This is a genomic window from Arenibacter troitsensis, assembly GCF_900177645.1.
Taxonomy (GTDB): domain Bacteria; phylum Bacteroidota; class Bacteroidia; order Flavobacteriales; family Flavobacteriaceae; genus Arenibacter; species Arenibacter troitsensis.
This window is the reverse complement of record NZ_FXAO01000011.1, coordinates 1-57,671: the sequence shown is the minus strand read 5'-3', so window position 1 is coordinate 57,671 and position 57,671 is coordinate 1. Positions and strand designations below refer to the sequence as shown.

38 protein-coding genes and 1 rRNA gene (1 of these 39 running past the window's edge) are annotated in these 57,671 nt (G+C 40.0%); 15 read left to right on the top strand and 24 right to left on the bottom strand.

What is annotated here, in order from left to right; genetic code table 11:
- Positions 1-799, bottom strand: the 5' portion of a protein-coding gene (locus B9Y87_RS19485) for a M23 family metallopeptidase (RefSeq protein WP_085500642.1). It extends 179 nt beyond the left edge of the window; 799 of the gene's 978 nt are visible here — the first part of the coding sequence; it begins with the start codon at positions 797-799; its stop codon lies beyond the left edge, outside the window.
- Between the two features lie 104 nt (positions 800-903).
- Between B9Y87_RS19485 and alaS the strand changes: the two genes are divergently transcribed.
- The 3 genes from alaS to B9Y87_RS19470 all read left to right on the top strand — a co-directional run bounded on the left by alaS (position 904) and on the right by B9Y87_RS19470 (position 5,203).
- On the top strand, positions 904-3,561 hold the full coding sequence (gene alaS, locus B9Y87_RS19480; protein ID WP_085500641.1) for an alanine--tRNA ligase: 2,658 nt from the start codon (positions 904-906) through the stop codon (positions 3,559-3,561).
- Between the two features lie 79 nt (positions 3,562-3,640).
- Entirely contained in the window at positions 3,641-4,588 is a 948-nt protein-coding gene (locus tag B9Y87_RS19475) for a GSCFA domain-containing protein (RefSeq protein WP_317045142.1), read from the top strand.
- Between the two features lie 3 nt (positions 4,589-4,591).
- Positions 4,592-5,203, top strand: coding sequence for a DUF4230 domain-containing protein (locus B9Y87_RS19470; protein ID WP_085500639.1), 612 nt, complete (start codon positions 4,592-4,594; stop codon positions 5,201-5,203).
- Positions 5,204-5,230: 27 nt separating this feature from the next.
- Here B9Y87_RS19470 and B9Y87_RS19465 read toward each other — a convergent pair whose 3' ends face one another.
- From B9Y87_RS19465 to B9Y87_RS22040, 4 genes are all read right to left on the bottom strand, one after another.
- Positions 5,231-6,496, bottom strand: a complete 1,266-nt coding sequence (locus tag B9Y87_RS19465) for a glucuronyl esterase domain-containing protein (protein WP_085500638.1) — start codon at positions 6,494-6,496, stop codon at positions 5,231-5,233.
- A 62-nt stretch (positions 6,497-6,558) separates the two neighbouring features.
- A complete protein-coding gene (locus B9Y87_RS19460) occupies positions 6,559-8,310 on the bottom strand; it encodes an aromatic amino acid hydroxylase (RefSeq protein ID WP_085500637.1) in 1,752 nt (583 codons plus the stop codon).
- A gap of 254 nt (positions 8,311-8,564) precedes the next feature.
- On the bottom strand, positions 8,565-9,125 hold the full coding sequence (locus B9Y87_RS19455) for a DUF4136 domain-containing protein (RefSeq protein WP_085500636.1): 561 nt from the start codon (positions 9,123-9,125) through the stop codon (positions 8,565-8,567).
- Between the two features lie 68 nt (positions 9,126-9,193).
- Complete coding sequence (locus tag B9Y87_RS22040; RefSeq protein ID WP_176225687.1) at positions 9,194-9,361, bottom strand: C1orf53 family protein; 168 nt, start codon at positions 9,359-9,361, stop codon at positions 9,194-9,196.
- Between the two features lie 181 nt (positions 9,362-9,542).
- Between B9Y87_RS22040 and B9Y87_RS19450 the strand changes: the two genes are divergently transcribed.
- Genes B9Y87_RS19450 through hemL form a run of 4 tightly spaced genes read left to right on the top strand, consistent with a single transcriptional unit; the run spans position 9,543 to position 12,927 of the window.
- Complete coding sequence (locus B9Y87_RS19450) at positions 9,543-9,872, top strand: hypothetical protein (RefSeq protein ID WP_085500635.1); 330 nt, start codon at positions 9,543-9,545, stop codon at positions 9,870-9,872.
- A gap of 11 nt (positions 9,873-9,883) precedes the next feature.
- Entirely contained in the window at positions 9,884-10,789 is a 906-nt protein-coding gene (locus B9Y87_RS19445) for a 1-aminocyclopropane-1-carboxylate deaminase/D-cysteine desulfhydrase (protein WP_139827294.1), read from the top strand.
- Positions 10,786-11,634, top strand: coding sequence for a glucosaminidase domain-containing protein (locus tag B9Y87_RS19440; RefSeq protein ID WP_085500634.1), 849 nt, complete (start codon positions 10,786-10,788; stop codon positions 11,632-11,634). The genes B9Y87_RS19445 and B9Y87_RS19440 overlap by 4 nt, the downstream gene beginning before the upstream one ends.
- Positions 11,635-11,637: 3 nt before the next feature.
- Complete coding sequence (hemL, locus tag B9Y87_RS19435) at positions 11,638-12,927, top strand: glutamate-1-semialdehyde 2,1-aminomutase (RefSeq protein ID WP_085500633.1); 1,290 nt, start codon at positions 11,638-11,640, stop codon at positions 12,925-12,927.
- Positions 12,928-13,000: 73 nt separating this feature from the next.
- On the opposite strand, the gene B9Y87_RS19430 is transcribed toward hemL, so the two are convergent.
- The 14 genes from B9Y87_RS19430 to B9Y87_RS19360 all read right to left on the bottom strand — a co-directional run bounded on the left by B9Y87_RS19430 (position 13,001) and on the right by B9Y87_RS19360 (position 35,890).
- Positions 13,001-13,459 (bottom strand): hypothetical protein, encoded by a 459-nt coding sequence (locus B9Y87_RS19430; RefSeq protein WP_085500632.1) that lies wholly within the window; start codon positions 13,457-13,459, stop codon positions 13,001-13,003.
- A 234-nt stretch (positions 13,460-13,693) separates the two neighbouring features.
- Positions 13,694-13,873: a hypothetical protein gene (locus B9Y87_RS19425; RefSeq protein WP_085500631.1), complete on the bottom strand. Its 180-nt coding sequence runs from the start codon at positions 13,871-13,873 to the stop codon at positions 13,694-13,696.
- Between the two features lie 140 nt (positions 13,874-14,013).
- Positions 14,014-14,196, bottom strand: coding sequence for a hypothetical protein (locus tag B9Y87_RS19420; RefSeq protein WP_085500630.1), 183 nt, complete (start codon positions 14,194-14,196; stop codon positions 14,014-14,016).
- 217 nt (positions 14,197-14,413) lie between these two features.
- The gene (locus tag B9Y87_RS19415) at positions 14,414-16,915 is read right to left on the bottom strand and encodes a zinc-dependent metalloprotease (protein WP_085500629.1); all 2,502 of its coding nucleotides are present in this window, start codon (positions 16,913-16,915) and stop codon (positions 14,414-14,416) included.
- Between the two features lie 334 nt (positions 16,916-17,249).
- Positions 17,250-18,680, bottom strand: coding sequence for an SLC13 family permease (locus B9Y87_RS19410; protein ID WP_085500628.1), 1,431 nt, complete (start codon positions 18,678-18,680; stop codon positions 17,250-17,252).
- A gap of 95 nt (positions 18,681-18,775) precedes the next feature.
- Positions 18,776-20,215, bottom strand: a complete 1,440-nt coding sequence (locus B9Y87_RS19405; protein ID WP_085500627.1) for a PKD domain-containing protein — start codon at positions 20,213-20,215, stop codon at positions 18,776-18,778.
- A gap of 110 nt (positions 20,216-20,325) precedes the next feature.
- Positions 20,326-21,723 carry a c-type cytochrome domain-containing protein gene (locus tag B9Y87_RS19400; protein WP_085500626.1) on the bottom strand — a complete coding sequence of 466 codons (1,398 nt, stop codon included), beginning with the start codon at positions 21,721-21,723 and terminating at the stop codon, positions 20,326-20,328.
- A gap of 3 nt (positions 21,724-21,726) precedes the next feature.
- A complete protein-coding gene (locus B9Y87_RS19395; protein ID WP_085500625.1) occupies positions 21,727-22,596 on the bottom strand; it encodes a sugar phosphate isomerase/epimerase family protein in 870 nt (289 codons plus the stop codon).
- Positions 22,597-22,621: 25 nt separating this feature from the next.
- Positions 22,622-24,130: a DUF1501 domain-containing protein gene (locus tag B9Y87_RS19390; protein WP_085500624.1), complete on the bottom strand. Its 1,509-nt coding sequence runs from the start codon at positions 24,128-24,130 to the stop codon at positions 22,622-22,624.
- Between the two features lie 2 nt (positions 24,131-24,132).
- Positions 24,133-26,871, bottom strand: coding sequence for a DUF1553 domain-containing protein (locus B9Y87_RS19385; RefSeq protein WP_085500623.1), 2,739 nt, complete (start codon positions 26,869-26,871; stop codon positions 24,133-24,135).
- A 721-nt stretch (positions 26,872-27,592) separates the two neighbouring features.
- Positions 27,593-30,913, bottom strand: a complete 3,321-nt coding sequence (locus tag B9Y87_RS19375; protein WP_085500621.1) for a DUF5107 domain-containing protein — start codon at positions 30,911-30,913, stop codon at positions 27,593-27,595.
- 5 nt (positions 30,914-30,918) lie between these two features.
- On the bottom strand, positions 30,919-33,750 hold the full coding sequence (locus B9Y87_RS19370) for a sugar-binding domain-containing protein (protein WP_085500620.1): 2,832 nt from the start codon (positions 33,748-33,750) through the stop codon (positions 30,919-30,921).
- Positions 33,751-33,773: 23 nt separating this feature from the next.
- Positions 33,774-34,493, bottom strand: coding sequence for an SGNH/GDSL hydrolase family protein (locus tag B9Y87_RS19365; RefSeq protein ID WP_085500619.1), 720 nt, complete (start codon positions 34,491-34,493; stop codon positions 33,774-33,776).
- Positions 34,490-35,890, bottom strand: coding sequence for a sugar porter family MFS transporter (locus tag B9Y87_RS19360; RefSeq protein ID WP_085500618.1), 1,401 nt, complete (start codon positions 35,888-35,890; stop codon positions 34,490-34,492). The genes B9Y87_RS19365 and B9Y87_RS19360 overlap by 4 nt, the downstream gene beginning before the upstream one ends.
- 376 nt (positions 35,891-36,266) lie before the next feature.
- On the opposite strand from B9Y87_RS19360, the gene B9Y87_RS19355 reads away from it, so the two are divergent.
- The 4 genes from B9Y87_RS19355 (at position 36,267) to B9Y87_RS19340 (ending at position 45,959) form a co-directional block, all read left to right on the top strand.
- The gene (locus tag B9Y87_RS19355; RefSeq protein WP_085500617.1) at positions 36,267-37,151 is read left to right on the top strand and encodes an AraC family transcriptional regulator; all 885 of its coding nucleotides are present in this window, start codon (positions 36,267-36,269) and stop codon (positions 37,149-37,151) included.
- Positions 37,152-37,587: 436 nt separating this feature from the next.
- The gene (locus tag B9Y87_RS19350; protein ID WP_085500616.1) at positions 37,588-40,683 is read left to right on the top strand and encodes a SusC/RagA family TonB-linked outer membrane protein; all 3,096 of its coding nucleotides are present in this window, start codon (positions 37,588-37,590) and stop codon (positions 40,681-40,683) included.
- A gap of 27 nt (positions 40,684-40,710) precedes the next feature.
- On the top strand, positions 40,711-42,300 hold the full coding sequence (locus B9Y87_RS19345) for a RagB/SusD family nutrient uptake outer membrane protein (RefSeq protein ID WP_085500615.1): 1,590 nt from the start codon (positions 40,711-40,713) through the stop codon (positions 42,298-42,300).
- A 98-nt stretch (positions 42,301-42,398) separates the two neighbouring features.
- Positions 42,399-45,959, top strand: coding sequence for a VCBS repeat-containing protein (locus B9Y87_RS19340; protein WP_085500614.1), 3,561 nt, complete (start codon positions 42,399-42,401; stop codon positions 45,957-45,959).
- A gap of 292 nt (positions 45,960-46,251) precedes the next feature.
- On the opposite strand, the gene lysS is transcribed toward B9Y87_RS19340, so the two are convergent.
- Positions 46,252-47,943, bottom strand: coding sequence for a lysine--tRNA ligase (gene lysS, locus B9Y87_RS19335; protein ID WP_085500613.1), 1,692 nt, complete (start codon positions 47,941-47,943; stop codon positions 46,252-46,254).
- Between the two features lie 202 nt (positions 47,944-48,145).
- On the opposite strand from lysS, the gene B9Y87_RS19330 reads away from it, so the two are divergent.
- Entirely contained in the window at positions 48,146-48,301 is a 156-nt protein-coding gene (locus B9Y87_RS19330; protein ID WP_085500612.1) for a YqaE/Pmp3 family membrane protein, read from the top strand.
- A 44-nt stretch (positions 48,302-48,345) separates the two neighbouring features.
- Positions 48,346-49,065, top strand: coding sequence for a lipoyl(octanoyl) transferase LipB (gene lipB, locus B9Y87_RS19325; protein WP_085500611.1), 720 nt, complete (start codon positions 48,346-48,348; stop codon positions 49,063-49,065).
- A gap of 49 nt (positions 49,066-49,114) precedes the next feature.
- On the opposite strand, the gene B9Y87_RS19320 is transcribed toward lipB, so the two are convergent.
- From B9Y87_RS19320 to B9Y87_RS19305, 4 genes are all read right to left on the bottom strand, one after another.
- Positions 49,115-49,807 carry a TapB family protein gene (locus B9Y87_RS19320; protein ID WP_085500610.1) on the bottom strand — a complete coding sequence of 231 codons (693 nt, stop codon included), beginning with the start codon at positions 49,805-49,807 and terminating at the stop codon, positions 49,115-49,117.
- 30 nt (positions 49,808-49,837) lie between these two features.
- A complete protein-coding gene (locus B9Y87_RS19315) occupies positions 49,838-51,193 on the bottom strand; it encodes an OmpA family protein (protein ID WP_085500609.1) in 1,356 nt (451 codons plus the stop codon).
- 317 nt (positions 51,194-51,510) lie between these two features.
- Complete coding sequence (locus tag B9Y87_RS19310) at positions 51,511-53,970, bottom strand: ribonuclease HII (RefSeq protein ID WP_085500608.1); 2,460 nt, start codon at positions 53,968-53,970, stop codon at positions 51,511-51,513.
- Between the two features lie 29 nt (positions 53,971-53,999).
- Positions 54,000-54,596: a ribonuclease HII gene (locus B9Y87_RS19305; protein WP_085500607.1), complete on the bottom strand. Its 597-nt coding sequence runs from the start codon at positions 54,594-54,596 to the stop codon at positions 54,000-54,002.
- A 547-nt stretch (positions 54,597-55,143) separates the two neighbouring features.
- On the opposite strand from B9Y87_RS19305, the gene B9Y87_RS19300 reads away from it, so the two are divergent.
- Together B9Y87_RS19300 and B9Y87_RS19295 are read left to right on the top strand one after the other, a co-directional pair.
- On the top strand, positions 55,144-57,132 hold the full coding sequence (locus tag B9Y87_RS19300) for a putative porin (protein ID WP_085500606.1): 1,989 nt from the start codon (positions 55,144-55,146) through the stop codon (positions 57,130-57,132).
- Positions 57,133-57,466: 334 nt separating this feature from the next.
- A 16S ribosomal RNA gene (locus tag B9Y87_RS19295) occupies positions 57,467-57,671 on the top strand; the annotation flags it as partial.

Sequence of the window (57,671 nt, the reverse complement as noted above, 5' to 3'; positions counted from 1 at the left end):
CTCTTTTTACCTTTTGGCGGGCCTTGACATTATACTGACTTAAATGACCGTAAAGGCTCATATATCCATAGCCGTGATCTATTCTTATATGTTTGCCGTAACCTGAGGCGTTATTGTCCGCACGGGTAACCGTTCCGTCACCCGAGGCGTAAACAGGTGTTCCTTTGGGAGAGGTGAAATCCATGCCCCAGTGCATTTTTCTGGCTTTTGTAAACGGGTCCGAACGCCAACCGTATCCTGATGCCATACGTGTAAGATCTTCATTTTTTATGGGCTGTATGGCAGGGATAGCCGCCAATAATTTTTCTTTTTCTTCCGCCAGCTTAGTAATTTCATCCAAGGATTTGGATTGTATCACCATTTGTTTTTGAATAATATCCAACCTTTTGGTGGTGGCGATGATCATTTCGGAATTGTTGAATCCTTCCAGGGATTTGTACCTGTTTACCCCTCCAAACCCAGCTCGTCTCTGTTCTTCGGGTATGGGGTTGGCCTCGAAATATAATCGGTAGATATTATTGTCCCTGTCCTCAATATTCGCCAGCACATTTTCTATCTGCTCCATTTTTTTGCCCAGCAATTCGAACTGCAGTTCATAGTTTTTTACCTCCCTTGCCAAGGAAAGTTCGCGAGGGGTGTTTACCAAATTGGTATTTAAAAGTAATATTAGGCCTAAAAATCCAAATAGAAACGACCCTAGAAAAAATAGAGCAATATTTCTAAATCTTCTGGATTTTTTGGGTTCTATCTTACGGTAAGATAGGGTGTCCGGGTCGTAATAATATTTTACCTTAGACATGTATCTAATTTATCCTATTTTTGTGGTCATGTTAATAGATAACTTGCAAATTTGCAAATTGTTTTCTAACAACCGTTAAATATATAAAAAGCTTACCAATTTACATGAAATCCCAAGAAATTAGAGCCAAGTTTTTAGAATTTTTTAAGGAAAAATCCCATAAAATTGTTCCTTCTGCGCCAATGGTTATCAAGGATGATCCAACTTTGATGTTTACCAATGCGGGCATGAATCAGTTTAAGGAGTTTTTTCTGGGAAACTCAGTGCCCAAGTACAATCGTGTGGCCGATACCCAAAAATGTCTTAGGGTAAGTGGCAAGCATAACGACTTGGAAGAGGTAGGGAAGGATACCTACCACCATACCATGTTCGAAATGTTGGGGAACTGGAGTTTTGGCGACTATTTTAAAGCCGAGGCCATTGCCTGGGCATGGGAATTTTTAACCGAGGTGTGTAAGATTGAAAAGGACAGCCTTTACGTAACGGTCTTTGAGGGCAGTAAGGATGCCGACCAACTGGGGCAAGATACGGAAGCCTTGGAGCTTTGGAGTAAAATAGTGGCCAAGGACAGGATACTTTTTGGGAACAAGAAGGATAATTTTTGGGAAATGGGAGACCAAGGACCTTGTGGCCCCTGTTCCGAAATACATGTAGATATCCGTTCCGCCCAGGAAAAGGCAAAAGTGTCTGGGGCTGCTCTTGTAAACCAAGATCATCCACAGGTCGTGGAGATTTGGAATTTGGTTTTTATGCAGTACAATAGGAAGGCCAACGGACAATTGGAGGCCTTGCCTTCCAAGCACGTGGATACAGGAATGGGCTTTGAGCGTTTGTGTATGGTAATGCAGGGGGTGCAATCCAATTATGATACCGATGTTTTTACACCTATTATAAGGGAGATAGAGACTATTACCAATACCAAATATGGAAAGGACGAAGATATTAATATTGCCATAAGGGTAATTGCCGACCATATCAGGGCGGTATCCTTTTCCATTGCAGACGGACAATTGCCCAGTAATACAGGCGCGGGCTATGTAATTCGCAGAATTTTGAGAAGGGCCATACGTTATGGGTTTACCTTTCTGAACACCAAGGAACCTTTTATGTTTCTTTTGGTAAAGGTGCTTTCCGAAACCATGGGGAAATCCTTTCCTGAGCTTAAGGACCAACGCCAGTTAATAGAAAATGTGGTCAAAGAGGAGGAGCATTCCTTTTTAAAGACGATTGGATTTGGTATCACTGAATTGCAGAAACAAATTGATTTAATTAAGCTTTCTAAAAAAGATATTAATGCGTCAAAACAAGAAAGCGATGAGGCTAAAATCACAGGAGGAATGGCCTTCTATTTATATGATACTTGTGGTTTTCCATTAGATTTAACAGAATTGATTGCAGAAGAAAACGGTTTGGCGGTGAATATTGAAGGCTTTAACAAATTGATGCAACAACAAAAGGATCGTTCCAGATCGGCTTCCGAAGTGTCCAAAGAAGATTGGATCGTTCTCGCCGAGGATCCGCATCAGGAATTTGTGGGCTATGATAATTTGGAGACTTCGGTAAAAATTGTAAAATATAGAAAAGTAACTTCCAAAAAGGAAGGGGAGCAATATCAGATTGTATTCAACCTAACCCCGTTTTATCCCGAAGGTGGGGGACAGGTTGGGGACAAGGGGTATTTGGAAGCCCCCAATGGGGATGTGGTTTATATTTTGGATACCAAAAAGGAAAACAACGAGATTGTTCATTTTGCAAAAAATTTACCCAGGGATACTGGGGGTAAATTTAAGGCCGTGGTAGATGCAAAACAGCGCAGGAGAACCGAATGTAACCATACGGCTACGCATTTATTGCACCAGGCCTTACGAGAAATATTGGGAACGCATGTGGAACAAAAAGGTTCGGCGGTGCATTCCAAATATCTGCGATTCGATTTTTCCCATTTTGCGAAACTCACTACGGATGAATTGGTAGCCATTGAAAGTTTTGTTAATGCGCGCATAAGCAATGCACTACCTTTGGAGGAACAACGAAATGTGCCCATGGAAAAGGCCTTGGAGCAAGGGGCAATGGCGCTGTTCGGGGAGAAATATGGCGATGCGGTCAGAACCATTCGCTTCGGACAATCCATAGAACTTTGTGGGGGTACCCATGTACGAAATACGGCCGATATCTGGCATTTTAGAATTAGGTCGGAAGGGGCAGTGGCAGCAGGCATACGTAGAATAGAGGCTATAACCTCCGATGCGGTCAAGGACTTTTATTCCGAAAGTAATAATACCTTGATGGAGATTAAGGAGCTTTTGAACAATTCCCAGGAACCTGTTAAGGCTTTAGCGGCTTTGCAGGAGGAAAATTTAAGATTGAAAAAAGAGTTGGAAAACCTCTTAAAAGAGAAAGCTAAAAATTTAAAGGGGGAGTTGCTCAATGAACTTGTTGAAGTAAACGGAATTCAATTCTTGGCCAAGAAGGTGGATTTGGATGCCGCAGGAATAAAGGACATCTCCTTTGAGATGGGCCAGAATAGGAAGGACCTATTTCTTCTTTTCGCTTCGGAGATTGAGGGGAAAGCCCTTTTGTCCTGCTATATCTCCAAAGAGTTGGTAGAAGAGCGGAAATTGAATGCCGGAACCATAGTACGGGAACTTGGAAAGTACATACAAGGTGGCGGGGGCGGACAACCGTTTTTTGCTACGGCCGGAGGTAAGAATCCAGCTGGTATAGCAGAGGTGCTAGAGAAAGCCAAGGCCTATGTTGTTTAGGACGATAATAGGAATCCCAATGGTCTTATAACCCTAAAGTGGCCTGGAGTTGCCTTAGGTTGGCAATGCTTAAAATTGAATGATGAAACTTCAAACACAAGTACCTCTTAATAAAGCTACGAATCAAATTGATTATAGTAGTCAGCTTGTAGTGTTGGGGTCTTGCTTTGCCAACAATATAGGGGATAAGCTAGCTTACTATAAATTTAGGGCATTACAGAATCCGTTCGGAATTTTATTTCATCCTTTGGCCATTGAAAATTTAATTTCCAGGGCCATTCAACAGAAGCAATACACGGAGGAAGAGGTGTTTTTTTTGAACGAGCGCTGGCAGTGTTATGACGCACATTCCGATTTGTCCTCTGTTAGAAAGGAAGAATTGTTGGGCAGCCTAAATTCGGGCTTATTGGAAACCAAATTATGGATAGCCAAAGCTTCCCATGTCTTTATTACTTTAGGGACAGCCTGGACCTATCAATTGAAGGAGAGTGGAAAGGAAGTGGCCAATTGCCATAAGGTTCCTCAGATGGTATTTAAGAAGCAGCTACTTTCAATAGATAGGATCGTACAGGGTTTGAAAGATATGTTACATCTTATTCAGGCCGTAAATACGAAGGTCAAAATTGTTCTCACGGTGTCCCCAGTGCGTCACTTAAAGGATGGGTTTGTGGAAAATCAACAAAGTAAGGCGCATTTGATTAGCGCGGTTCATCAAATCATAAAAACAGGGAATGCCACGTATTTTCCGAGTTACGAACTAATGATGGACGAACTTCGGGATTATCGCTTTTATGGAAATGATCTTGTGCATCCCAATGATCTGGCGGTTAACTATATCTGGGAAAAATTTAAAACCGTATGGATTTCCGAAACTTCCTATAAGACTATGGATGAAGTGGCGGCCATTCAAAAAGGATTGGATCACCGACCTTTTAGTCAGGAATCGGAAAAACACAAGGAATTTTTAAAGACACTAGGTAATAAAATTACAAACCTTCAAAAGGAATATCCTTTTATGAAATTTTAGTACATGAAGAAAATATTGATAGGGGTAATCCTGACATTGGCAGCGGTGCTTATTTTTCGTTCCTGTTCGGAGGAGAAAGAAAAGAAGTCCATTTTAAAGGAGAATTCAATGCTTATTCAGGAGCAGATCAATAATGTTTCCAAATTGATCGTTACCGAAGGGCACTTTGCCGAGGTATACAATTATAAAGACTCCCAGCAATTATTTGGTCCCCTGATTACTGCCGATAAAAAGGCATTGGTGGTGGTCAATGCCGAGGTGACCGTGGCCTATGACCTAAGTCTGATAAAATTTGACATTGACGAGGAAACCAAGACGCTCCGCATAATTGGTATCCCGGAACCTGAAATTAAGATAAACCCAGATTTTGAATACTACGATGTTACTTCGGATTATCTAAACCAGTTCAATGCCGAAGACTACAACAAAATAAAACGCAATGTTAATGCTTCCCTACTGAAAAAAATAGAGGCTTCTACATTAAGGTCCAATGCACAGAACCGACTCCTTAGTGAGCTGTCCAAATTTCTGGTGCTTACCAATTCCATGGGTTGGACGTTGACTTATGGGGATAAGCACATCCAAAATTTAGAGGAATTAAAATTGTTGGAATAAATTGGTTCGGAATGGAATTGATTACCATTATTTCACAAAGGCATTTGCCCATTTAATATAGTTTTCCCAATCGTAGTCGGTAACATCATGTTTTCCTGTTCTAATGTGGTAGGAGACGGTATTGTGGATGGGGTCATTTAGCATTGGCATTTCCTTGGTTTCTATTCCTTTTTTCCCGTACAAGTGGTACACTTGCGTGGCATAGTGTGAGGATAGGAATTCGCCCCTGGGGTCGGCCCATTGATCCTCTTCTGCACTGGCTATATAGAGCGGCCTTGGTGCAATAAGGGCTAAAAGTTGGTGTTGATCTACTGGCAAGGCCTCTTCATTGTCACCGTACTGATTGAAATTGTCACAAAACCAGTGTGGAAACCTATCGTTTATGACCGCTATGGTCTCCCCAAATTTACGTTTGGAAAGGGCAGCGCCCCCGCAGCCCGAGTTGTTGGAAATTACTCCTGCAAACCTTTTGTCCGTGGCTCCAGCCCAAAGCGATGTCTTGCCCAGTCGCGAATGGCCAAAGGCAATCACTTTGGAAGCATCTATATCGGCGTCTTTTTCAAAATAATCCAACGCTCTTGCCATGCCCCAGCTCCAAGCAGCAATACTGCCCCATTCGGCGGGTTTAGGCTGATTCTGGCCTTGTTGATACAAGAGGCTATGAATGCCATCCGAAAAATCATTTTTATCCGGGTCTACTTCCCCATAATATATGGTAGCTAGGCCATAACCGGCATCCAATATTTTTTCCACTGCCCAGCGATGGGTTCTTTTTCCCCTAGACGCCTCGGTCAAGGTGTTGTTTTCGATCCCGAATGATTTATTGTTATTGGCCCAGGCCGATGAAATTAATACCGCTTTATCCTCTGTGATGGTATGGTTGCCATAAAAATTATAGCCCAAAAAAATGGGAGCCTTTACTTTATTTTTCGGCAGATAGAGCAAAATGGTATAACTCAAAGTTTTGTTGTTGTTCTTAAAAGTAAGTTCTACCTGTTTCCGCTTGGCTTTTCCGTTAAGGGCATGGTCGTCCTGCTCCAAAATGGTGTAAGAGTCTATTTTGAGGTTTTTGGGAATTTTGCCGTATATATCGTTCTCAAAAAAACGAAGTAGCTCTGGCCGTCTTACTTTTTCCCATTTTTTCACCGAATTAATTGTATAACCGCTAAAAGTGAGTAGCGGATCGGGTATCGCAAAGGCAGGTACCTTACTTTCCTCATAATTGGTTTGGGAACTGCCAATGAACATGAATAGGAAAAAAAATATAGACAGGGAATAGGGTAATAGCTTCATTTTAGGTCGATTAATGGTCGGACCATAAATATAGGGATTACAATTGAAAATAATATTGCTCTTTAAATTACTAAATTTTTGTCCACCAAACCAAGTCCGTCGTCTATTAGATGTCCCAATTGTGGTTTCTGGAGTTTAAGGGCTTCCAAGTGAGCTTTCAGTTCTTTGGCAAAACTTATATCGTCATTATTTTTTGCCAATTCGTACAGTTCAACCGCAAGCAGCCAATCTTCTGGATGGTTGGCTTTTATTTCCTGGAAAACCTTGTTTCTGGAGATCGTTACGTTTTTACCTTCCCTGAATTCCCTGACCTGCTGGTATAATTGTTCCAATTGTTTCCTTTTTGCAGTTTGGACCGATTTTATGGTGGTATCGGTTACTTTGTGCGTAACCAGATCGAAACTCTGCAAATCCGCGGGACCATTGAAAACGGACACAATATTTTCCCCTACGGCCATATGATATAGTCCCCAATCAGGTCTGAAGAGTACTTTTTCTTTATGGGTCACTGTACAATTTGTCAAGCTAATCAGAATAATTTCTCCCTTTAGGTTTCTGGTACCCGTAATAATTTTCCCAGTAACTTTTATGTCTCCGATGAATTCAAGCTCCACCACTTCACCTTCATAGATATTGTAGGCCTTTAAATCGCGGGGACTCATATCCTCTATAGCAAGATTTATACCTTTCAATTTTCCTATGGGCGAACCAAAACCGTTGGGATGTTGCTTAATGCCGTGCCCAATCAATTCCTTTTCACGGTAGGCAAGGGCTGTATTGCCTTTGGTCTGTAGGTAGACCGGTTTTCCTTCATGGGCAATGGCACTTTCAAAATGCCCAGATATTTGCAGGCCTGTGCTTAGCTCCACGGTACCCATTTCCTTGGAGTTGATAAGTTTTTTCAGGCCACTTAGGCCACCGCGTCTCAAGGACATGGTATTGGCAAATTCCTCCAGCACTTGGTTGAGATAGGTAAAATCCGGAGTAACAAAAAGCTGGGGCTGAGGTTGGGTTATGTCGAAGGAAGTATGTGCTGCCTCTATGGAATACGGAATCTTCTTAACCTTATTGGTCATACACCAGGCACTTTCCCCAATGGAGGAAAGTAAACCCGCACCATATATTCTTGGTTGGTCCACTGTCCCTATCAGCCCGTATTCCACGGTCCACCAATGAAGGTTTCTGATCAGGGCCATTTCACTGGGCTCGCCCATATTCAATTGGAGGTCTTCAATTTTCTTTTGGGCCTTGTCTATATCTTTTTGGGGGGTGCCTTCGGCCTCTTTTATAATGGACAAATGTCTTACGGCCTCGTATAATTCGTAATCCTTGGCACTGGAAATAGCCTTGGAACCTATCTCCCCAAACCTGCGCAGGTATTCTGCGTATTCCGGGTTGGCAATAATTGGGGCATGCCCAGCTCCTTCATGTATAATATCGGGTGCGGGGGTATATTCAATATGTTCCAATTGTCTAATATCCGAAGCTATTACCAAAACATTGTAAGCTTGGAATTCCATGAATGCAGAGGGGGGAATAAAGCCATCCACGGCCACGGCCGCCCATCCTATTTCCTTCAAAATACGGTTCATACCGTACATATTGGGAATATAATCTATGGAAATCCCCGTTTTGTTTAAGCCCTCCAAATAGCTTTTATGGGCCACCTTACTTAAATAATCTACATTTTTTCGCATTACATAACGCCAAACCGCCTGATCTATAGGGGAATAATCCTCATAATTCTGTGGTTTTATATACTGCTTCAAATGTTTGGGAAGCTTATCCAGTATGTAGTTGCTTTTAAAAGACATAGTTGGTGTTTTATTCCTTCTTAAAGATACAAAATGCACCCATGGTCCCCAAGTGTCAACTTGAGTAATTATATGGCTAATTAAGGCAAGAGACCAATAAAATATGTTTAAGGTGCCGGGATTTTTATGGCATCCTTTTTTCAGGATGGGCCCAAAAAAAATTCCCTTCTGAATACGAAGGGAATTTGGGAGAATTTAATCTAAAACTTACCTAAAAATGCTTTAAGTAATGGGAGTTTTTTTAGGATAAATGTTTAATTCATAGCCGATCCGGGAGGATAGGCTTCCAATATTTCAGAAACGAATTCTTGTATCCTTTTCTCTTTCTTTTCCATATTTCTAATGTTGTTCAAGGTGCCAACGCCCCTGCCTTGCCAGACCAGTTCCTTGTTCTTGGCGTCTATGATGTCTATATAAAGGGATCCTTCTGTCCTTGTGCTAACATTGTTTCCTCCGTAATATGGAGATCCCCAATAAAATGGAGACCAACCCCATCCGTAGAAACCGGCGCCCCAATAGTTGCTGTACACATCTACCTGTTGTCTTTCCTTGGTAAAAAGGCTTAATAATATATCAGGATTTTCAGATTTCACGAAACCTTTTGAGCTCATTTCGGCATCAATGGCCTTTAATATTCTCTTTTTGTCCAAATCGGAGATCTGGGCCTTGTCTATCCCAGTTTTATAAAAGGCATAGGTTTTGAACGAATTAAAATTTGCTTCTTTATCATAATCCGATAATACACGTACCGATGTACAGGAACTGGCTAAGAGCAGTACCAAGATCGGAACGATTAAAAATTTAATTTTTTTCATAGCTATTATATTTGAATTAGTACTTGTGATATTCAATCTAGTTAAGCTCAAAAATCATGCCGAATACCTTAGTTTCGGCGCTGTGTATTCGTTTTTTGATTGTAGCCGTAAGGGCAATGTCTACAGCTGCTTTCACAACAATACCCCCTTTTTAGATGATATTGTTTTGTAAAAACTTTGTATCCTTCCTCTGAAAGGTAAAAATCCCCTTCCTCCAATGGTATAAATTTCTTCATTGACGTAAATTTATGGGATTTATGCCAAATAATTTTAAGCTGGTTGGTGAAGTGATGGTAATTTAACAGAGTTTAGCATACTTTTTGCACTTAAACCTATTTAGTTCGTAGTAAGTCGATTATGGGAAGTTTTTATGAAGCGCCCTGTTATCTTTGATAGGCGTGATATTTATCCGATAGAATGATTTTAGTTTTTAAACATGTTTTTTACAAGAACTATGTGGGACTCTCCTTTTGGCCCTTCATTATTTTGAAGAACTCTTCTTTAAAAAAGGACGCCACGCTACTCAATCACGAGAAAATACACCTAAGACAGCAACGTGAACTATTGATAGTACCCTTTTATTTTTTGTATTTGTTGGAAGGCATTATTAGGTATCTTATATATTTTGATGCTTATAAGGCCTATCAAAATATCAGCTTTGAAAGGGAGGCCTACCAAAATGAAACCAATTTATATTATCTAGAGGAGAGAAGGACTTTTAGTTTTATTAAATATCTTTGGGGCTAAAAGCCATAGGCGTGCAGGGAATAAATCAGGAAGTAGGCCTTTCTATTTTAAGTAAAAAACAGGTGACCTTGGTGGTAAAAAGGGAAGACCTGCTCCACCCGTTTATCTCTGGCAATAAATACCGAAAACTTAAGTACAATATTTTGGAGGCCAAGCAAAAGGGCTTGGGTACCATTTTAACTTTTGGTGGCGCCTATTCCAACCACATTGCCGCCACTGCCTATGCCGGAAGTTTATACGGTATTAAGACCATAGGTGTAATTAGGGGGGAAGAATTAAGTGAAAATTGGATGCTTAATCCAACCTTGGCGGAGGCCCATCGGCATGGAATGGATTTTAAGTTTATTTCCAGGGAGGCTTATAGGCGCAAATCGGAAACCTCTTTTTTGGATCTGTTGGATAAGGATTTGGGCCCTTATTACTTGATTCCCGAGGGAGGTACCAATATGCTTGCCGTTAAGGGTTGTGAGGAAATTTTGACACCACAGGATGGGGATTTTAATGTACTCTGTTCTAGTGTAGGAACGGGTGGAACCTTGGCCGGGATTATCAATTCATCCCTTAGTTATCAGAGAATTATAGGCTTTCCCGCACTAAAAGGTGATTTTTTAAAGAAAGATATTCGTAATTTTACGGCAAAGGAAAACTGGGAAATCAATAGCGATTATCATTTTGGGGGTTATGCCAAAGTTTCGGAAGCGCTTATAGAGTTTATTAATTATTTTAAGGAAAAGACCAATATTCCTACGGATCCCATTTATACGGGGAAGCTTTTGTTCGGCATTTTGGATTTGGTAAAAAATGATTATTTTATACCAGGAACCAAAATTTTGGCAATACACAGTGGTGGTTTACAGGGGATAACAGGAATGAATTTAGTTTTGAAAAAGAAGAATCTTCCATTAATAAAAGTATGATAAAAAGAATAGCGATAACAACAATATTGGGTTTGTTCCTAGTGAGTTGCGGTGTTAAAAAGAGAACTACCTATGCTAAAAAGCCAGATCCACGGACTACTTCAACCACGGCTAGGCCGGAGACCAAACCTGTAAGCGAATCCAAAAGTGAGGGTGCTTATGCTTTGCCAGAGGACAATGGCAGATTTGTAAAGTTCACGGTAAATTCTACTGAGGAATATATTGAGACTTTTGCGGAAATCGCCCAATTTGAAATGAAGGCTTATGGGATACCTGCCAGTATTACCTTGGCGCAGGGCATCCTGGAGAGTGGCGCGGGAAGAGGTGTCCTGGGCGCCAAGACCAATAATCATTTCGGCATAAAATGCCATACAGGTTGGGAAGGGGATTATGATTTTCATGATGATGATGAGAAAGGGGAATGTTTTAGGAAGTATAATCATCCCATGTATTCCTTTAGGGATCACAGTATATTCTTATCTTCCCGGGCCAGGTATGCTTTTTTGTTCGATTTGGACCATGATGACTATAAAGGATGGGCCTATGGTTTAAAAGAGGCCGGTTATGCAACGGATCGTAAATATCCGCATAAGTTAATCGCACTTATAGAGCGCTATGAATTGGATAAATATGACAGGACGGTTGTAAAGTTAGGGGGCATTGTAAAGAAGGAACCGAAACAGTACGAACATAAAATTCATGTGGTGCAGAAGGGAGATACCCTATATTCCATTTCCAAACGCTACTTTGTCTCCATCCCGGAATTGATGAAGTTGAACAATATGAACAATAGCAATTTGGCAGAAGGTCAAAAATTGACGGTAAAATCTGAAAAAATTAGATAATCTATGATTTATAGAAGAAGCAGTGCTTTGTTTGCTGAAGCACAGCATTATATTCCTGGGGGGGTAAATTCCCCTGTTAGGGCCTTTAAGGCCGTTGGGGGAAATCCTGTATTTGTAAAGGAAGCCAAAGGAGCCTATTTGTACGATGAAGATGGTAACAGATTAATAGATTACATTGCATCTTGGGGTCCGTTAATCTTAGGTCATGCCTATGCTCCTGTAATAGATGCCGTTATTGAGAAGGCAAAAAAGGGTACTTCGTTCGGAATGCCAACGGAAATTGAAACTCAATTGGCAAAGCTTGCAGTTACCATGGTTCCGAATATTGATAAGATTCGTTTTGTAAACAGTGGAACGGAAGCCTGTATGAGTGCCGTTCGTTTGGCCAGGGGTTTTACTGGAAAGGACAAAATAATAAAGTTCGCCGGATGCTATCACGGTCATTCGGATTCCTTTTTAATTCAAGCCGGAAGTGGAGCGGTTACCTTTGGTAGTCCCAATAGTCCAGGGGTTACCCAGGGCACTGCAAAGGATACTCTTTTAGCGGTTTATAATAATCTTGAAAGCGTAAAGGCTTTGGCTGCTGCCAATAAGGGAGAAATTGCCGCCATTATCATTGAGCCCGTAGCTGGTAATATGGGGTGTATTATTCCGGAAGAAAATTTTATTAAGGGATTGCGTGAACTTTGTGACCAAGAAGATATATTGCTGATTTTCGATGAGGTTATGACCGGATTTAGATTGGCAAAAGGGGGTGCCCAGGAGGTATTGGGCGTAGATGCCGATATTGTTACTTTTGGAAAGGTAATTGGAGGTGGATTGCCTGTAGGTGCTTTTGCGGCCAGAGAAGAGATTATGGGGCATTTGGCTCCAGATGGTCCAGTTTATCAGGCGGGAACTTTAAGTGGGAACCCTTTGGCAATGAGTGCCGGACTGGCCATGTTGACCGAATTGAACAATAACCCTGAAGTTTTTAGAAGTTTGGCCGATAAGACCAAATACTTGGGGAAGGGAATGGCACAGGTATTGACCGATAATAGTATTCCTTTTCAGATGAATAGGTTCGGCTCCATGATCTCGATACACTTTACAGAAGAACCAGTGGTGGATTTTGAATCTTCGGCCAAAGGCAACAATGCCATTTTTAAGAAGTATTTCCACGGTATGTTAGATCAGGGAATATATTTGCCACCAAGTGCGTTTGAGAGTTACTTCTTAAACGATGCCCTAAGCTATGAAGATTTGGATGAGACCATTGCTGCGCTCTCCAATATTGCCAAAGATTTGCATTAACCTGTAAAAAACAAAAGGCCAAATAGACCACCTGGTGTCTATTTGGCCTTCCCAATTTTGGTGGGAAAAAGTTTTATTTCCTTCCGGACCTTTTATCATTACCGTCCGTTCGTCTGCCTTTTCTTCGACTTTCCCTGTTATCTTTCATCTTTTCCCATTTCATATATTGCTCTTTGTTCAATATTTTCTTCATCTTTTCTTTTTGGGCTATCTGATGATCCAGCATGGCTGTTTTCATGGCATAACGCTCCTCTGAAGTTAATTTTTTGGCCTCACCGCTTTCTTTTCTCGCCTTCATTTCATTCATTTTCTCTGAGCGCTTTACGGCATTTTCAAGGTTTATACTTTGAATTTCCTTTTGTTGGGCGTCAGTAAGGTCTAGGGCCAAGGTCATCTGCTTCGTCTGCAGGGTGGCAATTTGTTCAGGAGTCATATCCCTCATATTACCGCGGTCGCCTCTTTCCCTTTCTGGTTTTTGTGCCATGGCGGTTATGCCGGCCATAAGTACCATTAATACAATTAATTTTTTCATATTATTTATTATTTACTGTTTTGTATATAGGACAATATGATATTGGATAGGTTTAATGGGAACGCTTGTTTTAGGGCAATTTTAACAGATGGGCTATGTGAATATGGGAAGTATAGTTACAACAGCGACAGAAATTATGAGATCCCTTTGGATTGCAATTAGAGGTATGAACCAAAAATAAAGGGCATAAACCTAGGTTTATGCCCTTTATTCAAACAAATTATTGGATTGTTGTTATTGTACGTTTAAGAATTGATTTTCCGAGTTATCGGCCAAACCTTCGATTATTATCTTGGGTTTCTCAATTGAGATAAGGTCTTTATTTACTTCGGTATTATCGGATAGATTATTGTAAACCAATGCGGATACCAAAAAACAAATAAAATATAAGAGACTCTTTATTTTGTAGGACATAGATTTGGGGGTTTTTTATTATACCTCGAAGATAAACAATCTATTGCCTCTAAATTTGCCAATGTTGTGAAACCTATTTAAAGCTGTTGTAAAAAGACTAATAAATGTGGTCATGAAATTGGATGGGACGTAAGTTGGACTTATTCCTGTATTTTTTCCAGTTTCGCGAGTTTATGGTCAAAATCCAAATTGTCGGATTGTAACTCGGTGATTTCGGCCGATTTATTGTTTTCATTATTAGTTTCGGGCTCCATGGTGTAGTACATAACGGCCGATGCTACAAAACAAACAAAATACAATAAGCTTTTAATTTTATAAGACATAGATTGGGGGGTATTAATAAAGGTCTCAAAGTAGGAAAAATATTAAATGGTGGAAAATAAATATTGTTAAATTTTACATTTTATCGGAAAAAGATATCCGTTCAACGGAAAAATATAGGTATTGAGCCTATTAATAGGGCCATCCCAAAAGATAGCCCTATCCATTTATGTTGCATGTAAATTGTAACCTCCGAGGAATTTTTGGGTAATGAACAATTTAACTGTTGGGATCCAAAATTGCGTCGATCCGTTCCACTGCATCCTGTAAATGATACTTGCTTATTGGATCTACGGTTCTATTAATTGCATTTTTTAGGTCTTTTTTAAGTATATTCAACTCTGCTCGTGCAATGGATCGAATATCGGACTGACTGGTATTGATTGGGGTGGATTTTTGGTATCCTCCAAAATCTCCCTTTTTGTTTTCGTTTTCAGCGGTCATCAGGTAGGCCAGTCTTTCAATATGTGCCTTTTGAAGATTTCTTCTATAGGTGTCAATTTTCTTCCCATTTCGGGTTTCGGACCATAGTCCTTTTCTAAGGTCGCCCATCATTTCCAATAGGGAATAGGCATCTGTATCGTTGAGAGTTTGATTCTCTATCATTCTGGCCAGTTTTCCCAAACTCAAAATATTGTCCAACGTTCTGACTTGTAAGCTTCTTATACGCTCTACGGAACCTGAGTACTCTATTTTATTAAAAATGTTGGGAACAATCAGCCATTCCGGGGTTTGGAATAATTGTTCCTGTACAAATAGCAGGCAGTTTTTTTGATGCTCCCTATCCACAGGTGTGTATACTGCTCCTTCCTGATCATAGGTCTTATAATGCTCATAAACACCTCCGATATTGTTGCTGACATGGCCCATATATCTATTGAATTGGGAAATGACCTGGCCGTACATGGTATCGAGATCATCATATTCCTTTCCTTTTTCGGACGTCCACTCAATTAATTTTGGAGTTATTCTCTTTAAATTTTCAATGCCATAAGCACTTGCCTTAATAGCATCGTCCCCCAAATCCTCTGTCTGTGAACTTGGATCAACTACATCCCCCACTTGCTGATGTCCAAAGCGGTACAGCGGATCCCCCGCACGTTCTAGAATCCAACTGTCCAAGGTTTCTTTTTCTTCCTTGTCGGATTTGTCCAATATAGGTCGGTATCCCCAACCAATGGCGTACTTGTCGTATATCCCAATTTCTGGCATAAGGGCCACACCCTCGTCTCCTGGTTGGGCAATATAGTTAAAGCGGGCATAGTCCATTATGGAAGGTGCCGTACCATACTTTTTGGTAAAAGAAGCAGAACGGAGCGAATCCACAGGATAGGCTACGCTACTGCCCATATTGTGGGGCAATCCCAGTGTATGGCCTACTTCGTGCGCAGATACAAATCGAATTAGACGACCCATCACCTCTTCCTTAAAGGCAACACCCCTGGCATCGGGGTTAATGGCCGCTGTTTGTACAAAAAACCAATTTCTTAACAAGGTCATTACATTGTGGTACCAGTTAATATCGGATTCTAAAATTTCACCTGTTCTAGGGTCGCTAACATGCGGTCCATTGGCATTGGGAATAGGAGATGCCAAATAACGAACTACGGAATAACGCACGTCCTCTGGTGACCATTCCGGGTCTTCTTCGGGAGTTGGGGGATCCTTGGACAAAATGGCGTTTTTGAAGCCTGCTGCCTCAAAGGCAACCTGCCAGTCCTCTATTCCCTGCTTTATAAAGGGAACCCAACTTTTAGGTGTGGCCCTATCTACATAATACACAATAGGCTTTTTGGGTTCTACAAGTTCACCGTTTTTAAATTTTTCAATATCCTCATCTTTCACTTCCAGCCGCCAACGGTCTAGAAAGCGCACTGTTTTGCTCTCTTGTGCATCCAGTCCATAATCTACTTGGCCCCGGGCAAACCACCCTACCCGTTTATCAAAATATCGGCGTTTCATAGGTTGCTCCGGGAGTAAGATCATGGAATTGTTTATTTCGATGGAAATAGACCCTAAACTTTCATTGGAAGGTGGATTGCTTGCCACATAGGTCTTTACATGTCTTGCCTCAATATTTAGGGGGTAACTTTTTAGGGTGCTTATATAACTTCTGGAGTCGTCCAAACGAGACACCTTATATTCTTTACGGTAATGTTCCGGCATGCCTAGCGCATTTACATCTTTCTCAAAAAGATCGTTTACCCGAATTACCGTAGCGGGATGCAAGCTATCTTTTTTAAATGCCTTTATATCGAATGAATAAAGCACTGGTTCAAAATTGGAATTTAACACGGCTTCACTTACCGGTAGTGAATCTGCAGCAACAATATCATAGCTTACTACCCTAAGTAGGACCTTTTTTGGTAACTTTTCCCATCTAAGCACTTTGGTATTTATTTTTCCGCCTCCAAATCCAATGCCTGTAGCCGTTTTTGAAATTCTGCTGACCATAAGCATTTCCTTGTTAAAAAGGGAGTCCGGTATTTCGTAATAATGATTGTCTTCTACTATATGCACATCAAAAAGGCCCTTATCCGTTTTTGCATCTTTGGTGATTACCTTTTCGTAGGATTCTATTTCTCCTTTTTTAGATTTTTCCTTGGTGTCGGAAGATTCGGTTTTTGTGTCCTTTTTTTTAAAGATTTGTGCTTCCGTAGTATGGAAGCATCCTAAAAGCAATAATGTAAATAATGCCTTAGCGAGTAAATTTTTAATCATATTCCGGGCAATTTTTATGAATTCCTGTAAACTTTCAAAGAACTAAAAATAATTTAAATTCTGGAAGTGGATTTGGATTATTGCCCAATTATAAAATAATTAACGGAATTATGGGGCTTTCTGAATCTAAGGGCCCCAATTCTTGTATTATATCAGTAAAATGAAAAATAATCACAGATATTCTGTAACATTTTTAGATTTTACTAGTCTATTTTAATAGAGAATTTCTTTTTATAGTTAATTGAATTTAGTATGTGTAAAGCCTTTGTGGTGGCAAAGGCTTTACTTTTTTTTGATTTTTTCTGTTACTTTTGGACTAAATGTATCTTCTGACTCAGAAGAGCAAGGGAATCACGAATTGAAACAAAAGGATCAGCAATAACACAGAGATAAGGTTCAGTACAATTCCCACCCTTGCCATTTGATATACCTTTATATATCCACTGGCAAAAACGATGGCATTGGGAGGGGTGGCCATGGGCAGCATAAAGGCGCAGCTACTGGCTATAGTTACCGGAATCAATAAATAAAGTACTGGGACCCCAAGACCTATTGCTATACCTGCAACTACTGGGGCCAACACTGCAACCAAGGCTACATTGCTCATTAATTCTGTCATGAATAGCATTAATAGAATTAGTAGGGATGCCGTAAACAATATACTTATTTCGCTAGTCGAAATAGCGTTTGCCACCATATCTACAATACCACTTGTAGACATACCCTCGGCCAGGGCCAGTCCGCCACCAAATAATATCAAAATTCCCCAGGCCAATTTTTCGGTATCGCTCCAACCAATGACAAAATCCCCTTTTTTAAGATTAAATGGAATTGCAAATAGGGAAACCGCGGCTATCATACTAATGATGGTGTCCGATAGTCCCAGGGACGGAAATATACTGTTGATCAATGTTCTAAAAATCCATAGGAAAACCGTTATTCCAAAGATAGTAAGCACCATTTTTTCTTTAAGGCTCGTAGGTCCCAATTTTTTTAATTCTTCCTGAATAATCTCTTTGGAGCCTGTAAATTTCAATTGCTTATTGGGAAAAAACCATTTTACAAGGACTAGATAACAAATAGTGACCAGGATGATCGAAAATGGTAATCCGATAACCATCCATTTAAGAAAGGAGATTTCAATATTGTATTCGTTTTCCAGTAAACCAATTAAAATTGAATTTGGAGGGGTGCCAATAACCGTAGCAATACCTCCTGCGTTTGCAGAAAATGCAATTCCCAACATTACATTGAGGGCAAAATTACGATCGTCCTTGGTAAAGCCATCGGCGTCGTTAATCAGAAGCCCAATGACGGACATGGCAATGGGGAGCATAACTACGGTACTTGCCGTATTGCTGATCCACATGCTTAAAGCAGCCGTAGCAATCATAAATCCTAGGACTACTTTGTTGGGTGTGGTACCCGTAATTTTTATTATGTTTAGGGCAATACGTTTGTGCAAGTTTACTTTTTCTAGGGCAAGGGCCATGACAAAACCTCCAAAAAATAGAAAAATAATGGGGCTGCCATAGTTGGCACCTACCTCGTTGATGGGCATGATCTTCAATAGGGGGAACAAAATAAGGGGCAGTAATGCTGCCACCGAAATGGAAACGGCTTCGGTTATCCACCAAACTACCATCCACACCGCTACGGCCATTACGGCATCACCTTTTTCGGAAACAAGGGTATAAGGTAAGTTTAAAATTATAAAAAAAAAGATGGGGCCTAAGAATAATCCTAATTTTTTGCTCAAATCCATATGGGAAGTTTATGGTCTTCTAAACTAGGTTATTTCTGCCATTTATAAAAATGTAAACGTATTAGTGGCTTTAGTTTTTTTGACTATGATTCCAATTAATTGAAAACCGTCTCCAAGTTTACCAAATTTAGGTCCTTGTCCACCGCACCATAAAATATTTTGATAACGGCAAGTTCACCAATGTTAGATATAGTATCGGTAGTTCGGTAACCGGCCACAAAAAATAATCTATGGTTTATTTCCAGTATTTCAGGAATAAAGGTTCCCTTATACTGTAATTTCCTTATTTCCGTACCGGTAGTGTCGAATTTGCGCAAATAGCCATCACCGGTTGAGATTACAAAGGTATCTCCTAAGGAGATCATTGCTTGTATGTTATTGTCTAAACTAAAATAGTGGGTTTTAAGTTGGTTTCCGTCCGAATCCATTACGTTGAGCTCGCCATTTCCATAGGTGGCCAGGTTGCCGTTGGACAATTGTATGAGGTGATAGGAGCCATTTAAATGGTTGGCTTCGGTGACATGCGATCCCAATACGGAATTGCTGAGGACCATCGTTTTTGTTACGGCCAAATTGGAGTCGAAAAAGACCAGAATTGGGCTATAAATACTTATGAAGGGTGGCATAGTGTTCTTGTTGAAGGTGGCTCCAAAAGCTATATATCCAGTGGTTGTCTTGATCATGTTGGTCAGCACGGCATTGTTGGATCCTACGGTTTTAAACTGTACATCGAAGGCATCGCCATTTGCATTTCTTTTTTCAATAACCGCTTTATAGCTGCCATTGTCCTTTTGTGTTCCGTAGTATATATAATTTACATCTTCTTTCAAATAACCATAAAGGTATTTGGTAGCAGAACTTAAGGTAGATGTTAGGGCCCAATTGTTATTGAGGGTTATTTCCTGAGACCCGTATAATTCTGGAAGCGTACGGGAAAAATGGAAATTCTTATTACCGTTGCCTAGAAAGTTGACATAGGCATTTTCAGTGTTGAATTGTTGGTCGGCAATAAAATTGGAGGTAGGTATAAGGTCCATGCCTAATTCCTTGTAGTAGAATTTGGACATGGTCAGGTTTACAAGATCCTCGGTTTTTTCCAGATAGAATATATTACCGCTTATGGGATCAATGCCCATCTCTATTGGTTGCCCACTGTATCCTGGGGGTATTTCGGGAAACCTGTAATAGGATTCGACCGGGGTCTCCACAAAAATTGTTTTGGTAAAGGTTTTGCTATGCTTTTGGTCATCGTAGACCACAAGGGTAATGGTAAAACTACCTCCCTGCTGATAGGTTACGGAAGGACTTTCTTGGTTGCTTATTTCATTATTGCCAAAATCATAGGAATAAATAACGGCATTTTCGGAACAATTGGTCAATTGTAAAGTTTCTCCAAGCGTTATGGTATCCGTGCTTACCGCAAAACAGGCCGTCAAATCCAATTCCTCTTCGGGAATGTTTCCCTCCTTATCGTCCTGCTTGGTACAGGAAATCGCAAATAATGACAGGAAAATAATGGCGTAGAAGTGCTTCATACTAAATAGATTTGGGATCTATTGGTATTAACGTAGAAAGGACGTTCTTATTTCAGTATTTCGATGTAAATCAATCTTTTAAAGCTGATGGTTGTAAGTTGGCAGTCAAACTAATAGACTATAGAATCCGTCGCAATTTTAGGTAGGTCATAACCTCCGTAATCTATAAACAATTCCCCTTCTTTTGGGTGGATTATTTGATCTGGTTTTTTAACGGGGGTATTGAACAGATACACAATCTGTAATTGTTTAAACGTCTTTAATTTGTGGAGATGTGCCTCTTCAAAATTTGTCCCCATTAGGTTCAAGTTTTTAAGATACTCCAGTTTTTCCAAGGTTTCTATATTCTTTCCTGTTATTGGCGTATTGTCCAACTTTAATACGGTTAGGTAGGGTAAGGTGCCTATTTTTTCAAATATGGCATCGGTAATCTGGGTTTCACCTAGATCAAGATAAACCACTTGGTTCTTCACCGAGGATAGCAAATTAAAATCCTTGTCTGAAAAGGAAGGTTTGTTAATGCAGGAAATTTTTACAAAATTGCTTTCCTCGCTTATCCGTTCCAAGTGAAAGCCCTTTTTCTTTAGAGCTGCAATAGTATCCTGTGAAATTTTAGCAACTTCCACATCTGGGTAAGTATCGTCTTTTGCTTTTGGAAAGAAAGCTTGGATTGCTTCTTTTTTTAAGCCTATTTCCCCAATGCTCTTGTTGAACGGATTGCCATTGGCTATCCAGATCTTTATAATATCCAATTCTTCCTTGGAGGGCTGGTCCTTATCTTTTGGAGGCATGTGGTCCTCATGGTCCAAAGGCAATATCATTCTGGCGTAGAGAGAACTTTTATCCGGATCGTTCGACTCAATTACAAGTCCGCTCTCCCCACCTTTAAGAATGCCATTTTCTTCCTCCAAACGCAATTCCCCTTTTTCTTTTTTCTCATTGTGGCAGCTTACACATCTATTATTGAGGATAGGTTGCACAAGGTCTGTATAAAGTATGGCCTCTTCCCAATTTTCTTCTTGCAGTATTGGGGATTCATAAACTTCCGGTCCAACACCCAATAGCGATTTTATATTGTTGGGGAGAGGTTCAATGAGGTAATCCGATCCATGTGTAATATTTCCCCCAAGGTGCCCGGTGAAGGATATCAGAAATAGTAATGAGAACGACAAAAGTACCACTGGCACCCGCTTTATGAAATCGATTTTTGAGGAGGCTGTCAATCGAAGGTACATCAACAAAGAAAATAAGGCGGTTACAATGCCCAGCCATAAGTGCAATTTTACCGTATCAAAGGAATATCCTTCGCCTTTGTAAAGGAGATAGCCGCTTATACAGGCTATGGTGGCGAAAATAAATGCCCATTGAAACAGGAGTCCAATTATTTTGGACCATTCCTTATTCTTTCTATCATACCATTGCAATAATAGGGCGGCAATAATAAATCCTATTGGTAAATGCACTACAAGGGGGTGTAAGCGCCCTATCAATTGTTGAATAACTTCCATAAATTATTTGTTCAATTTTAGGCGTTCCTTTAAGGACTCCATCATAAATACATTGGCCTGCCATTGATCGGTAACCGGTACACGGGTATAGGGCAGGGTAGGCATATAATCTGCAGGCCCGAATTCTGTAGTCACTGTTACAACACCATTATTTTCCTTCCAGCCTTTACGGATTACTTGTTCCCATATGCCCAAATGTCTCTCCAAAGCATTGGTCCATTCAGGGGCCCTTGGGTCATTTACCTGGGGTCCTTCGGCATAACCGATACGGGCGTGGATGTGGTTGGATTTTTTGATGACCTCCCCCAACAATTTATCTTTGCCCTGTAGGAGGGATTCATGTACTACCATCCAATGGCTAATATCGAGCGTAAGTTTAAGATCAGGAATTAGGTTCAAATATTTGTTGGTGTCCGGTAGATTGTAGCTAAAACGACCCCTATGGGTTTCGTGATAAACGGGAATATTGTGTTTGGCGCTTATGGTATTGGCCGCATCAATAAACGCCCTATTCTCTTCCATGGTAAAAAAATCACTGCCGGTCTGACTATTGATCAGAACCGGTTTCCATAACATTAAGGTCTCCAGAACACTTTTGTACTGCTCCAAACTCTCCTTAAATGGCAATCCCTTATTGGTGCCATGTAACAGATTTAGAAGTAGGCCATGCTTTTTCAAGGCGTCTTTTAAGGCTTCCTGTTTATCGGATGCCGCAGGCAGCCATAATTCCACTCCGTCATATCCCGAAGTCTTGGCCCGTTCGCAAAAGGCATCCCATGATAATTCGTTGCCCCAATCGGTTTGAAAAAATAGGACCTTTTCTTGACCATAGGAAAATAGTAAGGATCCAAAAAGTATGATAAATAATCGCATTTTATTGGTTTGGTTGATTTGTGATTTAGGCCAGAATTTCGTGTATTACATGCCCTTCTACATCCGTTAGTCGGAAAGGCCTTCCTTGAAAGTCAAAAGTAAACTGTTCGTGGTCAAAACCTAGAAGGTGCATCATAGTGGCGTGAACGTCGTGCACCGAGACTTGGCCCTCCAAGGCAGAAAACCCAATTTCATCGGTGAGTCCCCAGCTGGCGCCTTTTTTTATTCCGCCTCCGGCCATCCACATGGTAAAGGCATCTCCGTGATGGTCCCTTCCCTTGTAGGCCATTTCCTGACCTTCCCTATTTTCCTGCATAGGCGTTCGGCCGAACTCGCCACCCCAAACTACCAAGGTCTCGTCCAATAATCCCCTTTGTTTTAGGTCTAAGAGTAGGGCGGACATGGGCCTGTCTATTTCGGTACATTTATTTCTAAGGCCCAAATCTACCGCTGTATCGTGACCAGTTCCATGACTGTCCCAGCCCCAATCGAACAATTGTACAAAGCGTACCCCATCCTCAACGAGTTTTCTGGCCAAGAGACAATTGTTGGCAAAGGATTCCTTTCCGGGTTGTACGCCATACATTTCCTTGATATGTTCCGGTTCATTGTTGATGTTCATTACCTCTGGTACTGCAGTCTGCATTCGGTAGGCCATTTCGTATTGGTTGATCCTGGCCAGGATCTCAGGGTCGGAATATTCGTCAAATTCTTTTTTGTTGATGTTGTTTATGGCATCTATGGTACTTTTCTTAAGATTTCTGGTGATGCCCTTTGGGTCGTCTATATAGAGCACGGGATCTCCTTTGGATCTGCATTGGACCCCTTGGTAGACCGAGGGTAAAAAACCGCTACCCCAAACACTTTTGCCGGCGTCCGGTGTTTTTCCGCCAGAGGTAAGTACCACAAAGCCAGGTAAATTCTGATTTTCGGACCCCAAACCATAGGTGACCCAGGAGCCTATACTAGGTCTGCCCAACCTTGGGCTTCCCGTATGCATGAACAATTGGGCGGGCCCGTGATTGAACTGATCCGTATTTACAGCCTTTAGGAAAGCCACTTCATCCACAACTTTGGAAAAGTGTGGCAGAAAGTTGGAAACCCAATTACCGGATTCCCCGTGCTGCTTAAATTCTGCCTGTGGTCCCAAAAGTTTTGGAACTCCCCTAATGAATGCAAATTTTTTACCTTCCAATAGGGATTGGGGGCAGGCCTGATTGTTCAATTTATGTAGGGTAGGCTTATAGTCGAACATTTCCAGTTGGGAAGGAGCACCCGCCATATGCAAATAGATAACGGATTTTACCTTGGCAGGGAAAGGAGGCGCCATGGAAGCCAAGGGATTGATGTCCCTTTCTGTTAAGGCGATCTTTGCGTTGTCCTTGTTTCCCATAAAGGAATTACAGGACATAAAAAATGAGCCTAGGGCCAAACCGCCCATACCGGCAACACAATCTTTAATGAAGTGCCTGCGGGTCTTGGCCTGTATTTCGCGTTGTAACTTTTCTTTTATTAATCGGTCCAAACTGTTCATAACTACGATTTTGTTAAAAACTCATCCAAGTTCATGATTGCATTGGCCACTACGGTCAATGCTGCTAAATTGGCATCTGTGTCGGTTTCAAAAGGAATAAATTCCTTAATATTCTTTGGTTTTTCCTGAAAATCGGAAAGGGAACTGTTGTACAATTCTTTTAAGGCGTTTAATTTTTCCTCGCTAATGTCTGCCAAAACAGCTTTTTTATATCCTGTCCGTATGCTGGAGTCCACATTCTTACCCTGCCTCATAATTTTGGCCAAATGATAAGCAGTTTCCAGATATACGGGATCGTTTAGGGTAACCAAGGCTTGTAGTGGAGTATTGGTCACCGTTCTACGTACTGTTGATACTTCCCTGCTCCCTGCATCAAAAGTCAGAAAGGAGGGGTAGGGGCTGGTTCTTTTTAAATAAGTATATACTGCCTTTCGGTATTTGTCTTCCCCTTGGCTTTCCACCCAATTGCCACCGTTATATACCGTTTGCCAAATGCCATCCGGTTGTGGCGGCATAACACTTGGGCCGTACATTTTAGAGCTTAAAAGTCCGGATACCGCCAGGGCCTGATCGCGAATTTGTTCTGCACTCAAACGAATTCTAGGGCCACGGGCGTAGAGTCGGTTTTCAGGATCCAAATTGTATAGTTTGGCGTTGTTTTTTGAACTCTGCCTGTAGGTGCCACTCATTACCATATCCTTTATTAAAGCTTTTATGCTCCAATTGTGTTCGTTCATGAACCTTAAGGCCAGCCAGTCCAATAATTCGGGGTGGGTAGGCGGGTCGGATTGTGATCCCATGTCTTCCAACGACGCTACTATGCCACGGCCATAGATCTGTTGCCACACTCTATTGACCAAGGTACGGGCGGTTAGCGGATTTTCCTTGCTAACCAGCCATTTGGATAGTCCCAGTCTATTTTTGGGCCAGGCATCGTTCCAAGCATTGAGGCTTTGAGGGGTAGCAGGCTCAACGGTATCTGTTTTCATTAGCCAATTGCCCCGTTCAAATACTTGGGTGGTTCTTTTTAGGAAATCAGGATTTTCTATAATAATAGGCAGTGTAGGGGTATTGGTATTCAACAGTTTTATAAAACTGTCATCAATTTGTGCATATCCAGAATTTTTCTTGGCCTTTATTTCAGGTAGAAATGCGAACCACGAGATATAACTGGTGGGGCTTTTTGGAGAAATCTTGTCGTTATTGGCTTCAATATATAGGTTTAGTTTCTCGTTGGTCCTTTTGAAAGGGAACTTTTGTATTTCCCTGCCCTTGGTTTTGTTCGTTGTAAATTGGGCCAATATCTCTCCATCCACATTGTCTTTTCTAATGGTTATTTTGGTGCCATCTATTCCAGAGGAATACTTCAGGTACATATAATCGGCACCTTGGGTATAAACATCTGGAAGGTAGCAGGAGCCATTGTCCCTTAAGGCCAGCCATTTTGTGTCCGCCAAATTTCCGTTGGTGTAATTTTTGGCCAAATGGGCATGGTAAATGGGTTCTGAATATTGTAAGAAATTGTTATAGGACTTGGCAACCTCCTTATTCTCGTTTTTAGCGATCCATTGGTATATCTGGTCCACTTCCCCCTGTTGTTCCTCGGAATAGAATCGTAAATTGGGTTCGTCCTCAGAGGTGTCTTCGTCCCTGGTATTGTTAAAGAATGCCATGAGATTGTAGTACTCTTTGTTTTTAAAGGGGTCGTAGGTGTGGCTATGGCATTGTACGCATCCAATGGTGGTGCTCTGCCATACTTCAAAGGTTGTGTTCACCCTGTCGATCACGGAAGCGACCCTAAATTCTTCATCCTCGGAACCTCCTTCGTCATTGTTCATCGTATTTCTATGGAAAGCGGTTGCTATTAGCTGATCGGCAGAAGGATCGGGCAAAAGGTCGCCGGCCAATTGCTCTATGGTGAACTGGTCGTAGGGCATATCCTGGTTCAAGGATTTTATGACCCAGTCCCTATATTGCCACATACTTCTTCCCAAATCCTTTTCATAGCCTTTAGTGTCTGCATATCGCGCATGGTCCAACCACCAACTGGCCCACTTTTCACCGTAGGCATCACGGGACAAGAGCTCGTCTACCATATTTTCGTACGTAATTTTTCCCGAGATAAAATCATTAAATAGGGAATCGTCCGGCGGAATTCCAGTAAGGTCCATGGATACTCTTCTTGCCAAAACGTTTAGATCGGCTGGCGGACTTGGTTGCAAGTCGTTATTTTCCAATGTCCTAAGGATAAAATGGTCTATATCATTTTTAATAAACCCTCCAGAATCATCGGAAGAAATACCTGCAGATTGGGTAGCTTCCGGAATGTCTACCTTTTCCGGTAAGGTATAGGCCCAGTGTTTGCCCCATTTGGCGCCCTGGTCCACCCACTTGGTCAACAGCTCTATTTCCTCCTCCGAAAGTTTAGACTTCTTATAAGGCATGCGCAATTCCGGGTCGCTCTCGGTAAGGCGCTGTATAAATGGACTTTTGGCGGCATTGCCGGGAATAATGGCGGGCTCTCCGGATTCGGTGTTGGCAAAGGCTTCCTCTTCGAATAATAGGCTAAAACCACCACTTTTTTTAACCCCACCGTGGCAGGTAATACAGTTCTTGTTCAAGATGGGTTTTATATCGGCACTAAAATCTACGGTATCCGAAGGTTTCAACATCATCCAAACGGCACTAACAAGCACAAGTGCCCCCATTATCAATAGGAATAAATATGCTTTATTTTTCATGCTTTTTCATTTTTTTGAATAGAAGACCAATAATAATAAGAATTATTATATAAAGCTATGGACTATTTTGCATTATATATGTAAAATACTGCGTTAATTTGGTAAATAAGCAGTTTTAAAATCGGAGTAGTTTATAGGTGTTCCGATTAAAAAAAAATCACCAATGGTCGCATAGTGTTCTAGTCCAATCGTGTTTCCATATACGATGCTGTTAACCAAACTTTTTTAAATCCCAATCTAACTCTCAGGACCAATATTGGCGGCCATTGTACTTAAATTAATAATTATAATGTGATAAACTTAGCTTCTTGTATATAATTTAACCTTTTCATAATAAATTGCATAGTTTTATATTCTGATTTCAAAGCCCCTGGCCGGTTGGCAGTTACAGTCGAAATTGGATCGCAGGCTTCACTCTCCATATAGTTTAATAGACTTTGTCTTAATTGGCGTGCTGCCGGTCTATTTTTCAAAATTGAATGAAGATACATTGATGAAAACAAAAGTTTGCCATTCCCTATTTTGTCTTTAAAAATATTTGTCCAATGTTGCTTGGTTGCAAAATTATCAATGACCTGTACATTGGGTTTCAAGGATGACAGATCCAGTCTGACGTTCCATTCTCCAGCCAGTGAATCTAATATTTTAATTGCTCCATTAGCATGCCTTGAAACCGCAAGGGAGAAATAAGTAAGGATAAATAATATAATTTTCTTAATTATTATAATTCATGATATTGCGGAATCCATTTTTTAGCCATTTTTAAATGGATAAAGGCAGGTAAATGGTAGTTGTCTTTTTCTAAGACTTTCTTAAATGCTGAAATAGACTTCTCGGTGTTCCCCATTCCAAGTTCTCCCAAACCTATTAAATACTCACAATGAATTTTGTTTCTAGTATTCAGATCTTCGTCCCAGATCAATAAGTCTGGTAGGGATACGGCAAAATAATCCAGTTTAACATCATTGTCCATATGTTCTTTACCGTAGGCGATCAGATTTTGGAATCGCCTTTTAGCTTCTTTTTTGTTTTCTAGTTTTAATAGGGCCAAACCTTGATAAAAAATTTTGTCTGGTTGCTGGTCATTGTAAAAGAGGGCAGGACTGGGGTCACTTAGCCCTTCTGATGCTTTTTTCCAGTTTTCCTTGGCCATTGTGGATTTTCCTAGTTTTTTATAGGCACAACCCAACCAATAGAAAATATCATTTTCCTGGGAACCGAATAATTTTCCCTCTCCCAAATTATGTGGATAGTTCTGGGCAGCCTTTAGATGTTCAGTAGCTTTCTGGGCATTACCCGATTGCAGCATTTGTTTTGCTAGTTCTACATGACTGGTAATATGCTGAAAAGGTACTTTGCCCTCGCCACCTTCCCAGGGATGGAACTGTCTTTTTTTCAACAATTTCAAGGCTTTTTTATGGTTGCCTTTAAAATTATACAAGGCCAATCGTTCCAAATAGAGGTCGTCTCGTGAATCGACCAATGCCTTATGTTTTTCCAATAGCTCTAAACGGACATCAACTGCTGCATTGCGTTTTTTGTACATTTGGTCCAGCTCCATAAGGAGCCGGGCATCACTAGCATCCAATTTAAATGCCTTTTCTAAATGTGTTCTAGCCAGTTCAGGATTCTTAATTTTGTTATAATATAAAAGTGCCAGATTTCTATGGCAAATAGCATTGGTATCTTCCAGTTTGATCGCATTTTCCCAACATTGCAGTGCTTCCTTATATTGTTTGGAGGCATACCAAAAATTACCTAGATAGTAATAGGCTCTTGCATCTTTTGGATTGTTTTTGATGGCCAATTTTAAGACAGCTACTTCTTCCAATCGGTTAGGGAAACAATAATCCATAGACATTTCATTTGCCAACTTGAAATTAGCATTGGCCTTTTCATTATCTCCATTGTGGAAATGGTAACTGCCTAAAAAATAATACACCATAGGGTAGGTCGCCATATTTTTGTCCACAAGAATATTTAAAAGAGAGATAGCTTCTTCGTATTGACCTGCTTGGGCGTAATCCAGTGAAAACTCAATAAAATTATGTTGATTCCCTCTGGTAAGTTCCAATAGGGTCTGTAGATCTTCAGATGCTCCTGAAATAAGATATTTCTCATAAACGACTCCAAAATTAAAGATATCAATAGCTAATGAGTCTTTGATTAATTCGTTGGCTGGGGCGAATCGCCCCAATTTTCTTAAAATCATTGTTTTAAGATGTCGAGCCTTATGATTGTGCCAGTTCTTGATAAGTGACTTGTCTACAAGTTCTAAAGCCCTGTCCAAATGTCCATTGAAAAAATCTATTTGAGCACAGTTGAAATAGCCGGCATCTTGCCATGCAGCATTCCAACATGATTTAAAGAATGCTCCATAGGCCTCTTTTTTTCTACCTAAATGTTGCAAGGCAAGCCCTTTATTATAGTAAGGCTCACCATTATAGGGATTTGGATTTCGTTCAATTAAGGTTTGTATGGCCCTGTCGAAATATTCTAGGGCTTTTTCGAATTTTGCGCGCTTTAAATTCCAAAGTCCCATTGCGTTGTTGCAACGTACGTCATTTGGATCGCGCGACAAACCTTCTAGATAATAAGCTGTCGGATCATAAGTGGCATGCCTATATTGCTCAAGGTGCAAACCTCTTAAATACAGTTGCTCAACACTATCAATTTCAGAGGGTTGTTTTGCTGCCTTTGCCGCTTCGGGAATTTTGTTTTTCTTTAAGCCTTCTGGAGTCCATGAAACCAATATATTACCGTCTACATCTGTCACTTTTGCCCTTAGATTCCCATAGCTTGCCCCTCCGATAGGAATAATTTCCTCTAGGCCATTGGCAGGATCTAGGTCTTTGGTTGTTTCGAACAAGACCTTGTCCTTAAAAACAATAGAAACCCTGGAATTTGGGTAAAAGGAAGTTACATGAATTTTTAATCTCACGTTTTTATCTTCCAATTCCATATTTAGCAATGCTTCTTTAGTGGCATTTTTCACTAGCCCTACATTATAATACGGCATGAAATATTGTTTAAAGCTTTTCTCTTCATAAGGATGCATCCAAGAAAAATCGGGCTGATTATCCGTATATACGCCACACATTAATTCTATGTAGGGTCCATCGCTATCAGTAAGGTTCCTGTCCCAAGCTTTGCCAAAATCACCGTTACCCCATGTCCATTGCTTTTTGCCTGGGGAAATATGATGATCGGCTACATGTAATAATCCTCCTTTTGTGTCATTTTCATAACCACCTACAAAATCATATTCGGAAGTTATGGCCATATAGGATGTGGGTACCGGGATATTTTTATATCGTGAAATATCGGTACCTGGGGAGTAATCTACTTTGTAATATTCACCTTTTGCTATTGGAAATTCTGAAACGTCCCTTTTGCCATGGTCAAATACAGCATTAACATCTGGCGGAAAAACAGATTGGTAATGGTCATTGACCGCTACTGCAGGATTTGCCCACCATAAAAATGTTTGTGAAACTGGGGTTCTGTTGTAAAGCTGTCCCTTAATTTCTAAATATGCTTTATCTGGATATAGGGTAAACCCAGCCATACCCTTGGTTCTGAACATTCTTTCCAGTTCACTGACCCATACTGTAATACTGCCATCCTCATTTTTATGGATATAGGAATCGGTTTCTTCGTAAGTACTAGGTCTGTGGTGTTGAGGCCAATTAAACTCTATTCCACCGGAAATCCATGGCCCTGTTAAACCTACAAGAGCAGGCTTAATTACATTGTTGTAATAGACGAAGTGGCGTTCACGAATCTTATCGTAGGCCATCTGAATCCTCCCCCCAAGAGCAGGAATTATCATTATTTTAATAAAATCATTCTCTAAAAAAATAACATTCCACTCTTTGTCTGTCTTTTCATCACTTATTGTTTCAATTACAGGATGGGGATACACTGCCCCACTGCTTGCCTGGTAAACTCTTTTATCCAAAAATACAGGATATTTTTCTGGTGATCCTACCTCATAAGTTGGAATTACAACATGCTCTCTCCAAGCTTTTACTGCATTCATATACTTTAAGATTTATATAGATTTAAAACAGACTCAATATCTAATTCTACTGAAGGTTTAAAGGCATCAGAAACCATATATTTTTTTAAACTAAAGAGCAATTGCTGTGCCTCCGGTCTATGTTCTATGTTGGTGATTAAGTCAACTCCAGATACCAGTAATTTTCCCTTGCCAATCTTAACTTCGAAAACCAACCCTAATCTTCGGTTGGTAAACCAATCGTCAATTACCTGAACAATAGGTTTTAAATCTTTTGAAAACTCATCAAGCACAATTGCATTGGAATGACTCATGGCATCCCACCATTGCCAATTTGAATGATACTCTGTTGGAAATTCAGCTAGAGCTGGGTGACTAGGATTGCATAAAATCCCTAAAGTATGTGGTTTTTCGCCTAAAGTCCATGCCGTATTCCAGAAGATACTGGAAAACCCAACAGCTACATCTCCTCCTTTTTCAGGATTAACAGTGCCTTTTTTTGAAGTCAATAAAACCTTTCCCCCCATTTCTAAATAAGAAATAGTAGATTTATCCAAAGAACTTACTACTTTAAATTGTGTTTGATCTATTTGTTTTTTCACGAAGGGATACACCCAAACATCCCAACTATTTGAAAAGTCACCAACGTTTACATTCAGGGTTAGTTTTTGAGGTGTTGCAATTTCGTTTAGACTGACATCTATTTTACAAAGCTGAATGCCATTGTCCAAGGGAATATCCCTTTTGTCAAAATCGTCTTGCGCAATCACATTGCCAGAAACATTTGTCAGCCTCCAAGAGGTTGAGGCATTCTTTAAGGCATGCTCTCCAAAATGAGCCACCTCAATATCGGCCTCTAAATTTTCATTATTAAAAAATACGCGTTTCTTTAAACGTGCCAACGGTACCGTTTCATTGCAGAATCTGCTATATTCTTCTGGCGAAATATATCCTTTCTCATCCCAAAAGGCATCCAACACACCTACCAAAGCAGTTCCTTGACCGGGAAAATCATGTAAATCCAATAATTGAAATCCTCCAAATCCTTTGGTTCTTAATGCTGCTTCAATATCTGCTTTATAGCATAGGGCTTGCAATTTGCCAGAAGCCAACATTAGACTGTCTGAAAGTTGCCCCATGTGATTTTCTTCCAAAGTTTCTTTAAAAATCTCGAAATTCTTAGGCTTTAAAACTCCGGTGTATTTAGGAATTTCCTTAAAATTTGGATATACGCACCACTGCCCAATTTCATGACTCACATAAGGCATTGGTATGGTGTCCGTAAAATAAGTGAAGTCAAAATCTGTTTGGGGCCTTTTGTTAATTATGCTATTTTCCCCTTCTCCCCATCTCTGTATACGTGCATATGAATTGTTGTAGTAATCTAGGTTGTCCAAGTAAGGCCTGTCAGCTGCACCTGTATAAAGCCTGCGGTTATCTACCTTTTTAAAATGGTCTACGTATTTTCTTAAATAGGGTTTGTGATTTCTACGCAGTGGTTCATTGCCAGATGTCATCATTACAAAAGAGGGGTGGTTACCGTATGCATCCAATATGTCCTGTGTTTCTTTATATAACCATTCATCAACAGGATGTCCGTCACCAATAGAAGAATTACCATTAGGCCAAGTAGAGGCCTCTATTTGTAAATAAACCCCCAATTCATCAGCAGCCACTAGAGCAGCTTCTGGTGGACACCACGAATGGAATCGCATATGATTCAATCCATGTGCCTTCACAATGTTCAAAATTCTTTTCCACGAGGCAACATCTGTTGCCGGATAGCCTGTTTTTGGAAATATGGCACATTCAAGTGTTCCTCGAAGAAATACAGGTTTGTTATTGATAACAAAGCGTTTGCCCTTAGTCTTAAATTCCCGCATTCCGAAGGTGATTTCTTCATAATCTTTACCCATAGATGATTCTAAAGTCATAGACATGGTATATAGATTAGGATGAAATTCATCCCAAAGCAACGGGTCGTTTCCCATTGGGTAGTCCATTTCAAAAGTACCTTCGGTATTAATTTCAACCTCCTTTATTGCCTCCTCACATGATTGAGTATTATTTCCGATGCCTTTTGCTTTTACCCGCAATTTAATTTTTTGATTTGCACCGGTTTCATTTTTAATCGCTCCAATTATTGTCACCTTTTTTTGAGCTACATCCGGATATATTTTTACATTTTTAAAAACGACTAACGACTTGGCCTCCAATGTTATGGCTCCCACGATTCCATTCCAATTGGTTTGGGTATGGTCGGTTAGGCTGTGGGCGTTTATACCTGGGTTTATATCATTAATGGCATTATCTATTCGTATTGAAATTGTATGCTTGCCCGCAGGTAAATTCCCTAATTCATATTTATGGGGCGTACCTAAACTATTTTGCATTCCTACATAGGAATTATCTACCCAAACTTGTGTTTCCCAATGCGGACGTTCTAGGGTTAATACAATATTCTTTGTTGTCCATGAAGAAGGAATATCAATCTCTTTTTGATACCAGGCGGTACCTACATAATGTTTGTCAGGTTGAAGCCAAAAGGGAATCTTGACATTTCCCTCCACTCTATATTTAGCATATTTTTCAGCCGTATACCATGCGCTATCTACAATTTGACCAGTCCATTTTGTTTTTTCAGAAACGTCATATCCTTTTCCATTCCCCGTCATTGATCCTGGCAGTTGAACGCTTTCCAATAATTTTGAGGTGTACCATTTTTCCGTTATCCCTTGGTCTAGAGAATCAATTTGAAACCGCCACTCTCCGGATAGGTCTATTTCTTTGGTATGTTCTTTCTTACAAGAACCAAACACTAGAAATAAAATGGATGGAATTAATACCTTGAATTTCATCTACTTCTGTTTTTTTTGAATTATTATTTCGATTCCAAACTAAAAAAATCCAATATCGCATTTGCGACCACTTCATGCCCTTCTTCGTTGATGTGATTGCTTTGCGCCATATAGTCTTTTAAATCTTCTGTTTTTGCTATTTCTTGGAATAACCTATAACTGTCTACCAATCCTATTTGATACTTCTGTGCCAATAGTCTGATCTGACTACTGTGCTTGGCCAATTCTGAGCTGGCGGATAGGATGTCCTCCTTTAAATCTGGGGTTGGGGTCATTAAAATGATCTTTGTACCATTGGCCATTGCTTCCTGTATCATTTTTTCCCAGGCTATTTTGGCACGCTCCAACCCAATTCCTCTGTCGTTTAGTGCGTAATCAATAAATAGAACATCTGGTCTATGGGTCAGAACCTCTTTCCCAAATCTGTTAGACCCCTGTTCGGATTGTTCCCCGCCAATAGAAGTAGTTATACTATTTACAACGGCATAGGGGAATATCTTTTTAACGTTTTTGAGTGTTATTTGGGGGTAGGAGCCCAGTGTGTTTACATGAGGGGTTTCAAAATATCCCGTTGGCACTGAATGGCCATGAAAAACCAAGTTAATAGTCCTGTTGTTTGGCCATTTCTTATGCAGCTCCATTTTTGTGGAATACAAGTAGGTTGTTTTATTGCCACTTGTCTGTGCATTAACCCTGTTGAAGGTAAATCCTATTAAAAGCAAAAAAATATAGTATGCTTTCATCTTTCTTTTGTTAGTTCTAATTCTATTTCCTCCAAGGATTTGCCCTTGGTCTCCGGTAATTTTCTTTTAATGAATATATAGCCTCCAATACAAATTATGCTATACGCCCAAAATGTTCCGTAAGACCCTAGGGCGCTGTTCATAATTGGGAAAGTAAATACCAATATAAAAGAGGCTACCCACAACGAAAAGGTGGCTATGGACATGGCAACGCCCCTTATGCGGTTGGGGAATATCTCCGATAATACCACCCAGGTTATCGGGGCCAAGGACATGGCGTAAATGGCAATTGCGGTAATCACCAAAAGCAAGACTGGCCAACCGGTAAACTGCATGTAGTAAGCTGTGCCCAATATGGCATATACTATTGCAAGTCCCATTGATCCCAAGAGCATTAATTTGCGGCGTCCCCAAGTGTCAACTGTTCTCATGGCCACAATTGTAAATATTAAATTTACGCTGCCCGTAATCACGATATTAAATAGCATATCACCAACGCTATAACCTGCGGCCGTAAAAATTTCTTCGGCATAATTAAAAATGATATTGATGCCACACCACTGCTGAAAAATGGCCAGGATAATACCTATTAGGACTATTGGTTTTACCTTAGCACTTTTAAAATCGGAAAAATTAATTTTTTTTGCACTATTTGTCTGTAGTGTTAAGTTTATGTTTTTTACTTCCTGTTCGGCATAATTTACTCCACCAATCCTAGACAATACCTTTTGTGCTGCGGCATTATTATTTATTTTCACCAGAAATCTGGGGCTTTTTGGAACCATGAACATTAGTGCAAAGAATAATATTGCGGGAATTAGCTCTGCCCAAAACATCCAACGCCAACCGGTTTGTCCGTTCCATGAGTTTAATATGGCCTCTTGAGTACTACCATCAGGAATAGCTTCGGCTATGAAGAAGTTGGCCACCTGGGCGGCCAAAATTCCGATTACCAAGGTTAACTGATTAATGGCCACAAACTGACCTCGGTATTTTGCGGGAGCTATTTCAGCTATGTACATTGGTGATAGGGTTGAAGCCAGGCCTATACCCAATCCGCCTATGAGTCTATAAACAATAAAAAGCGTAAAATTATCCACATAACCAGTGCCAAATGCAGATATGGTAAAAAGTGCTGCCGAAAGTATTAAGGGCATTTTACGGCCAAAACGGTCTGCAACAAATCCTGATATTACGGCTCCAAAAATACAACCTACCAAGGCACTGCCCATGGCCCATCCTTGTAGGGTTGGCATGGCACTAATGCCAAAATAAAGTTCGTAAAAAGGTTTGGCTCCGCCAATCACTACCCAATCATAACCAAATAAGAACCCGCCCATGGCAGATACTAGGGCGAGAAATAGCAGGTATTTAAAATTAATCGGGTGTTCGCGCATAATTTTTCTATAGGTTAAAAATTTGCAATTCTTGTTAGTGGTCTAATCCTGTCCAAAACTTTACCCATAATAGTTGTCCTTTGTTGTTTTAATGAAGTACAGGGCAATTTGTCCTATATTCAAGCTTATGAGTTATTGTTTTTATTAAATTCCGTTCTGGTGGATTTCCAACATATATTTTTTTCGATTTCACATATAGACGTTATAACACTGTTATGAGCTAATCAGGTTTTATTGCGTGAGCTTGTTAATGTTTAATAAGATGTGAAATTCTTATAAAAATCGGTTTTGAACGGTAATTATGTACTTTTGTCATTATAATGTTCAATATTACGCAATTATACTAATTAAAAACATAGACGTATTTTAAGATAACATGGATAATTATACGCTGAAAGAGGGATTTATGGGGCAAAGGATGATAGTTCTTCCCGAAAGTATCAAGGCGGAGCTTAAAACGAATGTGATCACTAAGAATTTCTATATTACAGATATAGGTTATTATCCTAAAGCCAATTTTCATCACAGAATGCGGAAAAAGGGTGCTGATGAATTCATATTGATATACTGTACAGAAGGACAGGGTAAATTGACAATTGCAGGTAAACAAATATTAGTTCTACCGAATCGGTATTATATTATACCTAAAGCAACAGCGCATAAATATGGTGCCGATGATCTTAATCCATGGAGTATATATTGGATGCATTTTGATGGCCTTATTGCCCAGAGTTTATTTGATAGATATCATTCCGATCCGGGCAAGTATGAAATTGTACCATTCGACAGCAGTAGAATCGACCAATTGAATCAAATATTTCATATTTTAAGTAGTGACTATGTAATGCCAAGGTTGGAATATGCCAATATTATGGGATTGAACTTTTTGACCTCCTTTATTTATCTGGATATTGGTCGTTCACTGCAGGTGAATGGCCGGAATGATCTCGTAGATGATATTATCGATTATTTGTCCAATAACCTGGATAAGACTCTGAAATCGGATGATATAGCCAAGGAGTTTAATTACTCTTCTTCATACCTTTTTAACCTTTTTAAAAAAAGAACTGGTTATTCCCTTATTCATTTCTTCAATTTAAAGAAATCCCAAAGAGCCTGCGAGTATCTGAATTATACGGACCTTAGTGTCAAGGAGATTTCCTTTAAGATGGGGTTCGAGGATCCGCTCTATTTTTCCAGGCTTTTTAAAAAGTATATAGGGGTTTCCCCGAAGGCCTATAAGGTGAAACAGAGTAGTTGATAACCTGTATAGGTTTAGTATTATGCCTTGAACGGTATATGGATTCTTTTCCATTTTAACTTTTTCCTATACTGCTTCAAAGGGGAAAATCCATTATTTTATTAGGACCCAAGCTATATAGCGTGGTTTGGGTGGGGATACCTGTTAATGTAGTGTCAAATTCTTAAAGGTGTTAAAATGCTAAATTGTGGTAGGTGTTTGTGCGATTTTGACAAGTTCAATGAGTGAAAAATGGTATATTCACAAATAATAATGAAATAATCCATGTTATAATAACATTGTCCATTTGTAAAATAGCCAAAACCTACTACTATTGTTCTAGGTTAGGTGGAGATCCAATTCTGTTTTGAATTTTTTTTGCTTTACGAATTTCCAATTTGAACTGAATGGGTTGCCAATAACCCCAATTTTAACTAATAACTAAAGACCAACTCAAATGAAGTACACTTTGCTTAAATCATTTCATTTAAGGCCCGGATATTTATTCGTCGCCTTTCTTTTATTTGGTTTTACCGCGGCGGCACAGAATACAATTTCTGGAACTGTCACCGATGGGGAAACTAACACTCCTTTGCCAGGGGTAAACGTAATTGCCGGATCCTCGGGTGTAATAACGGACTTTGACGGAAATTACGAGTTGAATGTGCCGGACGGAGTTGCCGTTCTAACATTTTCTTCTTTAGGCTTTGCCTCTCAGGAAATTAATATTAACGGGCGTAGTGTCATTAATGTAACCCTTGAACCACAATCCCAAGCCTTGGACGAGGTGGTCATTGTTGGTTATGGTACCGTAAAGAAAAGTGACCTTACCGGATCGGTTTCCTCTATTGATGGTGATTCGTTTAAGGAACTACCGGTTACTTCCGTTGATCAGGCCATACAGGCTAGGGCACCTGGGGTGCAGGTGACTCAGGCATCTGCCGCACCGGGTGGTGGAGTATCGGTCCGTATTCGAGGCTCTAATTCCATTAATAGTGGTAGTGAACCATTATATGTCGTGGATGGTTTCCCAATATATCCGGATAATGAAGCCTATGGTGCAGGTGGAAATAGAAGGGCATCCAATGCACTTGCCTCCATTAACCCTAATGATATTCAATCAATTGAAGTATTGAAAGATGCCTCGGCTACCTCCATATATGGTTCTAGGGGTTCTAATGGTGTGGTATTGATAACTACAAAACGTGGTAAGCAAGGAAGGGCCAAAATTAGTTATGAAGGAACCTATTCCACCCAGACCATTACAAATTCTATAGACGTTTTGAACGGTTCTGAATTCGCAACTTATTTAAATACACTTGAAACTAGTCAAGGCGGTGCGCCAATATACTCGCAGGCACAAATTGATGCCTTTGGAGAGGGTACCAACTGGTTGGATGAAGTTACGAGGGTGGGAATCATCCAAAATCATCAACTTACCTTTTCTGGAGGAAATGAGAACTCACAATATGCCTTGACCGGCAACTATCACGAAAATGATGGTATTGTAAAAAATACCGATTTTCAAAGGTATGGTATCCGACTAAATTTGGATAATAAGGCTCTAAACGATTTCGTGAATATCAGCTCTAGTTGGGCAATAAATCGTACAGAGTCCAATAACGCCCCAACAGATCGTGGAGGCCCAGGGGGTATTATTATTACGGCTTTGGGATTGGATCCTACAGTTCCTGTTCGAAATGAGGATGGAACCTACGCTCTGGCTTCTTACGACGGACGTTTTAATATAAATCCTTTGCAGGAATTGGAGTATGCCACAGATCAGGATATAACTACCAGAATTTTGGGTAATACTGGATTTACCTTTAATATTTTGGATGGATTAAAGGCTAAGACTAGTATAGGTGCCGATATCTTAAATGTGAATCGTACCAGCTTCTTTCCTTCTGTGAATACCAGGTTGGGGAGGGACAATGCAGGAGAGCTTACTTTGGCAAATAGGAGTTCATCCAACTTCCTTAACGAAAATATTCTTACCTATAACAAACAATTTGGGGAAAAGCATAATATAGATGCTGTTGCCGGATATACTTTTCAAAAGGAAGTTAACAAGTATACTAGTACAACAACAAGGGGCATTACGGCGGCTTCCGTAGATCAGGCTACCCTTCAGGGAGGACCGGATATTCTTACACCATTCTCCAATAGAAGGGAATGGTTGTTGGAATCCTTATTGGGTAGGGTGAACTATAATTTTGATGGTAGATATTTGGCCACGGTTACCTTTAGAAGGGATGGGTCATCTAGATTTGGAAAAGAAAACAAGTGGGCCAATTTTCCTTCTGTTGCTTTGGGGTGGAATATTGCCAACGAAGGATTTTTTGAGAATTCTCAATTATCCGAAACAATTAACAACCTAAAATTAAGAGGTAGTTGGGGATTAACGGGGAACTCTGAAATTCCTGTCTATAATTCCTTGGCCAACCTTAACGAGTACAATTACGTATTTAATGGTGGTTTGGTCTTGGGGCTTGCAGATGGTAGATTAGGAAACCCTGACTTAAAATGGGAATCCACCACTATGACCAATATTGGTTTGGACGCTTCATTTTTTAACGACAGATTAAACCTAACTTTGGATTATTTCTATAACCAAACAGAAGATTTGTTACTTTTCGTAACCATTCCTAGCAGTTTGGGCTTTGAATCGATCTTGAAGAATTCAGGTTCCTTGGAAAATAGAGGATTTGAGGTAGGTCTTGATGGCTACGTTATTAACAACGAGAATTTTAAATGGAACGTTTCCGGGAACATTTCTATCTTAAGAAATAAGCTATTGGACCTTGGGGATAGTACACCATTTTTCTCCAGCTCCACAAGTGGTCACTTGGGCGTTGATGGTAGTTGGGTGGAAGCAGGAAATCCAATTGGTGTATGGAGGGGCTATGACTATATTGGAATTTTTCAATCTGAGGCGGAAATAGCCAGTAATCCCTCAAGATCTGGGGATAAGCCAGGATATCCCCAATATAGGGATGTAAACGGTGACGGCCAGATAACCCCTGATGATTATGTAATTATTGGTGATCCCAATCCAGATTTTACTTGGGGACTTAATTCTACCCTGAATTACAAAAACTTTGATATGGGTATATTTTTTAGAGGGTCGCAAGGTTTTGATGTAAGAAACTTACAAGCCTCCGAAATTGGTGATGGAGTACAAAAGATAAATCAGTTGTCAAATATATTGACTGATTCATGGACCCCATCCAATACTAGTGCTTCAAGACCGGTTATAGATGGTAACAGGGATTTTGCAAATTCCTACAGGGATTCGGATTACTTTATTGAAGATGGATCCTTTATCCGACTACAGAACATTTCTCTTGGCTATACCATACCTAATATTCAAAAGTATATAAGTAGGGCCCGTGTATTTGTAAGTGGTCAAAATTTGTTCACCATAACCGACTACAGTGGTTTTGATCCGGAAGTAAACAATAGGGGACAGAATAACTTGAATAGAGGCGATGATTATGATGCCTACCCACGTTCCAGAACACTGACCTTGGGCGTAAATCTGGAATTTTAGTAACTTTAATTTAAAAAATTACATACTATGAAGACATATAAAAAATTTAGGTATTACCGCCTCCTTTTCTTTTTTGCTTTGGCAATACCATTGGTAGGCTGTTCGGATTTGGAAGAAAATCCGGATTTTACGACCCAAGATAATTTCTTTGCAACCGCAGAGCAATTAGAATTAGGTGTCAATGCGGTCTATGATGGAATAGGTTATGGTAGGGATTGGTTTAATCATTATTATGATCGATTTGTTTTTGAATGCCTTGTAGGATATCAAGTAGGTTGGGAAAAAGGACCGTTGGATTTTCAAAATGGGAACGTTAACCCCAGTGATGACTATATAGCCACTTATTGGAGAATATCCTACGAGAATATTAATAGGGCAAACGCCATAATTGAGAAGGCCGATCAATTAAAGGAGGAAGGTGCTCCCAATACCGCCTTGATAGACAGGGTAAAGGCAGAAACGTTGTTTTTAAGAGCCTTTTACTATTACAATTTAGTGCGCTATTTTGATAATATTCCGGTAACTACACAAAAAACCGAAAGTGATAAAGATCTTCCATCCAACGAAAATGGAAAACGTTTGGCGTTGGACCTTATCGAGGACGATTTAATCATGGCGGCTGCAGTTTTGCCGGAATCCCATTCCTCTGGAAATGTAGGTAGGGCAACCAAATGGGCTGCAATGGCACTCTTGGTGAAGGCATATTTACAGGATGAAAAATGGGGTGAGGCCCGGACAACCGCGGAAACTATTATGACTGAAAGTGGACTTGATCTGTTTGATGATTTTGCACAAAACTTCTCTGTAGCTGATGAAAATACAGGAGAACGTATTTTTGAAGCTCAAGTATCATCTTCGGCCAACTCCGGTGAAAATCAGAACTATCATCAACATTTCATTCCAGGTGATCTGCCCAACGATTTAGGTGGTGTGGGTTGGCATTGGATAAATTCTACACAAGCATTCCGGGAAAAATATGATCCAAATGACAAGAGAATTGCGGGCACTTTTATTAGTGAGTATCCTACAACCAGAGTAGGACCCAATTCAGCAGGAGAAAGACCAGTAGTGAAATGGAGTGCAGATGCATCGTACAATTTAAGTCGTTTTGGAGGAATGGTTTCTGCAGATGCTGATCCCAATAATCCAGATGAACTGATTTTTGGCAACGGGTGGTCGGCAAAATACACCGAAATGGGTATATCCAATGCCAACCTGACCGAGAAGAATATTGTTTATCTCCGTTATGCGGATGTATTATTGGGTCATTCTGAGGCTGCCAATGAGAGCGGTACTGGGGATCCTTATTTGGGAATCAATTTGGTAAGGGAAAGAGCTGGATTGGATCCCCTTTCCGGCCTTAGTAAGGAGCTGCTTAGAGACGCTATAGTAAATGAGCGCGTAATGGAATTTGCTATGGAATGTGAGGTTTATCCCGAACTTAAAAGGAAAAGTACTTTCGGAGGTACACCGGATTATTTGGGTGATTATATTCAGGAATTTATAGACACTTATGGAGTAGACCGTACTCTTAAAGCTAGAGATTATGTGTTGCCAATTCCATTGAACGAGGTGTTGGGGAATCCCAATGTTACACAAAATCCCCAATATCAATAGTTTTTTGAGTTAGTTAGAGTTTTTATGAAAACCTGTCATAGTCGACAGGTTTTCTGATTTTTATGTATTAATATTGATGTGTAAAGTTTTAATATACAATGATGTATAAATTTGCCAAGTTACTATTCTTTGCCATAATTTTCATACAGGTTATTTCTTGTAAGGATAGTGGATCCGGAGAACCTGAAAAGTCTGAACACGAACCGCTGTTCAAATTATTGTCTACCAATACCACCAACATATCCTTTAATAATCTTATTGAAGAAAATGACACCTTTAATATGGTCGATTTTTTTTACGTCTATAATGGAGGGGGGGTGGCCATTGGAGATATTAACAATGACGGTTTACCGGACATTTATTTCACGGGAAATATGGTAAATGATAAATTGTATTTGAATAAGGGAGGGCTAAGTTTTGAGGATATTTCAGATTCAGCTGGAATCGTTACACCTGGGTGGTCCACAGGTGTAACTATGGTGGACATTAATCATGACGGACTGTTGGATATTTATGTGTGTAGGTCTGGGAATTACGATAAGAATAAACGAAAAAATCTCCTATACATAAATCAAGGCAATCTAAAATTTCTTGAACAGGCTGATGCCTACGGTATAGCGGATACCAGTTATTCCACTCAAGCGGCTTTTTTTGATTATGACAAAGACGGCGATTTGGATATGTATCTTTTAAACCATACCAATGATATTCGGGACCCTAATAATGTAAGACCATTGAAAAAGGATGGAAATGGACCTGCCAACGATAAATTGTATCGAAATGATGAAACAAAGGATAAGGGAATCGTATTCACTGAAGTTTCAAAAGAAGTTGGAATAGTTTTCGACGGACTTGGCCTGGGGGTCGGGATAGCGGATATTAATAGTGATGGATGGGAAGATATTCTGGTTACGAACGACTTTATTTCTAATGACTACTTATATATCAATAAAAAAGATGGAACTTTTCAAGAAATGGCCAAGACCTATTTGGACCACGTTAGTCATTTCAGCATGGGCAATGATATAGCCGATTTTAACAATGATGGTTTAGTGGATATTGTTACCATGGATATGCGACCTAGGGACAATTACCATGAAAAGAAAATGTCCGGGCCATTAAATTTTGCTTTATTTGAACGGACTTTACAACAGGGGTATATGCCCCAATATATGCGTAATACCCTACAGCTCAATAATGGATCTTTAGATAAAGGTCCAACCTCTTTTTCGGAAATTGGCCAGTTGCTAAATGTGGATGCCACCGATTGGAGTTGGGCTCCACTTTTTGCAGATTTTGACAACGATGGCTTTAAAGATTTATTTGTAACCAATGGTTATCTTAGAGATATCACGGACCTTGACTTTATCAATTATACAGGTTCTTTATCTGTCAATGTTTCCAAGGATAGTCTTAATAATTTTCTTAAACAAAAGGCGAAAGAAATGCCTTCCATAAAACTGCCTAATTATTTATTCAAAAATAATGGTAATTTAAGTTTTGTGAATATGGCCGAAGAGTGGGGTCTGGATCAACCTTCCTTGTCCAATGGTGCGGCCTATGCCGATTTGGATAATGATGGCGACCTTGATATTGTAATCAACAATATTAACGAGACTGCTTCTGTGTATGAAAATAGATCGGAAGTAGTTTTGGGGCATCATTATTTGAGTGTTCATTTGAAGGGTGATGGTCTTAACAACATGGGTTTAGGTACAGAGGTCACATTGTTTCAGGATGGTAAACAACAAATAGTTAGACAAACCTTAACAAGGGGGTATCAATCGTCAATAGACAAAATAATACATTTTGGTTTAGGTAAAGAAAACGTTATAGATAGTGTTATTGCACGTTGGCCAAACGGAAAGGTTAGTAAAGTATTTAATCCTGCGCCTAACAAGCTATTAAAATTAATGCAAGATGAGGCATACATGGAAATAGCTTTAACCAATGACCAATCCAAAAGTGGCCTATTTAAGGATATTGCCACATCTCTAAATTTGGACTATTTGCATAAGGAAATGGTGTATTATGATTTTAACCGACAGTTTCTTTTACCACACAAACATTCTAATCAAGGACCAGGTTTGGCAGTCGGCGATATTAATAACGACGGAAGGGAAGATTTTTTTCTTGGAGGAGGATATAATTATAGTGGTAGATTATTTTATGGAAGTGCCGACGGAACTTTTGACGTAAAGTTATTAACCCCCAATGAAAAGGATAAATATGAGGAGGATACAGGTGTATTGTTTTTTGATTATGATGGAGATGGTGACCAGGACCTTTATATAGTAAGTGGAAGCAATGAATTTTACGAGGGGTCTGAATATTATCAGGATAGGCTCTATACCAATGATGGGCAAGGGAATTTTACATTGGATGTAAATGCCATACCAAAGATTAATACTAGTGGTTCTTGTGTTAGGGCATCAGATTTTGATAAGGATGGCGATCTTGATCTTTTTATAGGAGGCAGATTAGCTCCCTTAAAGTATCCGTTGCCCCCCAACAGTTATTTGTTGGAAAACGATGGTGGGATATTCAGGGATGCTACCAATAAATTAGCGCCATCCCTAAGAAAGGTAGGTATGGTCACAGATGCAATTTGGACCGATTATGATACGGATGGCGATACAGACCTGATCGTTGTGGGCGAGTTTATGGCTATTCAATTTTTTGAAAATCAGAACGGTTTGTTTGTAAATAGTTCGGAGGAAACAGGACTGACCTATACCTCTGGTTGGTGGAACAGTATAAATGGCGGGGATTTTGACAATGATGGGGATATGGATTATGTTTTGGGAAACCAAGGATTAAATACAAAATACAGAGTCTCTCCCAACGAGCCATTAACGGTTTATGCGAAGGATTATGATAAAAATGGTAGTATAGACCCAATCATGTCATCCTATACCAATGGCATTGAATATCCAGTACATTCCAGGGATGACCTTATTAAACAGATTCCTCAAATGAAGAAAAAATTCCCGGATTATGCCAGTTATGCCCAAGCAACAATGGTGGATGTATTGGCCGAGCGGGAAAAAAGTAGTTCTTATATTACAAAGGTATTTCAATTCGCTTCGGTCTATCTTCAAAATAACGGAAAAGGTAAGTTTGAAATTAAGGTTCTTCCCAATGAGGCACAAATGGCCCCAGTGTACGGTATTCTAATTGATGATTTTGATGAAGATGGTAATTTGGATGTGTTAATGACGGGTAATAACTATGGTACGGAAGTGGGTGTTGGGCGTCATAATGCTTCTAAGGGCACTTTGTTAAAGGGTAATGGAAAGGGAGATTTTATTGGTATTTCTCCTGTGGAAAGTGGTTTGGGAATAAACGGTGATAACAGAGGGGCAGTTTCAATAAATATCAAGGGTCGACCATCCTATATTTTTAGTAGAAACTCTGGTGCATTGAAGGCATATGTTGTAGATAACCGGTCAAAACCAAGTTTATCTATTGATGTATTGCCCAATGTGGCCAAAGCTACAATTAAATATAAAGATGGCTCAGAGCGTCTTCAGGAATTTTATTACGGATCTTCATATTTGTCACAATCCAGTAGAACATTGTTCCTTAACGGAAATGAAAGCCGGGTAGTTTTCTATGATTTTTTTGGTCATGAGGCTGCCGTACATGATTTAAAATAGCAAAACTTTGTGAATGGTGGTGTAGTTGGATTATAATTATTGCTCCAGGGTTTTAATAAGAAAACAAATTAGGTCATTTCCCATGTCCCTTTAATTGAATGCAATTTGGTTCAATTTAAACCTTAAAATAAGTAGCTGAGATTTAATCTTTTGATTGCACTAAAAGGCCCTGAACTAGGTAGGTTCAGTGTAAAAATAAAATGCTTGGAGTTCACAATTTAAAATTCGGGAACTCCAGGCACTTGTTATTGTTGTGGAAATAGGGCTATTGTAAATCGTTCGCTCTAGGAGATTACTTCTTCAGAATAACCACTTTTGTGTCGCCCTCGGGGATTACCTTGATCAACTCGTGCTTGGAAAGGGCCTTCATGGATTTATCCCATTTTTTGCCACTTAAGCCTGCTTTGGTCTTAAGCTCATCCAAGGTCAATTTGCCTTCTGGTTTTAATAGGGCAAGGATTTCTTTTTCTTCCTCGCTTAGCTCAACCTGTTTCTTTTCTGGTCGCATCTGAGGGAAGAAAAGTACCTCTTGTATGGAAGCATTGTTGGTCATCAACATTACCAAACGATCAATTCCGATACCGATACCACTGGTAGGAGGCATTCCGTATTCCAAGGCCCTTAGGAAATCTTGATCAATGAACATGGCCTCGTCGTCCCCTTTTTCCGATAGTTGAAGTTGTTCTTCAAACCTTTCACGCTGGTCAATGGGGTCGTTCAGCTCGGAATAGGCATTGGCCAATTCCTTTCCGTTTACCATGAGTTCAAAACGTTCCGTCAATGCCGGATTGTCCCTGTGCTCCTTGCATAACGGACTCATTTCTTTGGGGTAATCGGTAATAAAGGTGGGCTGTATGTAGTGATGTTCGCATTTTTCACCGAAAATTTCATCGATAAGCTTGCCAACTCCCATGCTATCATCAACCTCAATATGTAGTTTTTTGGCAACTTCCCTAAGTTCCACCTCGTTCATTCCGGCAACATCAAAACCCGTATGGATTTTAATAGCTTCCAAAATGGGAACCCTAGGGTAAGGGGCCTTAAATTCTATCTCATTTTTGCCAACGGTTACCTTGGAAGTGCCATTGGAATCGATAGCTACTTTTTCCAGCAGCCTTTCGGTCATATCCATCATCCAATTGTAATCCTTATAGGCTACATAAAGTTCCATGACGGTAAACTCAGGGTTATGGGTACGATCCATGCCCTCGTTTCTAAAATCCTTTGCAAATTCGTAAACCCCGTCAAAGCCACCAACAATCAATCGTTTTAGGTATAGCTCATTGGCCACCCTTAAGTATAAAGGAATGTTCAATGCATTGTGGTGCGTCATAAACGGACGGGCTGCGGCACCTCCGGGAATGGGTTGTAGTATAGGGGTCTCTACCTCCAAATAGCCGGCATCGTTAAAAAACTGACGCATACTATTGGTGATTTTGGTGCGCTTTATAAAATTCTTCTTAACGCTTGGGTTTACTACCAAATCCACATATCTCTGACGGTAGCGCAATTCTGGGTCGTTAAATTCATCGTAAACTTTCCCGTCGGCATCTACTTTTGGTAAAGGCAAAGGGCGTAAGGATTTACTTAACAAGGTGAAATTTTTGACCATTACGGTTTTCTCACCTACCTGTGTGGTGAAAAGTTCCCCTTCTATACCAATAATGTCGCCAATGTCCAATAATTTTTTATACACATCATTGTACAAGGTCTTGTCATCACCAGTACAAATTTCGTCCCTGTTAAAATAGACCTGAATACGGCCTTCGCTGTCCTGAAGTTCTGCAAAGGAAGCCTTACCTTGTATCCTTCTGGACATAAGCCTTCCGGAAAGAACAACTTTTTTGCCTTCTTCATAGTTCTCCTTGGCCTTTTTAGAAGTACTATTTACTGGATATAGTGCAGCGGGATAGGGGTCGATGCCCATTTCCCTTAACTTGCCAAGTTTTTCCCTTCTAATTACTTCTTGTTCCGAAAGTTGCATATTCTTATAAATTAAGGCTGCAAATATAGGCACTCTCCGTTAATCTATCAATCCAAAAATTGGAATTGATCGTTTTGAAAACAGCGTATCCAAATTAATCCCAATTTCTTGTAACAAAATGTTGGTTTTTTGGTCTTATTAATGAATCAAAAAACAATAATGGTCCCTCACAGGGACGGCATCAATCAAAAATCAAAAATAAATGGGTTGTTTTAGGGTCATATTGGCTATTATTTTTCCGCCCTTGGCCGTTATAGGAAAGGGTTGCGGTTCCTTTAGTATTGTATTCTTGCTTACCCTGTGCGGGTGGGTGCCCGGTGTAATCGCAGCATTGATCATCCTCAACAATCCAAACTAGGGTTTTGAGGTTTGGTTTATGGTCGGAGTTTGTATCTTTGCGCCATGAACAAAAGTATTCTCTTAGAAGATTTGGGGCATAATGATTACAAGGAAACTTGGGATTACCAAGAGCAATTGTTCAAATCTATTATCGATTTAAAAATAAAGAATAGAAGGGAGGGTTCCCATTTGGAAACACCAAATCATTTTTTATTAGTAGAGCATCCGCATGTGTACACTTTGGGGAAAAGCGGGGATATGGGTAATTTGCTGGTGGATGAAAATGTGCTTACTGAAAAAGGCGCAAAATTCTACAAGATAAACCGTGGCGGCGACATCACCTATCACGGGCCTGGGCAGATTGTGGGTTACCCTATTCTGGATCTGGATAATTTCTTTACCGATATTCATAAATACCTTCGGTTTTTGGAGGAGATGGTGATTTTGACCTTGGCCGACTATGGGCTGAAGGCCGAGCGATCCAAAGGGGAGACCGGAGTTTGGTTGGATGTAGGCACACCATTCGCTAGAAAGATATGTGCCATGGGCGTTCGCGCTAGTCGATGGGTAACCATGCATGGTTTTGCCCTGAATGTAAATGCCGATCTGGGCTATTTTGACCTAATGATTCCCTGTGGGATCAAAGGAAAGGCAGTTACCTCTTTGAATGTTGAACTTGGACAAAAGGAAGTGGATATGGCCGAGGTGAAGAAGCGACTATTGAAACATTTTTCTAACTTATTTGAGGCTGAATTTCAAAGGATTGACAGGCCATTAATCTAAAAAAACCAAAGCATGTGCTTTGGTTTTTTTTAGATTATAATGCACGATTTTAGTTATTAAGTTTGGTGAGTAGCATTTGGTTGGTAAGGTCCCCTTTTTTATTGTATGTTTCCTGCTTTACCATTCCTACCCCCTCCGCAAGCCATAACTTGGAGGGCATGGTTTGCTTTACACCCATGATCTCGGAAATATTGTCTTGGGTTATCACATAACATTCAAAGTTTCCTGCTGGCGTGGTAACACTTTCTTTTTTTTCCACTACCCTATTTAGTTGGTCTACTTTAATATTCATGTTCATACCGGTCATTTTGATGGCTATGGCTACATTGGCGTCTTCTAGTCCCTGTCCTACACTAAGGTTGTTGGGCAACTCTATATCTGTTCCGCTAATCTCCATTTCCATTCCCATATCCGTATATTGTTTCATCATTTGTGCCGGCACCAAGGAATTGTAGTCTATTTTGACTACGTCGCCTGTACAACTGATCTTATAATCGGAAACCAAAATTTCCTTGCCTTTTTCATCGGTGAACTTCATATTCATAGTGGCGGTGGTAACGCCACCTGTATTTTCAACATTTGTTATAGAGTAATCCGTAACCCCTTCTGTCTTCCCTTTTTTGTTGGTCATCGTATATTGAAAGCTTGTGCCCTCCTCCATAGGGTAGTATTTACTACAATTTTGGGAAAAAGCGACAGAGGTTACAAGGAAAAGGCAATAAATTAAGATAAGTGTTCTCATGTTTTAGATTTAAGATAGATATGTTTAAGGTTATATTTTTTTGAAAACTACACGCCTGTTTAGCGCTTTGCCGTCTGCGGTATTATTATCACCTATAGGTTCACTTTCCCCTTTGCCTTGGGTTTGCAAACGGTTGTCAGCGATACCATATACGTTTACCAAGGCTTCCTTTACCGCTGCAGCCCGCTTTTGTGACAGGCTTAAATTGGCATCTTCCGAGCCATCGGCGTCGGTATGTCCAATTATCATGAGGTTCATACCGTTTTCTTCCTGTAGAACTTGGGAAATTTGTCGAATGATTCCCATAGATTGCGGTTGGATATTTGCCGATCCAGAATCGAATAGAATGCCATTGGTGGAGACTTCTCCCTCGGAAATCAATTTCCGTCTAAGGTCTACTCCTCCTTCGGCAATCTTAACGTTACTAATAAATACGCGTTCCTTTCCATCTGCCAAGCCTTCTGGAGAAAATCTCAAATACTTTAGTAAGGCACCTTGAGACACTAATCTCGGAATATCTATATATTTCCTTTCATTAACCCACAATCGAAATCGTTGCCCGTTTACCGCAATTGAAATATGTGGCTGCTCCAAAACAACGGCCCGCATGTCAGTTTCTATTAAATTATTGATTAGGGTTTCTTTGTTGATTTTATTTCTTATTCTAATGTTGGCGTCAATGTATTGACAGAATGGTAGGGTAGCAGAAACAATGTTGTCACCTGCCTTGTACCAATCGTAGGATTTATTTTCGGTTAGGCTTAATTCTAAAAAAGCTTGACTCGAGGTATCCTTGTCCAGGCCCAAGGTTAGTATGTCAAATTCTATAGTATAATCCTCTGGCAGTTCAGGGGCAAGGGGGAGGTAAGTGCTACCTGCCTTAATTTCGAACCACTTTTCAGTAGAACTATCTACCTTGACTATCTCCCCACTACCATTGGTGTCCCATTTGGATGGAAAATCACCAATATAATCGTTGGAGAAATCATCAAAAAATAAAGGCTTGTCCCCAGGTACGAAATCAAATTTACTGTATACTTGAATGGTTTTGGCGCCACTAGGTGCCACCGTTGTACCACTCTTTAAATTACCGCCTTCAGTTCGTGTATTGCCTTCGCCCGAGGGTACATTGGCACTGCCCTTATTGGTAGGGTTGGGAGCAGGTGAGGTAGATGAATCTTTGCTGCCAGGCTCCAATATACTGTCCAAGGCTGCATCGGTTTTTTTGGAAACTTCCCTATCTACCCTGTTTTCCACGGTGCGCTCTACAGCCCTTTCTGCCCGTTTGCCTAATTTTTTCAAAATTTGTGATTGTAGGGAACCGGAAAAGAAGAATAGTAATAGAAAAGCTGGAATTACTTTGGGGAATATTTTAAAGGGATTCATAATCTTTAATTTTAATGTTCGCGCAGTGTTTTATCTCAATCAACTTTAAGTCAGTAAATTAACTAAAATTAGCAAAATTTAAGTCTTGCGCCTGCAGAGGTGTATATCTTGCGTGTTTTTTTGTGTTAATGGTGCATTAAAACCAATAGTTAACATTTACACTGAAAAAGTTTACAGGAAAAGAAATACGGCAGAGGTTAGGGAAGCCTAGTATTGTAAGATTAATGATAAAGTGAAATGGTATTTTTCCTATTTTAAAAATAGTAAAAGCTTTTCCTATACGTGATTTTGGATGGTAATTATCTCCCTTGTTTTTCCTAATTGATTTTGTATACAATAATGGAATTGTCCTGGTCCTTTGCTACAAGCTCCAGTTTATGGTCGTTGTCCATATCAATGAGATCAATACTTGAATTCCCAGGAACGGGAAAGTTGGAAATGGCTTCGGCCTGACTGTCGAAAAGATAAATTTTCTGGTTCTGTATATCCGTAACGCTAATATATATCTTGTCGTTCAAATAGAAAATCTTCGGTTTCGAATATACCCCTAGGTCCAATTCCACTTTTTTGCTCCTTATGGTCAGTACATTGTCGTTCATAATGGCCAGGGTATTGCTAGTGGCATCCAAACCATGGTCTGGGAGTAGGTTTAGGTTGGCGGTGGTTGTTTTGCCCTTTTCATCTATTTGGAAAAGATGGCCTTTGGTGTCGGTAACCGTGAACTTGTTTTTATGAAGGAGAATTTCATTGTCGGAAAAATTTATTTTATTGGAAACATTGACCCTGGTATCACCGGTCCTGGACAATATTTTTAATTCGCCACCTTCCTGTTTCATGACCAAATAATCCTTTTTTCCAACCCTATAATGCTTGGGTGTGCCCAGAATGGGATTATCTGCCTTAGTGTATTTAAATCCTTTTACTATCTGTCCCGCGCTATTATACATAAATAGTTTTGTGCCTTGGGTGACCAAAAACCTATAATCCTTTTTGCGGTCGTAATCAAATACGGCCAAAGGGTTTAAATTGCCTCCTTCAAAGGTGAAGGTAAAGGGGGGCACATCCTTACCATTTCTATCAACAATCATAAATTGGTTGTCCGTAGTGAACGCCAATTGCAATCTTCCATTTTTGTACAGGTCTACCTGTTCCACACGTCCCTGGATTCTACCACTTAGTTGTTTTTTCCAAATTACCTTCCCGTCCGTTGAAATGAGATAGAGGTTGTTGTCGCGGTCCTGAACTATAATTTCGTCCTTGTTGGTCCTATGGTTTTTTACAAATTGTGGAGGTGTTACTATTTCCGTGTCCAACTGCAGGGTGAAATAGGGAATGGTTTTGTTGAGCGTGGTTTCGTGGGCTATTTTTTGGAAAAGTACATTGGTGTGGTGAAAATTGTCATCCACGACCATTTGAGCTGCAAAGGAATACTCGGATAGCTCCTTGGTCTTAACGTTCTTAACGATGTCCTTGTCCATGTATTGTTCCAAGAAATATTCAATACCATCGGCATTGGCAACAAAGAGCATGGAGGACTCGTCTGCCAGTTGTTCTTTTGCTGTTTTGTAAACCGATGTTTTTTCAAAAGTGGAAACATTTTTGAAATTTCCAATAAAGGTTTTTAAGGTCTCCGGAGTTGGGGAGAACACAAATGCATTTTCTATAATAGTATAATAATTGGCTTCAAAATCTTGTATCAGTGGATTGAAATAATGATTAAGGAAGTCGGACTTGGAGAGTCCAACAATTTCATTGCCTTGGTAATCTTCCGAAGCTTTTTCCAGTTTATCCAGAAAGTTCAGGATATTCTCGGAACCATAGGTGTGCAGTATGACCGCCTTTTCATTGTTCAGATACACAAATCCGATTTCTTCCACTGCCTTAAAGGTGGTGTCTATGACTACGGAGCGGTCCAAATATCTTTTTTGGTTCAAGGCGAAGTTTTCGTAATTGTCAAAAGTAAAGGCCAAAATGGCATCGGAGGCCATCGGGGCCAGAGCCGGTGTCCTTGGGGTTAGTGCATGGCTTTTTTTAAATAGATTACTATAGTTTATTATAGAATCGTTGGCCATACTTATACCATTTAGTTTTAGATGGTCCTTGTTGGTGTTAAAATCCAGGGATACCCAGTCCGTAAATTTGGAAATATCAACTTTATGTCCGTCAGACAAAATATGGTTAAGCAAGGGGTTGCTTTTGTTTGTGTTTATAAATAAATTGGCACTACTTTGATTGTTGGATATTTGGTACAATTTATTTAAAGATTCGTCTACCGGTAAATCTTGGTCATTGCGAAGTATGTTTTCGATCAACATTTGCGCGGAGCTTACTATAATTTTGTCGTCCAAAACGGTGGAAAAGAAATTGGCCCCGTCCACAGTGTAGCGGTCAAAGCTTTTGCCTTCATAGCTTATGTTTTCGACCACCTTATCGCTGCCCTCCCCAATTTGAAAAAGATCATCACTGTTTCGGGTAATCAACAGCAATTCAAAATTTGCCTTCCCTAATTCCACGAAGGCCAAAATACTCTCGCCATTAGGCTGAATATATTTTAAGGATTTCAATTTTTCCAGAACGGAGTTATAAGCAGCGGTAGTAGATAAGGTTTTGAGGAGGTCACTATTCTCCAATTCACTGGAAAATGAGGGCTTGTCGTTTATTTTTATTATAATGGCACTATTCTGAGGAACGTAGTGCAGTATTGGTGAGGTCTTAGAGCTTTGTTCTGTGCATCCGATCAATAGTAAAACGAGTATCGCTAGTAATTTCAATTTCATAAATAAAGCTTTGAACAAATTTAGGATTTTTAAACGTCCAGTTTTAATTGATCTGGTAATTGTCTAAAAGTTTTTCTATGATATTTAGTGATGCCGTACTTACGTATGGCCTCCCTATGTTCCAAGGTGGGGTAACCTTTATTTTTTATCCAGTTGTACATAGGGTATTCTAAATGAATTTTTTCCATATAGGCATCCCTATAGGTTTTGGCCAGAATGGAAGCAGCTGCGATGCTGAGGTATTTGCCATCCCCTTTTACAATGCAGGCGTGGGGGATGTTTTGGTAAGGATTAAACCTGTTGCCGTCCACAATGATAAATTTAGGGTTGGTGTTTAATTGATTCAATGCTTTGTGCATTGCCAAAAAGGAAGCGTTCAGGATGTTGATTTTGTCTATTTCATCTGGGAAAATCTGTGCAATTCCAAAGCTGGTGGCATTAGTTTCAATTATTGGCCTAAGTAGATCCCTTTTAGAAGGGGACAAAATTTTTGAGTCGTTAAGGAGGTCGTTGGAAAAATCTTGTGGTAAAATAACGGCTGCAGCAGTTACGGGGCCTGCCAAACAACCCCGACCGGCTTCATCCGTTCCGGCTTCCAACTCATATTTGTAAAAGGCTTTTAACATTTATGTAATGTTCTAATGTTGTTTGGGATTGGAAATACTTAACCAATCTTTTTAGCTGTCCGTAAGGCAATCCGGACCAAAGCCAATGTTTATCTCTAACTGGTGTCAAATATAAAAATTTATAAAGGGGATGAAGACCCATGGGGAACAAATTCTCGGTGGTATAATATTTTAGTTCATGTATGGCTTCTTATTTCTAAAATTAGGATAGCATTTGGTCGTCTAAGGTAGATTATGACTTGTCTATTTTGGCAAGTACGGTTACCACACCTTGGAAGTAGGTTATTGGACCCCAAAAATTGATTTCACTTTACATTAGGGAAATGGAGGCGCGGACTTCTAAAAGTTTGTTGGATTGCCAGCTTGTGGCCACTCCAGCAGCTGCAGTTTCCGGCTTTCCAAATTGGTATGCCTATCCAATTATAGTTGGGCTACCTCTACTATTGCTAGAGATGAAGCAGGGGATAAGGTGTTGTTTGCCTGTTTTTTAAACTTTCACATTTCATTAAGGACAAAAAAATTAACTTTGTCAACGTAAGTTTATAGCATGAGATATTTGTTGACACTTTTTATAGTGTTGTTTGGTCAGGCCATTAGTGCACAGGAAAATTCCATTCCCCCATCAAGTAACGACGGTGAGGCTGGTAAGGAGCGTAGAGTTCGAAACCTTCCGCCAAAAAAAAATGGGGATGATAAGGGTCAGGAGGTGACTATTAGGGATTACAAAATTATAAATTACGAAAGGGATACTACTTTTTTGGATACAACAATCTCCATTCAAAAGGAATATAAGTACAATTTTTTGAGAAGGGACGATTTTGAATTGATGCCTTTTGCCAATGTAGGACAAACGTACAATAAGTTGGGGGTTAATTTTGATGTAAGGGATACCTACCCTAAACTGGGTGCCAGTGCGAAGCATTATAGCTATATGGAGGTTAGGGACATTGATTATTACAATGTGGCAACCCCAATGAGCGACCTCATGTTTAAGACCACTTTTGAGCAAGGACAGCTTCTGGATGCACTCTTGGCTTTCAATACCTCGAGAAGATTAAATTTTTCTATCGGATATAAGGGTTTTAGATCTTTGGGGAAATATCAATACAGTGAAGCGGAGTCGGGTAATTTTAAGATGACGGCCAACTATGAATCTAAGGATAAGCGCTATAATTTAAGGGCGCATGGAGCGGCCCAAAATTCTTTGTTTGAGGAAAATGGTGGATTGTCCAATAAGGAATTGCAATTTGAATCCGGTGATTCCGATTTTAGTGATCGTTCCAGGTTGGATGTGCTTTTTTCCGATGCCACCAACCGACTATTGGGGAAAAGGTATTATTTGGATCATCAGTACCTTTTATTTGGCAGTAAATTGGATTCTGGTAAGACCAGGACAACCTCTTTGGCGCTTGGGCATGAGTTTAATTATGAGACCAAATACTATCAGTATAAGCAAACCGCCCAAAACGATTATTTTGGGGATGGCTATGATTCAAGTATTTCGGATAAGGCAAGCTTAAAAACAACCTATAATCAGGTCTATGCACAATTTTCCAATAAGACGTTAGGGGTGTTGACGGGACTTATTAATCATTACCACTACAACTATTTTTTTAATTCGGTACTGCAAACGCCAACCCAGCTTATCCAAAGCCAGTTAAGTGGCGATGAAATCTCTGCCGGGGCCAAATATGTAAAGAAAATTGGTGGTTTTCAGTTAAATGGGGCCGCACAGGTCAATATCTCGGGGGACCTGTCTGGAAATTTATTGGATGCCTTTGCCAGTTATGACATTAACAAGAACAACAAGCTTAAATTTTCCATACACTCATCCTCACGTATGCCCAATTTTAATTTCCTTTTATATCAAAGTGATTATAGTAATTATAACTGGCAACATACGGGGGACTTTAATAAGATAAACAATAATGGTTTTCAGTTTGATCTGGAATCCAGGTTTTTTGGCAATCTAATGGCGAAATACACTTCTTTGGACAATTACACCTACTTTGCTTCGGATCCGGCAGAAACTTTGGTTGAAGGAGAGGAGCAGGCATTTGTTAGACCGTTTCAGGAGGGTAGTACCATCAATATACTTAAGGTCAAATATGCAAAGGAATTTAAATGGAAGGGATTTGCACTGAACAATACGGTAATGTATCAGGATGTGTCCCAGACCAATAATGTTTTAAACGTACCACAGCTGGTTACAAGAAACACCCTGTATTATTCTAACTTCGGGTTTAAAAAGGCCCTATACTTCCAAACAGGGGTAACCCTTAAATATTTTACTTCCTATAAAGCGGATGCCTATAATCCGGTGTTGGGGGAATTCTATTTACAGAACCAGGAGGAATTGGGTGGTTTTCCCATGCTGGACTTTTTTATTAATGCCCGGGTACAGCAGACTAGGATATTCTTAAAGGCCGAACACTTCAACTCTTCTTTTTCCGGCAACAATTTTTATGCTGCTCCCAATTATCCTTACAGGGATTTTGTGATTCGATTTGGATTGGTTTGGAATTTCTTTTCATAGTTCAATGTTTATTTTCTGGAGTTTTTAGGGAGGTCTTTGAAAATGCATAAAAAATTATTTTAATATTTTAGCTGCAAATCAGCTTGTTACAGGTCGATTAAAAAATCTTTTAAAAATAATTCGAAAAAGGTTTTGTGTAAACAAAAAAAGTATCCTACATTTGCACCCGCTTAGAGAAAGAGCGAGAGTAAAAAAAGAAGTAAAGAAGTTCATTGATATATTGTAAAGACAGCGTGCCACATTCCTGGGAACGGGGATGTGGTGCAGAAAAAGAAATCGAAATAACGGGCCGGGAAACAGCTTTTATGGGTTGATCGAATTTATATAAGAATCAACGATGAAGAGTTTGATCCTGGCTCAGGATGAACGCTAGCGGCAGGCCTAACACATGCAAGTCGAGGGGCAGCGGGGATAAGCTTGCTTATCCGCCGGCGACCGGCGCACGGGTGCGCAACGCGTATAGAATCTGCCCTGTACTGGGGAATAGCCCAGAGAAATTTGGATTAATGCCCCATGGTATGTTTAAGCGGCATCGCTTT

What these genes read in the sequence shown, in the direction of transcription:
- alaS (WP_085500641.1), top strand. Translation starts at nt 904, where the DNA reads ATGAAATCCCAAGAAATTAGAGCCAAGTTTTTAGAATTTTTTAAGGAA.
- B9Y87_RS19475 (WP_317045142.1), top strand. Translation starts at nt 3,641, where the DNA reads ATGATGAAACTTCAAACACAAGTACCTCTTAATAAAGCTACGAATCAA.
- B9Y87_RS19470 (WP_085500639.1), top strand. Translation starts at nt 4,592, where the DNA reads ATGAAGAAAATATTGATAGGGGTAATCCTGACATTGGCAGCGGTGCTT.
- B9Y87_RS19465 (WP_085500638.1), bottom strand. Translation starts at nt 6,496, where the DNA reads ATGAAGCTATTACCCTATTCCCTGTCTATATTTTTTTTCCTATTCATG.
- B9Y87_RS19460 (WP_085500637.1), bottom strand. Translation starts at nt 8,310, where the DNA reads ATGTCTTTTAAAAGCAACTACATACTGGATAAGCTTCCCAAACATTTG.
- B9Y87_RS19455 (WP_085500636.1), bottom strand. Translation starts at nt 9,125, where the DNA reads ATGAAAAAAATTAAATTTTTAATCGTTCCGATCTTGGTACTGCTCTTA.
- B9Y87_RS22040 (WP_176225687.1), bottom strand. Translation starts at nt 9,361, where the DNA reads ATGAAGAAATTTATACCATTGGAGGAAGGGGATTTTTACCTTTCAGAG.
- B9Y87_RS19450 (WP_085500635.1), top strand. Translation starts at nt 9,543, where the DNA reads ATGATTTTAGTTTTTAAACATGTTTTTTACAAGAACTATGTGGGACTC.
- B9Y87_RS19440 (WP_085500634.1), top strand. Translation starts at nt 10,786, where the DNA reads ATGATAAAAAGAATAGCGATAACAACAATATTGGGTTTGTTCCTAGTG.
- hemL (WP_085500633.1), top strand. Translation starts at nt 11,638, where the DNA reads ATGATTTATAGAAGAAGCAGTGCTTTGTTTGCTGAAGCACAGCATTAT.
- B9Y87_RS19430 (WP_085500632.1), bottom strand. Translation starts at nt 13,459, where the DNA reads ATGAAAAAATTAATTGTATTAATGGTACTTATGGCCGGCATAACCGCC.
- B9Y87_RS19425 (WP_085500631.1), bottom strand. Translation starts at nt 13,873, where the DNA reads ATGTCCTACAAAATAAAGAGTCTCTTATATTTTATTTGTTTTTTGGTA.
- B9Y87_RS19420 (WP_085500630.1), bottom strand. Translation starts at nt 14,196, where the DNA reads ATGTCTTATAAAATTAAAAGCTTATTGTATTTTGTTTGTTTTGTAGCA.
- B9Y87_RS19415 (WP_085500629.1), bottom strand. Translation starts at nt 16,915, where the DNA reads ATGATTAAAAATTTACTCGCTAAGGCATTATTTACATTATTGCTTTTA.
- B9Y87_RS19410 (WP_085500628.1), bottom strand. Translation starts at nt 18,680, where the DNA reads ATGGATTTGAGCAAAAAATTAGGATTATTCTTAGGCCCCATCTTTTTT.
- B9Y87_RS19405 (WP_085500627.1), bottom strand. Translation starts at nt 20,215, where the DNA reads ATGAAGCACTTCTACGCCATTATTTTCCTGTCATTATTTGCGATTTCC.
- B9Y87_RS19400 (WP_085500626.1), bottom strand. Translation starts at nt 21,723, where the DNA reads ATGGAAGTTATTCAACAATTGATAGGGCGCTTACACCCCCTTGTAGTG.
- B9Y87_RS19395 (WP_085500625.1), bottom strand. Translation starts at nt 22,596, where the DNA reads ATGCGATTATTTATCATACTTTTTGGATCCTTACTATTTTCCTATGGT.
- B9Y87_RS19390 (WP_085500624.1), bottom strand. Translation starts at nt 24,130, where the DNA reads ATGAACAGTTTGGACCGATTAATAAAAGAAAAGTTACAACGCGAAATA.
- B9Y87_RS19385 (WP_085500623.1), bottom strand. Translation starts at nt 26,871, where the DNA reads ATGAAAAATAAAGCATATTTATTCCTATTGATAATGGGGGCACTTGTG.
- B9Y87_RS19375 (WP_085500621.1), bottom strand. Translation starts at nt 30,913, where the DNA reads ATGAATGCAGTAAAAGCTTGGAGAGAGCATGTTGTAATTCCAACTTAT.
- B9Y87_RS19370 (WP_085500620.1), bottom strand. Translation starts at nt 33,750, where the DNA reads ATGAAATTCAAGGTATTAATTCCATCCATTTTATTTCTAGTGTTTGGT.
- B9Y87_RS19365 (WP_085500619.1), bottom strand. Translation starts at nt 34,493, where the DNA reads ATGAAAGCATACTATATTTTTTTGCTTTTAATAGGATTTACCTTCAAC.
- B9Y87_RS19360 (WP_085500618.1), bottom strand. Translation starts at nt 35,890, where the DNA reads ATGCGCGAACACCCGATTAATTTTAAATACCTGCTATTTCTCGCCCTA.
- B9Y87_RS19355 (WP_085500617.1), top strand. Translation starts at nt 36,267, where the DNA reads ATGGATAATTATACGCTGAAAGAGGGATTTATGGGGCAAAGGATGATA.
- B9Y87_RS19350 (WP_085500616.1), top strand. Translation starts at nt 37,588, where the DNA reads ATGAAGTACACTTTGCTTAAATCATTTCATTTAAGGCCCGGATATTTA.
- B9Y87_RS19345 (WP_085500615.1), top strand. Translation starts at nt 40,711, where the DNA reads ATGAAGACATATAAAAAATTTAGGTATTACCGCCTCCTTTTCTTTTTT.
- B9Y87_RS19340 (WP_085500614.1), top strand. Translation starts at nt 42,399, where the DNA reads ATGATGTATAAATTTGCCAAGTTACTATTCTTTGCCATAATTTTCATA.
- lysS (WP_085500613.1), bottom strand. Translation starts at nt 47,943, where the DNA reads ATGCAACTTTCGGAACAAGAAGTAATTAGAAGGGAAAAACTTGGCAAG.
- B9Y87_RS19330 (WP_085500612.1), top strand. Translation starts at nt 48,146, where the DNA reads ATGGGTTGTTTTAGGGTCATATTGGCTATTATTTTTCCGCCCTTGGCC.
- lipB (WP_085500611.1), top strand. Translation starts at nt 48,346, where the DNA reads ATGAACAAAAGTATTCTCTTAGAAGATTTGGGGCATAATGATTACAAG.
- B9Y87_RS19320 (WP_085500610.1), bottom strand. Translation starts at nt 49,807, where the DNA reads ATGAGAACACTTATCTTAATTTATTGCCTTTTCCTTGTAACCTCTGTC.
- B9Y87_RS19315 (WP_085500609.1), bottom strand. Translation starts at nt 51,193, where the DNA reads ATGAATCCCTTTAAAATATTCCCCAAAGTAATTCCAGCTTTTCTATTA.
- B9Y87_RS19310 (WP_085500608.1), bottom strand. Translation starts at nt 53,970, where the DNA reads ATGAAATTGAAATTACTAGCGATACTCGTTTTACTATTGATCGGATGC.
- B9Y87_RS19305 (WP_085500607.1), bottom strand. Translation starts at nt 54,596, where the DNA reads ATGTTAAAAGCCTTTTACAAATATGAGTTGGAAGCCGGAACGGATGAA.
- B9Y87_RS19300 (WP_085500606.1), top strand. Translation starts at nt 55,144, where the DNA reads ATGAGATATTTGTTGACACTTTTTATAGTGTTGTTTGGTCAGGCCATT.